The 56721-nt window shown below is 74.3% G+C and carries 48 protein-coding genes and 2 pseudogenes (2 of these 50 running past the window's edge); 15 read left to right on the top strand and 35 right to left on the bottom strand.

Translation table 11 applies throughout. The features are described 5' to 3' along the window. Both sucB and AYX06_RS00475 read left to right on the top strand, forming a co-directional pair. Window positions 1-205, top strand: the 3' end of a protein-coding gene (gene sucB / locus AYX06_RS00480; protein WP_062733351.1) for a 2-oxoglutarate dehydrogenase, E2 component, dihydrolipoamide succinyltransferase. 1652 nt of this gene lie to the left of the window's left edge; the window shows 205 of its 1857 coding nt (coding positions 1653-1857); the start codon falls outside the window, past its left edge; its stop codon occupies window positions 203-205. Window positions 206-338: 133 nt separating this feature from the next. Next, the gene (locus tag AYX06_RS00475; protein WP_062733349.1) at window positions 339-686 is read left to right on the top strand and encodes a hypothetical protein; all 348 of its coding nucleotides are present in this window, start codon (window positions 339-341) and stop codon (window positions 684-686) included. 37 nt (window positions 687-723) lie between these two features. Here the strand turns inward: AYX06_RS00475 and AYX06_RS00470 are convergent, their stop codons facing one another. Both AYX06_RS00470 and AYX06_RS20900 read right to left on the bottom strand, forming a co-directional pair. Next, entirely contained in the window at window positions 724-1389 is a 666-nt protein-coding gene (locus AYX06_RS00470; RefSeq protein WP_062733347.1) for a hypothetical protein, read from the bottom strand. Between the two features lie 614 nt (window positions 1390-2003). After that, a pseudogene (locus AYX06_RS20900) lies at window positions 2004-2549 on the bottom strand (protein kinase); the annotation flags it as partial. 95 nt (window positions 2550-2644) lie between these two features. Here AYX06_RS20900 and lipB point away from each other — a divergent pair. The 3 genes from lipB (at window position 2645) to AYX06_RS00455 (ending at window position 5340) form a co-directional block, all read left to right on the top strand. Then, window positions 2645-3346, top strand: coding sequence for a lipoyl(octanoyl) transferase LipB (gene lipB, locus AYX06_RS00465; RefSeq protein ID WP_062733345.1), 702 nt, complete (start codon window positions 2645-2647; stop codon window positions 3344-3346). 69 nt (window positions 3347-3415) lie between these two features. Further along, window positions 3416-4423, top strand: a complete 1008-nt coding sequence (gene lipA / locus AYX06_RS00460) for a lipoyl synthase (protein WP_062733342.1) — start codon at window positions 3416-3418, stop codon at window positions 4421-4423. Between the two features lie 119 nt (window positions 4424-4542). Then, on the top strand, window positions 4543-5340 hold the full coding sequence (locus tag AYX06_RS00455; RefSeq protein WP_062733339.1) for a DUF4191 domain-containing protein: 798 nt from the start codon (window positions 4543-4545) through the stop codon (window positions 5338-5340). 65 nt (window positions 5341-5405) lie between these two features. Here the strand turns inward: AYX06_RS00455 and AYX06_RS00450 are convergent, their stop codons facing one another. Continuing rightward, window positions 5406-5852: an RDD family protein gene (locus tag AYX06_RS00450; protein ID WP_062733336.1), complete on the bottom strand. Its 447-nt coding sequence runs from the start codon at window positions 5850-5852 to the stop codon at window positions 5406-5408. A gap of 194 nt (window positions 5853-6046) precedes the next feature. On the opposite strand from AYX06_RS00450, the pseudogene glnA (AYX06_RS19050) reads away from it, so the two are divergent. Further along, window positions 6047-7450, top strand: a pseudogene (gene glnA / locus AYX06_RS19050) (type I glutamate--ammonia ligase); the annotation flags it as partial. Between the two features lie 93 nt (window positions 7451-7543). Here glnA (AYX06_RS19050) and AYX06_RS00435 read toward each other — a convergent pair. Together AYX06_RS00435 and glnA (AYX06_RS00430) are read right to left on the bottom strand one after the other, a co-directional pair. Further along, window positions 7544-10609 (bottom strand): bifunctional [glutamine synthetase] adenylyltransferase/[glutamine synthetase]-adenylyl-L-tyrosine phosphorylase, encoded by a 3066-nt coding sequence (locus AYX06_RS00435; protein ID WP_062733326.1) that lies wholly within the window; start codon window positions 10607-10609, stop codon window positions 7544-7546. Between the two features lie 19 nt (window positions 10610-10628). Continuing rightward, a complete protein-coding gene (glnA, locus tag AYX06_RS00430; protein ID WP_047801484.1) occupies window positions 10629-11969 on the bottom strand; it encodes a type I glutamate--ammonia ligase in 1341 nt (446 codons plus the stop codon). A gap of 145 nt (window positions 11970-12114) precedes the next feature. Here glnA (AYX06_RS00430) and panB point away from each other — a divergent pair, with 145 nt between their 5' ends. Next, the gene (gene panB, locus AYX06_RS00425; RefSeq protein WP_062733324.1) at window positions 12115-12951 is read left to right on the top strand and encodes a 3-methyl-2-oxobutanoate hydroxymethyltransferase; all 837 of its coding nucleotides are present in this window, start codon (window positions 12115-12117) and stop codon (window positions 12949-12951) included. Between the two features lie 10 nt (window positions 12952-12961). Here the strand turns inward: panB and AYX06_RS19595 are convergent, their stop codons facing one another. Then, the gene (locus AYX06_RS19595) at window positions 12962-13138 is read right to left on the bottom strand and encodes an SPOR domain-containing protein (protein WP_139318569.1); all 177 of its coding nucleotides are present in this window, start codon (window positions 13136-13138) and stop codon (window positions 12962-12964) included. A 125-nt stretch (window positions 13139-13263) separates the two neighbouring features. On the opposite strand from AYX06_RS19595, the gene map reads away from it, so the two are divergent. Together map and ppgK are read left to right on the top strand one after the other, a co-directional pair. Beyond that, window positions 13264-14157, top strand: a complete 894-nt coding sequence (map, locus tag AYX06_RS00420; RefSeq protein WP_062733321.1) for a type I methionyl aminopeptidase — start codon at window positions 13264-13266, stop codon at window positions 14155-14157. A 46-nt stretch (window positions 14158-14203) separates the two neighbouring features. Continuing rightward, window positions 14204-15016, top strand: coding sequence for a polyphosphate--glucose phosphotransferase (gene ppgK / locus AYX06_RS00415; protein WP_062733318.1), 813 nt, complete (start codon window positions 14204-14206; stop codon window positions 15014-15016). A gap of 210 nt (window positions 15017-15226) precedes the next feature. Here ppgK and nrdR read toward each other — a convergent pair whose 3' ends face one another. From nrdR to dinB, 25 genes are all read right to left on the bottom strand, one after another. Then, window positions 15227-15799 carry a transcriptional regulator NrdR gene (gene nrdR / locus AYX06_RS00410; RefSeq protein ID WP_062733315.1) on the bottom strand — a complete coding sequence of 191 codons (573 nt, stop codon included), beginning with the start codon at window positions 15797-15799 and terminating at the stop codon, window positions 15227-15229. A 7-nt stretch (window positions 15800-15806) separates the two neighbouring features. Continuing rightward, window positions 15807-17153, bottom strand: coding sequence for a histidinol dehydrogenase (gene hisD / locus AYX06_RS00405; protein ID WP_062733312.1), 1347 nt, complete (start codon window positions 17151-17153; stop codon window positions 15807-15809). A gap of 67 nt (window positions 17154-17220) precedes the next feature. Beyond that, window positions 17221-20769, bottom strand: coding sequence for a DNA polymerase III subunit alpha (gene dnaE, locus AYX06_RS00400; RefSeq protein WP_062736792.1), 3549 nt, complete (start codon window positions 20767-20769; stop codon window positions 17221-17223). 55 nt (window positions 20770-20824) lie between these two features. After that, window positions 20825-21772 (bottom strand): RluA family pseudouridine synthase, encoded by a 948-nt coding sequence (locus tag AYX06_RS00395; protein ID WP_062733310.1) that lies wholly within the window; start codon window positions 21770-21772, stop codon window positions 20825-20827. Continuing rightward, entirely contained in the window at window positions 21765-22331 is a 567-nt protein-coding gene (gene lspA, locus AYX06_RS00390) for a signal peptidase II (RefSeq protein ID WP_062733302.1), read from the bottom strand. Before lspA ends, AYX06_RS00395 begins: the two co-directional genes overlap by 8 nt. A 151-nt stretch (window positions 22332-22482) precedes the next feature. After that, on the bottom strand, window positions 22483-23169 hold the full coding sequence (locus AYX06_RS00385) for a DivIVA domain-containing protein (protein ID WP_062733300.1): 687 nt from the start codon (window positions 23167-23169) through the stop codon (window positions 22483-22485). A gap of 139 nt (window positions 23170-23308) precedes the next feature. Then, complete coding sequence (locus AYX06_RS00380; RefSeq protein ID WP_062733297.1) at window positions 23309-23599, bottom strand: YggT family protein; 291 nt, start codon at window positions 23597-23599, stop codon at window positions 23309-23311. A 9-nt stretch (window positions 23600-23608) separates the two neighbouring features. Further along, window positions 23609-24139, bottom strand: coding sequence for a cell division protein SepF (locus tag AYX06_RS00375; RefSeq protein WP_047802085.1), 531 nt, complete (start codon window positions 24137-24139; stop codon window positions 23609-23611). A gap of 128 nt (window positions 24140-24267) precedes the next feature. Further along, the gene (locus AYX06_RS00370; RefSeq protein ID WP_062733295.1) at window positions 24268-25026 is read right to left on the bottom strand and encodes a YggS family pyridoxal phosphate-dependent enzyme; all 759 of its coding nucleotides are present in this window, start codon (window positions 25024-25026) and stop codon (window positions 24268-24270) included. Next, window positions 25023-25763: a polyphenol oxidase family protein gene (locus AYX06_RS00365; RefSeq protein ID WP_062733293.1), complete on the bottom strand. Its 741-nt coding sequence runs from the start codon at window positions 25761-25763 to the stop codon at window positions 25023-25025. Before AYX06_RS00365 ends, AYX06_RS00370 begins: the two co-directional genes overlap by 4 nt. Before the next feature lie 104 nt (window positions 25764-25867). Continuing rightward, window positions 25868-27115: a cell division protein FtsZ gene (gene ftsZ / locus AYX06_RS00360; RefSeq protein ID WP_062733291.1), complete on the bottom strand. Its 1248-nt coding sequence runs from the start codon at window positions 27113-27115 to the stop codon at window positions 25868-25870. Window positions 27116-27364: 249 nt separating this feature from the next. Next, entirely contained in the window at window positions 27365-29089 is a 1725-nt protein-coding gene (locus AYX06_RS00355) for a cell division protein FtsQ/DivIB (protein ID WP_062733290.1), read from the bottom strand. Next, entirely contained in the window at window positions 29089-30492 is a 1404-nt protein-coding gene (gene murC / locus AYX06_RS00350) for a UDP-N-acetylmuramate--L-alanine ligase (protein ID WP_062733287.1), read from the bottom strand. The genes AYX06_RS00355 and murC overlap by 1 nt, the downstream gene beginning before the upstream one ends. Beyond that, window positions 30482-31609 carry an undecaprenyldiphospho-muramoylpentapeptide beta-N-acetylglucosaminyltransferase gene (murG, locus tag AYX06_RS00345; protein WP_062733284.1) on the bottom strand — a complete coding sequence of 376 codons (1128 nt, stop codon included), beginning with the start codon at window positions 31607-31609 and terminating at the stop codon, window positions 30482-30484. The genes murC and murG overlap by 11 nt, the downstream gene beginning before the upstream one ends. After that, on the bottom strand, window positions 31606-32841 hold the full coding sequence (gene ftsW / locus AYX06_RS00340; RefSeq protein ID WP_062733282.1) for a putative lipid II flippase FtsW: 1236 nt from the start codon (window positions 32839-32841) through the stop codon (window positions 31606-31608). Before ftsW ends, murG begins: the two co-directional genes overlap by 4 nt. Then, window positions 32838-34361, bottom strand: a complete 1524-nt coding sequence (gene murD / locus AYX06_RS00335; protein ID WP_062733279.1) for a UDP-N-acetylmuramoyl-L-alanine--D-glutamate ligase — start codon at window positions 34359-34361, stop codon at window positions 32838-32840. Before murD ends, ftsW begins: the two co-directional genes overlap by 4 nt. After that, entirely contained in the window at window positions 34358-35473 is a 1116-nt protein-coding gene (gene mraY / locus AYX06_RS00330; RefSeq protein ID WP_062733276.1) for a phospho-N-acetylmuramoyl-pentapeptide-transferase, read from the bottom strand. The genes murD and mraY overlap by 4 nt, the downstream gene beginning before the upstream one ends. Then, entirely contained in the window at window positions 35470-37074 is a 1605-nt protein-coding gene (locus AYX06_RS00325; RefSeq protein WP_062733273.1) for a UDP-N-acetylmuramoyl-tripeptide--D-alanyl-D-alanine ligase, read from the bottom strand. Before AYX06_RS00325 ends, mraY begins: the two co-directional genes overlap by 4 nt. Then, the gene (locus AYX06_RS00320; RefSeq protein ID WP_062733270.1) at window positions 37071-38714 is read right to left on the bottom strand and encodes a UDP-N-acetylmuramoyl-L-alanyl-D-glutamate--2,6-diaminopimelate ligase; all 1644 of its coding nucleotides are present in this window, start codon (window positions 38712-38714) and stop codon (window positions 37071-37073) included. Before AYX06_RS00320 ends, AYX06_RS00325 begins: the two co-directional genes overlap by 4 nt. Window positions 38715-38808: 94 nt before the next feature. After that, window positions 38809-40818: a peptidoglycan D,D-transpeptidase FtsI family protein gene (locus AYX06_RS00315; RefSeq protein ID WP_062733268.1), complete on the bottom strand. Its 2010-nt coding sequence runs from the start codon at window positions 40816-40818 to the stop codon at window positions 38809-38811. A 76-nt stretch (window positions 40819-40894) separates the two neighbouring features. Then, window positions 40895-41605, bottom strand: a complete 711-nt coding sequence (locus AYX06_RS00310; protein WP_232319350.1) for a hypothetical protein — start codon at window positions 41603-41605, stop codon at window positions 40895-40897. Beyond that, entirely contained in the window at window positions 41602-42603 is a 1002-nt protein-coding gene (gene rsmH, locus AYX06_RS00305; protein ID WP_062733266.1) for a 16S rRNA (cytosine(1402)-N(4))-methyltransferase RsmH, read from the bottom strand. The genes AYX06_RS00310 and rsmH overlap by 4 nt, the downstream gene beginning before the upstream one ends. Window positions 42604-42825: 222 nt before the next feature. After that, window positions 42826-43257, bottom strand: coding sequence for a division/cell wall cluster transcriptional repressor MraZ (mraZ, locus tag AYX06_RS00300; RefSeq protein ID WP_062736790.1), 432 nt, complete (start codon window positions 43255-43257; stop codon window positions 42826-42828). Window positions 43258-43609: 352 nt separating this feature from the next. Beyond that, window positions 43610-43984, bottom strand: coding sequence for a DUF3040 domain-containing protein (locus AYX06_RS00295; RefSeq protein WP_062733264.1), 375 nt, complete (start codon window positions 43982-43984; stop codon window positions 43610-43612). An 11-nt stretch (window positions 43985-43995) separates the two neighbouring features. After that, complete coding sequence (gene dinB, locus AYX06_RS00290; RefSeq protein WP_062733262.1) at window positions 43996-45321, bottom strand: DNA polymerase IV; 1326 nt, start codon at window positions 45319-45321, stop codon at window positions 43996-43998. 133 nt (window positions 45322-45454) lie between these two features. On the opposite strand from dinB, the gene AYX06_RS00285 reads away from it, so the two are divergent. Continuing rightward, a complete protein-coding gene (locus AYX06_RS00285) occupies window positions 45455-46600 on the top strand; it encodes a polyprenyl synthetase family protein (protein ID WP_084271369.1) in 1146 nt (381 codons plus the stop codon). A gap of 47 nt (window positions 46601-46647) precedes the next feature. Here the strand turns inward: AYX06_RS00285 and AYX06_RS00280 are convergent, their stop codons facing one another. Continuing rightward, window positions 46648-47034 carry an Rv2175c family DNA-binding protein gene (locus tag AYX06_RS00280; protein WP_082157200.1) on the bottom strand — a complete coding sequence of 129 codons (387 nt, stop codon included), beginning with the start codon at window positions 47032-47034 and terminating at the stop codon, window positions 46648-46650. Window positions 47035-47154: 120 nt separating this feature from the next. On the opposite strand from AYX06_RS00280, the gene AYX06_RS00275 reads away from it, so the two are divergent. Further along, entirely contained in the window at window positions 47155-48357 is a 1203-nt protein-coding gene (locus tag AYX06_RS00275; RefSeq protein WP_084271368.1) for a LysM peptidoglycan-binding domain-containing protein, read from the top strand. 45 nt (window positions 48358-48402) lie between these two features. Then, window positions 48403-50247, top strand: coding sequence for a Stk1 family PASTA domain-containing Ser/Thr kinase (gene pknB / locus AYX06_RS00270; RefSeq protein WP_062733259.1), 1845 nt, complete (start codon window positions 48403-48405; stop codon window positions 50245-50247). Window positions 50248-50290: 43 nt separating this feature from the next. Here the strand turns inward: pknB and AYX06_RS00265 are convergent, their stop codons facing one another. Both AYX06_RS00265 and AYX06_RS00260 read right to left on the bottom strand, forming a co-directional pair. Further along, window positions 50291-51685 carry a class II 3-deoxy-7-phosphoheptulonate synthase gene (locus AYX06_RS00265; protein ID WP_371860069.1) on the bottom strand — a complete coding sequence of 465 codons (1395 nt, stop codon included), beginning with the start codon at window positions 51683-51685 and terminating at the stop codon, window positions 50291-50293. Between the two features lie 42 nt (window positions 51686-51727). After that, entirely contained in the window at window positions 51728-52579 is an 852-nt protein-coding gene (locus AYX06_RS00260; protein WP_062733257.1) for a lysophospholipid acyltransferase family protein, read from the bottom strand. Window positions 52580-52725: 146 nt separating this feature from the next. Between AYX06_RS00260 and AYX06_RS00255 the strand changes: the two genes are divergently transcribed. The 3 genes from AYX06_RS00255 (at window position 52726) to AYX06_RS00245 (ending at window position 55968) form a co-directional block, all read left to right on the top strand. After that, the gene (locus AYX06_RS00255) at window positions 52726-53571 is read left to right on the top strand and encodes an alpha/beta hydrolase (RefSeq protein WP_062733254.1); all 846 of its coding nucleotides are present in this window, start codon (window positions 52726-52728) and stop codon (window positions 53569-53571) included. Continuing rightward, window positions 53568-53993, top strand: coding sequence for a hypothetical protein (locus AYX06_RS00250; RefSeq protein ID WP_062733251.1), 426 nt, complete (start codon window positions 53568-53570; stop codon window positions 53991-53993). Before AYX06_RS00255 ends, AYX06_RS00250 begins: the two co-directional genes overlap by 4 nt. Window positions 53994-54063: 70 nt before the next feature. After that, window positions 54064-55968 (top strand): AMP-dependent synthetase/ligase, encoded by a 1905-nt coding sequence (locus AYX06_RS00245; protein ID WP_062733249.1) that lies wholly within the window; start codon window positions 54064-54066, stop codon window positions 55966-55968. A gap of 21 nt (window positions 55969-55989) precedes the next feature. Here AYX06_RS00245 and AYX06_RS00240 read toward each other — a convergent pair whose 3' ends face one another. After that, window positions 55990-56721, bottom strand: the 3' portion of a protein-coding gene (locus tag AYX06_RS00240; protein ID WP_062733247.1) for a mycothione reductase. It continues 726 nt past the right edge of the window; only the last 732 of its 1458 coding nucleotides appear in the window; its start codon lies beyond the right edge, outside the window; its stop codon occupies window positions 55990-55992.

The raw sequence follows: 56721 nt of genomic DNA, 5'->3' as shown, positions 1-56721 counted from the left end.
CATCCTCGGCACGGGGTCGATCGTGAAGCGCCCGATGGTCGTCGCCGACGCCGACGGCAACGACACCATCGCGATCCGGCAGATGTGCTACCTGTCGCTGACCTACGACCACCGTCTGGTCGACGGCGCGGACGCGGGCCGGTTCCTGCAGGCGCTGAAGGCACGCCTGGAGGAGGGCCGCTTCGAGTCCGAGGTCGGTCTCTGACCGGTCCCCCGGCCCGGCCCGGCGCGGTCTGAGCGCCCGCCGGCGACGTCCCGGCATCGAGGGGGCGTGTTCCCGATCACAGGGAGCACGCCCCCTCGCCGTGCCCCGGGGACGCTCGATTAGGCTCGGATCCATGACCTTCCTGACCGGACTCCTCGTCTTCCTGCACCTCGTCGGCGCCGCGATCATCGTGGGCACCTGGATCTACACCATGAAGCGCCCCACGGTCTCCCCGGGTCAGTTCCACGCCTCGCTGCTGAGCCTGCTCACCGGGCTGCTGCTCGTGGCGATCCACGAGATGGGCGACGGCGACGTCAACCACGTCAAGATCGCGGTCAAGCTGCTCGTGGCCCTGGCCGTGGCGGTGGCCGCGTTCGTGGGACAGCGGCGCACCAGGCGTGGCGAGCCGGTCTCGACCGGCCTGGCCCACGCGGTGGGCGGCCTGGCCCTGATCAACATGGCGGTCGCGACCCTCTGGTGAGAGCCGCCCCGCACGACCCCGCCCCCGGTGCCGCCGTTCAGCGCCGGGGGCTCTGCGTTGCCGCTCCCGTCCCCGCCGGGCGCTCCCGATGGGGCTCCACGGAGGCCAGCCGCCATCCCTCCTCGCCGCGGACCAGGACCACGACGACGGTCTGCACCCATCCCTCGACCGCCGGCAGCACCGACGGGTCCCGCCCGGGATCGCCCCGGTAGCCCTCGACCAGCACCTCGGCCTCGAGCGCGACGCTCCCCGGCGCCGAAGCTCCCGGGCCCGGGGCGGCGCCCCGGATCCGCACGGCCTCCAGCACGAGGTCGGCGAACACCCGGTCCCCGGCCGCAGCGGCCCGCGCGATGCTGGCCCGGTCGTCCGCCGCGGCGTCCGCCCCGGGGACGTAGACCCGGTCGAGCAGCCGGGCGTCCCCGCTCCGCAGGGCCTCGCCGCGCCGGGCGACGAGCCGGCGCAGGGCCTCCTGCGGCTCCCCCGGCTCGATCCGGTCCCCCACGGTCGGGTCGGCCGCGGACGGGACGGCCGGGTCCGGGACGTGCGCGCCCGAGCCGGCCGGCTCCGGGAGGCGCGGGTCCTGCAGGGCTGCCTCGGGAACTCCTGCCGACCCGGTCGGGGCGAGGGGCGGGTGCGACGCCCCCGGGTCCGGGCCGGGCCGCAGCAGCCCTGTGCCGGCGCCCAGCACGAGCGCGGCAGCCACGGCGAGGAGCGCCGTGCGCCGGCGGGACGACGGGGCGGCCGCGGCGCCGCGCGCCGTCCGGCGGGACGACCGGGCGGCCGCGGGGCCGCGGGGCGCCCAGCGGGTGCGCGGACCCGCCGAAGGCCCGCGGCTGCCGGAGCCGCGGCCGTCGGGACCGGAGTCGGCAGGAGCCCGAGCCCGGCGGCCATCTCCGCGGCGGTGGGACGGTCGGACGGGTTCTCCGCGAGCGCCGCCTCCACCGCCCGGCGGAGCGGGTCCGGGACGTCCGGGCGCAGCCGTGCCAGCGGGGCCCGGTGCCGGGCGGCGGCCGGGGCCCGGCCCGTGAGCACCGTCCAGCCGACGACCCCGAGCGCCCGCACGTCCCCCGGCGGGCTCCCCTCCCCGGTGCCCGGCCGTACCGCCGCCACGGCCGGAGGGCCGCCGCCGGTGCCGCCCTCCGGCCGGGTCCCGGCACCGTCCTCCGGCCCACCGCTGGTTCCCCCTCCCGCCCCGGCCTCCGGCCCACCGCCGGTTCCCCTCCCCGCCCCGGTCCTGGCACCGTCCTCCGGCCCGCCGCCGGGACCGCTCTCCGGACCGGGCCGGTTGCAGGTCCCGGTTCCGGCGGTGCGGAAGAGGATCTGCCGGGCGGTGAGCTCCCCGTGGCACCGGCCCAGGCCGTGCAGCACGGCCAGCCCCGCCGCGGCGTCGCGGAGCACCGCGGCCGCCTCGTCCGGGGCCAGCGGCCCGCGCTCGGCAAGGCGCTCCGCCAGGGACCCGCCCGGCAGGAACTCCTCGACGAGGCCCACGGGCTCCGCGGCGGGTCCGAGCAGCCCGCGCACGGCCACCACGTGGGGTTCCTCCCGGCCGGCCAGGTCGACGGCGAGCGCCAGCAGGGCGCGGCGGGAGGCGGCACGCTCCGCGCCGTCCGCCCCCGTGCAGAGCCGCAGGACGAAGACCTCCCGGGAGCGGGTCTCGCGCACGAGCCACGAGCCGTCGCCGAGCCGCCGGACCGGCTCGAGCCCCTCCTCCGGCGGCAGCCGCGGGAGCGGTTCCTCCGTCCCGTGCGGCCAGGGACCGCGGGCGTCGCCGCGCACGGCCGCCGCGAGCCGGTCCCGCGCGGAGGCGGGTGCCGGCCGGGACCCGGGGTGCCGGCCGCCCGGTGCGGGGCTGCCTTGGTGCATGTGCCCAGCATGCCCGGTCGGGGGCCGGTGCCGTCGGGGCCGTCCACAGCCCGGGCCCGGCGCGCGTGTCACCGCCGCGCGATAGGCTGGGGGCCATGTCCCTCTCCTTCGAACGGCTCGGCTTCGCCCCCCACCTCGTGGACTACCGCGCGGCGCTGGAGCTGCAGAAGAACGTGCACCGGGAGGTCGTCGCCGGTGAGCGCGCCAACACCGTGCTGCTGCTGGAGCACCCGCCCGTCTACACGGCGGGCCGGCGCACCGAGGCGCACGAGTACCCCGACGACGGGACTGAGGTGGTGGAGATCGGGCGCGGGGGCAAGCTCACCTACCACGGGCCCGGGATGCTCGTGGGCTACCCCATCGTGCGCCTGACCACGCCCATCGACGTCGTGCGCTTCGTGCGCCTGCTGGAGGAGATCATCCTGGCGGTGGTCGCGGACTTCGGGGTGCCGGCGACCACCGTGGCCGGCCGCTCGGGCGCGTGGGTGCTCGCGGACGAGCACGGCCCCGACCGCAAGATCGCGGCGATCGGCGTGCAGGTGTCCAAGCGGGCGACCATGCACGGCTTCGCCCTGAACTGCTCCAACGACCTGCGGCCGTTCGGCAGGATCATCCCCTGCGGCATCACCGACGCCTCCGTCACGAGCCTGTCCCAGGAGACCGGGCGGCTCGTGACCCCGGAGGCGGTGGTGGCGCGCATGGAGCAGGAAATATCCGCCCGCCAGGACGAGTTGTGCGAACAGTTCGACCCGTCCGGGCTCCCGGGGCCGCTGCCCTGGCCGACCGCCGTCAGCTGATCCGCGCCGCCCCGGAACCACCGGGACCGTGAGCGCACCACCGTCGACATCTCGACAAGGAGACCGACCATGACCGTTGCCCCCGAGGGCCGCCGCCTGCTGCGCGTCGAGGCGCGCAACGCCGAGACACCCATCGAGAAGAAGCCGTCCTGGCTGAAGAACACCGCCCGCATGGGCCCGGAGTTCCAGGAGCTGAAGTCGCTGGCGCGCGGCAAGGGCCTGCACACGGTGTGCGAGGAGGCCGGCTGTCCCAACATCTACGAGTGCTGGGAGGACCGGGAGGCGACGTTCCTGATCGGCGGGTCCACGTGCACCCGGCGCTGCGACTTCTGCGACATCGCCACCGGCAAGCCGGAGCTGCTGGACGTCACCGAGCCGCGCAAGGTCGCCGAGTCCGTCCAGGAGCTGGGCCTGCGCTACGCCACCGTGACGGGCGTGGCCCGCGACGACCTCGACGACGGCGGGGCGTGGCTCTACGCCGAGACCATCCGGGCGATCCACACGCTCAACCCGAACACCGGGGTGGAGATCCTGATCCCCGACTTCCAGGGCAAGCCGGACCGGCTGCAGCAGGTCATCGACGCCGAGCCGGAGGTCTTCGCGCACAACGTGGAGACGGTGCCGCGCATCTTCCGCCAGATCCGCCCGGCGTTCACCTACGAGCGCTCCCTCGACGTGATCACCCAGGGCAAGGAGGCCGGGATGATCACGAAGTCGAACCTGATCCTCGGTATGGGCGAGACCAACGAGGAGATCCACGAGGCCCTGTGCGACCTCCACGACGCCGGGTGCGACATCATCACGCTCACCCAGTACCTGCGCCCCTCCCCCCTCTTCCACCCCATCGAGCGGTGGGTCAAGCCCGAGGAGTTCGTGGAGCTCTCCCGGGCGGCCGAGGAGATCGGCTTCCTGGGCGTCATGGCGGGGCCGATGGTCCGCTCCTCGTACCGGGCGGGCCGCCTGTGGGCCCGGGCCATGGAGAAGTCCGGCCGCGAGATCCCCGCCCACCTGGCGCACATCGAGGACGAGGGCTCCGCCTCCCAGGAGGCGTCCTCCCTGGTGCAGCGCCTGGGCTGAGCCGGAGCGGGTCACGGCACCTGCCACCCGCTAAACTGGAGGACGGACCACGGCGGGCGCCCCGGCGCGCGCCGTGGTCCCCGAACCACTGCCACCGCACCACAGGACGAGGTCTCACCGTGTCACCTTCCCACGCCAAGTCGCGCCCCGCGTCGCGATCCACCTCCTCCGGGAAGCCCACGGGGAAGCCGAGCGGGAAGCCAACCCGGGCGCAGAAGCGCGAGGCGAGAAAGCAGCGGAAGGCCACGAAGGGCCCCGGCTTCCTCGGGCAGATCAAGCAGGTCTTCAAGATGACCCGCGAGGTCGAGCCGAACGTGGGCTGGTGGATGCTGCTGATCGGCCTCGGCGTGCTCCTGGTGTTCCTGCTCGTCGGCGCCCTGCTCGGCAACTGGATCACCGGGCTGCTCATCGGCCTGCCGTTCGCCCTGCTCTCGGCCTCCTTCTACCTGTCCCGGCGGGCCGAGCGCGCCGCGTTCGCCCGGATCGAGGACCAGCCCGGGGCCGCCGGGGCGGCCCTGTCCGCCCTGCGCCGCGGCTGGATCGTGGAGGAGCAGCCGGCCGCGATGGACCCGCGCACCCGCGACCTCGTCTTCCGCGCCATCGGCCGCCCCGGCGTGGTCCTGGTGACCGAGGGCCCCGCCGGCCGGGTGGACAAGATCGTCTCGAAGGAGCGGCGCCGGATCGGTCCCGTGATCCAGAACGTGCCGATCCACGTCATCAAGACCGGCAAGGGCGAGGGCCAGGTGCCCCTGCGCGAGCTGTCCAAGCAGATGAAGAAGCTCGACAAGAAGCTCACCCAGCAGGAGGTGCAGACCGTGCACAAGCGGATCAGCACGCTCGGCAACCGCCTGCCGGTGCCCAAGGGCGTCGACCCGATGCGCGCCCGCCCGGACCGCAAGGCCATGCGCGGCCGCTGAGCCGCCCGACGACGGAGCCCCCGCCTTCCCACGGAAGGCGGGGGCTCCGTCGTCGGGGGCGACGTTCAGCGGGTGCGCACGAGGATCGTGTCCGCGGCCCGGTCGTGCAGGCCGCGCTGGTCCGGGTCGAAGACCACGGGCGGGATCAGCAGGCACAGCAGCAGCGAGCGCACCACGGCCCGGGCGAACCCGGCCGGCCGCCCGTCCAGCGTCTGCACCTGCAGGCCCGTCACCCAGTGCCCCGGGGTGTGCCCGGCGGCCCCCACCAGCAGCACGTTGAGCAGGAGCAGCAGGGCGAGGGTCACGAGCCCGTGCTGGTTCCACTGCGGGGCGAGCCACGCGGCGAGCGCCCAGCACAGGTACCAGTCCAGGGCCAGGGCCACGAGCCGCCGCCCGGGGCGGCCCACCGAGCCCGGCCCGGCCGCCGGGCGCCCCAGGCGCTGCCCCGGGTACTGCCGGGGGCCGGCCCCCGAGCCCTCGAGCCAGGACCCGACGTCACGTCTGTCGATCATCCCCCCAGGGTATCGGGGCGATCTCGCCTAGACTGACGCCAGACCGTGGCTCCCCCGGGCCGTGCCGTGTAACACCGAGGAAACACCCGGGACACGGAGCCTTAATGCCGGGTCCGTAGCGTTGACCCCGGAAAAGGACGCCGCACGAACGTCTCGGCACGGCGGTCCAGCCCATCTGAGAAGGGAAACAGCACATGTTCCAGACACCCGAGGAAGTCCTCGCGTTCATCAAGGACGAGGAGATCGTCTTCGTCGACGTCCGGTTCACGGACATGCCCGGCGTGCAGCAGCACTTCAACCTCCCGGCCAAGTCGGTGGACGACGACTTCTTCGTGCACGGACAGCTGTTCGACGGCTCGTCCATCCGCGGCTTCCAGGGCATCGCCGAGTCGGACATGCAGCTGATCCCGGACCCGACCTCCGCGTTCGTGGACCCCTTCCGCGTCGAGAAGACCCTCGTGGTCACCTGCTCGATCGTGAACCCGCGCACCGGCGAGCCCTACCACCGCGACCCCCGCGGCGTCGCCGAGCGGGCCGAGGCCTACATGGCGTCGACCGGCATCGCCGACGTCGCCAACTTCGCCTCCGAGGCCGAGTTCTTCATCTTCGAGGACGTCCGCTACGACGTCCAGCCGCAGGGCTCCTTCTACGCCATCGACTCCGACGAGGCCGCGTGGAACACCGGCCGCAAGGAGGAGGGCGGGAACCTGGGCAACAAGACCGCCACCAAGGGCGGCTACTTCCCGGTCTCCCCCGTGGACAAGCAGGCCGACCTGCGCGACGCGATGTGCGTGGCCCTGGACGAGGTGGGCCTCGAGGTCGAGCGCTCCCACCACGAGGTGGGCGGTCCCGGCCAGGCCGAGATCAACTACCGGTTCAACACCCTCACCAAGGCCGCCGACGACCTGCAGAAGTTCAAGTACGTCATCAAGAACACCGCGGACGCCTTCGGCAAGTCGGCCACGTTCATGCCCAAGCCGGTCTTCAACGACAACGGCTCCGGCATGCACTGCCACCAGTCGCTGTGGAAGGGCGGCGAGCCCCTCTTCTACGACGAGAAGGGCTACGCGGGCCTGTCCGACCTGGCCCGCTGGTACATCGGCGGTCTGCTCGAGCACTCCTCGGCCGTGCTCGCGTTCACCAACCCGACCGTGAACTCCTACCGGCGCCTGGTCAAGGGCTTCGAGGCCCCGGTCAACATGGTGTACTCGCAGGGCAACCGCTCCGCCGGCATCCGCATCCCGATCACGGGCACCAACCCGAAGGCCAAGCGCCTCGAGTTCCGCGCCCCGGACCCCTCGTGCAACCCGTACCTGGCGTTCGCCGCCCAGCTGATGGCGGGCCTGGACGGGATCCGCAACCGCATCGAGCCGGCCGACCCGATCGACAAGGACCTCTACGAGCTGCCCGCCGAGGAGGCCAAGGACATCAAGAAGGCCCCGGCCTCGCTGGAGGAGGCGCTGCTGGCCCTGGAGGAGGACCACGAGTTCCTGCTCGCCGGGGACGTCTTCACCGAGGACACCGTCCGGTCCTGGATCGAGTACAAGCGCGAGTTCGAGCTCAAGCCGCTCTCCGTGGTCCCGCACCCGCTGGAGTTCTCCCCGCCGGCGGCGGACCCACGGCAACGGCCCCGGACCCCTGCGCAGGGGTCCGGGGCCGTTGCCGTGCGCGGGCGCCCGCGCACGCGGCGGTCAGTGCCCGTAGAAGATCCGCTCGAACACGGCGCGGGCCTTGCGGGTGGTCCGCAGGTAGTCCTCCTCGAGGAGGCGGGCGCCGCCGTGGCCGTACCCGCACCAGCGGGCCACCGCCTCGAGGTCCGCGCGCTTCGAGGGCAGGGCGTCGGAGCGGCGGCCCGTGCGCAGCACGTTGCCGTTGCGCACGGCGGTGGCCAGGCGCCAGGCGGCGGCCAGGGCGGCGGCGTCCTCGGCGAGGACCAGCCCGGCCTCCTCGGCGGCGCGCAGGGCGCGCAGCGTGCTGGTGGTCCGCAGCCCCGGGAGCCGGTGCGCGTGCTGCAGCTGCAGGGTCTGCACGAGCCACTCCACGTCCGAGAGCCCGCCCCGGCCCAGCTTCACGTGCCGGGACGGGTCCGCCCCGCGCGGCAGGCGCTCGTTCTCGACCCGCGCCTTCATCCGGCGGACCTCCAGCAGCTGCGCCTCGGTGAACTCGGCCGGATAGCGGCGGGGGTCGATCACGCGGCGGAACGCCTCGGCCAGGTCGTCGCTGCCGGCCACGGGCAGCGCCCGGGTGAGGGCCTGGAACTCCCAGGTCTGGGCCCACCGGGCGTAGTACTCCGCGTAGGAGTCCACGGAGCGCACCATGGGGCCCTGCTTGCCCTCGGGGCGCAGGTCGTTGTCGATCTCCAGCACCCGCTCCGCCACGATGGGCGGGCTGCACGGCGCCTTGAGCAGCTGCACCATCCGCTGCAGCAGGGTCTCGGCCTGCTCCCGGGCGGCGGCCGGGTCCGCGTCCCCCACGGGGCCGTAGACGTACATGACGTCGGCGTCGGAGCCGTAGCCGATCTCCCGCCCGCCCTGCCGCCCCATCGCGACCACCAGCACCTCGGCGACGCGGCCGGAGCGGCCGTAGACCTCGCGCTCGGCGGCGTGCAGGGCGCCCAGGATGCAGGCGCGGTCGATGTCGGACAGCGCCTCGGCGACCCGCTCGACGTCGAGCAGCCCGGAGGTGTCCGCGAGCGCCACGCGCAGCTCCTCGCGGCGGCGGATCAGCCGGATCATCCGCATCGCCTCCCCCGAGTCGGGGTGCCGGGCCATCTGCGAGCGGATCTCGGTCCACAGGGTCTCGAAGGGGACGGGGCAGAGGTCGTCGTCCTGGCCGAGCCAGGCGGTCGCCTCCGGGGAGTTCTCCAGCAGGTCGGCGACGTAGCGGGAGCTGGAGAGGATCTGGCACAGCCGCTCGGCGGCCGCGTTGGAGTCGCGCAGCAGCCGCAGGAACCAGGGGGTGGTGCCCAGGGACTCCGAGAGCCGCCGGAAGCCCAGCAGCCCGGCGTCGGCGTCCACCCCGTCGGCGAGCCAGGACAGGAGCACGGGCAGCAGGGTCCGCAGGATCTCGGCCCGCCGGCTCACCCCGCGGGTGAGCGCCTCGATGTGCCGCACGGCCGCCTTCGGGTCCCGGTAGCCCAGGGCGGCCAGCCGGTCCCGCACCGACTCCGGGGAGAGGCTGGTGTCGCTCTCGGGCAGGTGCGCCAGCGCGGCCAGCAGCGGCCGGTAGAAGATCCGCTCGTGCATCCCGCGCACGTTGCGCTTGACCTTGCGCCACTCCTCGAGCAGCGACTCCGCCGAGGGGCGGGCGGTGTCCGCGGCGCCCCGCAGGGACCGGGCCACGGTGACCAGCTCCCGCTCGGCGCGCGGCATGAGGTGGGTGCGGCGCATGCGGAAGAGCTGGATCCGGTGCTCCAGCAGGCGCAGCCAGCGGTAGTGCGCGGCGAACTGCTCGCTGTCGCGGCGGCCGATGTAGCCGCCCTCGGAGAGCGCGCTCAGCGAGTCGGTGGTGGCCCGGGTGCGGACCCGCTCGTCCGTGCGCCCGTGCACGAGCTGGAGCAGCTGGACGGTGAACTCGACGTCGCGCAGGCCGCCGGGGCCCAGCTTGATCTGCCGCTCGGCCTCGGCGTCGGGGATGTTGTCGGTGACCCGGCGGCGCATGGCCTGCACGGACTCCACGAAGCCCTCGCGCGCGGCGCTGCGCCACACGTACGGCTCGATCGCCTCCCGGTAGGCCTGCCCCAGCTGCGGGTCCCCCGCGATGGGGCGGGCCTTGAGCAGGGCCTGGAACTCCCAGGACTCCGCCCAGCGCTCGTAGTAGCGCACGTGGGACTCCAGGGTGCGCACCAGCGGCCCGTCCTTGCCCTCGGGGCGCAGGTTGGCGTCCACCTCCCACAGCGGCGGCTCTCCCGCGCGCGCCATGATCGCCCGGGCGGTGCCCGTGGCCAGGGCGGTGGCGATGGTCGTCGCCTCCGCGCCGTCGGGCCCGTCCTCCTCGGGCCCGTCGTCCACGGCCATGACGTGGACCACGTCGACGTCGGAGATGTAGTTGAGCTCCCGGGCCCCGCACTTGCCCATCCCGATCACGGCCAGCCGCACCCGGTCCACGAGCTCGGGGGCCCAGGTCCGTGCCGCCTCGGCCCGGGAGACGGCCAGCGCCGCCTCGAGCGCGGCGGCGGCGAGGTCGGCCAGCTGCCGGCCCACCGCCGGCATGTGGTCGGCGGGATAGAGGGCGCCGACGTCGCGGATCGCGATGCGGGTCAGCTCCCTGCGGTAGGCGACGCGCAGGGCGGTGTAGGCGTCGTCGCCGGTGTCCCCGGCCACCGGGGTCCGGGCCCCCGGATCGGCGCCCACCGCGCGCAGCAGCGCGGTGCGGAACTGCTCCGCGGGGATCTCCTCGGGCTCGGCGGCGGCCGGCTCCGCGAGCAGGTCGAGGTGCTCGGGCCGGCGCAGCAGGAACTCCCCCAGCGCCTCGGAGGCCCCCAGCAGCCGGAACAGGGTCTCGGAGGCCTCCGGGCCGGCGTTGATCCGCTCGGCCAGCTGGGGGGAGCCCTCCAGCAGGCGCACCGTCAGCTGCAGGGCGACGTCCGGCGAGGCGGCCAGCGCCAGGCCCTCCAGCAGCCGGTCCTGGTCCACCGGGGCGAGCTCGGGGAACCCGAGCCAGCGCTGGGCGTTGGCCGTGTCCGCGAAGCCGAGCTTGATGAGCCGCCCGGAGGCCACGGGGTCCGTGGCGGACGCGGACTGGGGAGGGTGGGTCATGGCGGGCTCCGTCCCGGGCTCAGAGGATGCCGAGGTTGTTCTTCAGCTCGAAGGGGGTGACCACCCGGCGGTAGTCGTTCCAGTCCCGGCGCTTGTTGCGCAGGAAGTAGTCGTAGACCTGCTCCCCGAGCAGCTCGGCCATGAACTCCGACTCCTCCGTCTCCCGGATGGCGTCGTAGAGGCTCGAGGGCAGCGGGTTGTGCCCCAGGGCGCGGCGCTCGGCGGAGCTCATCGCGGCGACGTCGTCCAGCTCCACGGGCGGGAGGTCGTACTCGTTCTCGATGCCCTGCAGGCCCGCCGCGAGCAGCGCCGCGTAGGACAGGTACGGGTTCGTCGCGGAGTCGATGCCGCGGTACTCGATCCGCGCGGCCTGCACCTTGTCCGGCTTGGACAGCGGCACCCGCACGAGGGCGGAGCGGTTGTTGTGCCCCCAGGAGAGGTAGGAGGGTGCCTCTCCCCCGCCCCAGAGCCGCTTGTAGGAGTTCACGAACTGGTTGGTCACCGAGGTGAACTCCGGGGCGTGCCGGAGGATGCCGGCGATGAAGTGGCGGGCCGTGCGCGAGAGCCGGAACTCGGAGCCGCCGTCGAAGAAGGCGTTGGTGTCCCCCTCGAAGAGGGAGAAGTGGGTGTGCATGCCCGAGCCGGGGTGCTCCGTGAAGGGCTTCGGCATGAAGGTGGCGTACAGCCCCTGGGCGAGCGCGACCTCCTTGATCACGGTGCGGAACGTCATGATGTTGTCCGCCGTCTGCAGGGCGTCGGCGTAGCGCAGGTCGATCTCGTTCTGCCCGGGACCGGCCTCGTGGTGGGAGAACTCCACGGAGATCCCGACGGCCTCGAGCATGTTGACGGCCTTGCGCCGGAAGTCCTGCACGACGCCGCCGGGCACGTGGTCGAAGTAGCCCTCGTGGTCGACCGGCACCGGCTGGCCCTCGGCGTCGAGGTCGGCGGACTTCAGCAGGTAGAACTCGATCTCCGGGGCGGTGTAGCAGGTGAAGCCCATGTCGGAGGCCTTCTCCAGGACCCGCTTGAGCACGCCGCGCGGGTCCGAGGAGGCGGGTTCCCCGTCCGGGGTGAGGATGTTGCAGAACATCCGCGCGGTGGGCTCGGTCTCCCCCCGCCAGGGCAGGATCTGGAACGTGGAGGGGTCGGGCTGCAGGAGCATGTCCGCCTCGGAGACGCGGGAGAGGCCCTCGATCGAGGACCCGTCGAAGCCGAGCCCCTCCTCGAAGGCGGCCTCCACCTCGGCCGGGGCCAGCGCCACCGACTTGAGGCTGCCCACGACGTCCGTGAACCACATCCGCACGAAGCGCACGTCCCGCTCCTCGATGGTCCTGAGGACGAACTCCTGCTGACGGTCCATGGCTGTGTTCCTCGTCTTCCTGCCCGCGGCCGGCGCCGGGGGCGTGTGCCGTGCCGACACGGGCACGCCTGCTGTCCAGGCCACTCTAACGCGCCGGCCCGGGCCCTCCGCCGGGGGCGCGGAGCCCGCCGGTTAGGCTGGGGCCATGACCCAGGAGACCACCCGCCCGGAGCCGGGCGCGCTCGACGTGCGCCGGGTGCGCACCCACCACCTGCGCGAGGCGAAGCGCCGCGGCGAGAAGTTCACCATGCTCACGAGCTACGACGCCCTCACGGCGGCGATCTTCGACGCCGCGGGCGTCGACACGCTGCTCGTCGGGGACTCCGCGGGCAACAACGTCCTGGGCTACGCCACCACGCTGCCGGTGACCGTGGACGAGCTGCTGCCGCTGTGCCGGGCCGTGTCCGGGGCCGCCGAGCGCGCGTTCGTCGTCGTCGACCTGCCCTTCGGCTCCTACGAGGCCTCCCCGGAGCAGGCGGTGGCCACCGCGGTGCGCTTCCTCAAGGAGGGCGGGGCGCACGCGGTGAAGCTGGAGGGCGGGGCGTGGTTCGCCCCGCACGTGCGGGCCATGGTCCAGGCCGGGGTGCCGGTCGTGGCGCACCTGGGCTTCACGCCGCAGAGCGAGCACGCCCTGGGCGGCTACCGGGTGCAGGGCCGCGGCGACGCCGCGCAGGCCCTGGTCGAGGACGCCCGCGCCCTCGAGGCGGCCGGGGCGTTCTGCCTGGTCCTGGAGATGGTCCCGGCCGAGACCGCCCGGGCCGTGGACGCCGCCGTGGACGTCCCCACCGTGGGGATCGGCGCCGGGCCCGGGACCACCGGCCAGGTGCTCGTGTGGCAGGACATGCTCGGGCTGCGCCGCGGGCGGATGCCCCGCTTCGTGCAGCAGTACGCGGACCTCCACGGGGTGGTCGCCGACGCCGTGGGCCGCTACGTCCAGGACGTGCGCACCGGGACCTTCCCGGGTCCCGAGCACAGCTTCTGAGCCGCGGCGCTCAGCCCTCGTCGAAGGCGCGGTCCTCCTCGTCCCACTTCCGGGTGCGCTCCGCCGCGAGCTTCAGGGCGTTCTGCGCCTCCTGGCGGGTGGCGTAGGGACCGAGCAGCTTGCGGTAGTCCGACTGCGGGCCCTCCTCGACCTCGTGGGTGTAGACGTTGAACCAGAACTCGCTCATGACCTCTCCTTCCCCGGGCCGCCGGGGCCACCTCGACCGGACCGGCCGGGCACCCGGCGCGTTAGGGTAGATCCTAGGCCCCGACGGGGCCGGCAGACCCGAAAAACCAGGAGGACCAGACCCCCGTGCTCTCGCACAACGTCACCGCTCCCGGCGGCACCGCCCCCGTCGGCGCCCTCGCTCCCGGGTCCCTGAGCCCGCAGCGTCCCGTCCCGGCGTCCATCCCGCGGCCCGAGTACGTCGGCCGGACCGAGCCCGACGAGGGCCGGGGCGGGAACGTCTACCCGCCCGAGGAGGTCGAGCTGATCCGGGAGGCGGGCCGGATCGCGGCCCGCGCCCTGCAGGAGGCCGGCCGGGCCGCCGTGCCCGGCGCCACCACCGACGACCTGGACCGGATCGCCCACGAGTACCTGTGCGACCACGGCGCCTATCCGTCCTGCCTGGGCTACCGGGGCTTCCCGAAGTCCATCTGCACGTCCCTCAACGAGGTGATCTGCCACGGCATCCCCGACTCCACCGTGCTGGAGGAGGGCGACATCATCAATCTCGACGTCACGGCCTACAAGGACGGCTTCCACGGCGACACGAACCGGATGTTCCTGGTGGGCGAGGTCGACGAGCAGTCCCGCCTGCTCGTGGAGCGCACCGAGGAGGCGCTGAACCGGGCCGTCAACGCGGTCCGGCCCGGCCGTGAGATCAACGTCATCGGCCGGGTGATCGAGAAGTACGCCCGGCGCTTCGGCTACGGCGTGGTCCGCGACTTCACCGGCCACGGCGTGGGCCGGGAGTTCCACTCCGGGCTCATCGTCCCGCACTACGACGCCGCCCCGTCCTACGCCACGCCCATGGTGCCCGGCATGGTCTTCACGATCGAGCCCATGCTGACCCTCGGCACGATCCAGTGGGAGCAGTGGGACGACGACTGGACGGTGACCACCAGGGACCGGATGCGCACCGCGCAGTTCGAGCACACGCTGGCCGTGACGGAGGACGGCGTGGACGTGCTGACCCTGCCGTAGACTGCGCACTGATCATCCGACCACGGCCCCCCGAGAGGACCGCCCCATGACCACACCAGATCGCTCCGTCGCGGACGTCCCGAGCCGGCGAGTCATCGGCATCGACTTCGGCGGCACCGGGACCAAGGGCGGCATCGTCGACCTGGACACCGGTGAGCTCGTCGGTGAGCGCTTCCGCATCGCCACCCCGCGCCCGGCCACGCCGGAGAAGGTGGCGGAGGTCGTGGAGCAGATCGTGGCGGAGCTGCAGTCCCGCCCCGAGGCCCCGGCGCCGGACTCGCCGGTGGGCATCGTCTTCCCGGCGATCATCAAGGACGGGGTGGCCCTGTCCGCGGCGAACATCGACAAGTCCTGGATCGGCACGGACGTGGACGCGCTGATGACGGAGCGGCTGGGCCGGCCGGTCGAGGCGCTCAACGACGCCGACGCCGCGGGCCTGGCCGAGGCGGTCTACGGGGCTGGTCGCGGGGTGAAGGGCCTGGTCATCGTGATCACCCTGGGCACCGGCATCGGCTCGGCCCTGATCCTCAACGGCAAGCTCGTGCCCAACGCCGAGCTCGGTCACCTGGAGATCGACGGCCACGACGCCGAGACGAAGGCCTCCGCGGCGGCGCGCGAGCGCGAGGACATGCCCTGGAAGAAGTGGGCGACCACGCGGCTGCAGCGCTACTTCAGCCACGTCGAGTTCCTGTTCACCCCGAGCCTGTTCGTGGTGGGCGGCGGGGTGTCGAAGAAGGCGGACAAGTTCCTGCCCTTCCTGGAGCTGCGCACGCCGGTGAAGGTCGCCGAGCTGCGCAACAACGCGGGCATCGTGGGGGCGGGCCTGTGGGCGGGCATCCCGCACGGGACCGAGGACTGAGCCAGGCGCCTGCGCCGGACGACGACGCCCGGACACCTCCTCGCGGAGGGGTCCGGGCGTCGTCGTGTGCCCTGGGCCCGAAAAAACCCGCCGGGGGCCGCGGCTTCCCCTCCGCAGCCCCCGGCGGGAGCTTGTTACGTGCCTTACTCTACGACCCTCCTCCGGCCTGCGGCAAGAGACACGCCGGGACGTGTCGCCGCGGTGCGACGCTCAGAGCAGCCGGGGCTGGGACACGCCGTCGAGGCTCCGGGGCCGGGTCCGGCGGCCGGAGCGCTTCTTTGCCCCGGCACCGGCGGGTTCCACCGCGGCGGGGATGGTCTGCTGTCCGGACTGCTCGGCCTGCTGCTGCCGCAGCACGTCGATGGCCTCCTCGAAGTCCCCGAGGCCGTCGAAGGCCTGGTAGACGCTCGCGAAGCGGAGGTAGGCCACCACGTCCAGGCGGCGCAGCGGGGCCAGGATCGCCAGCCCCACCTCGTGGGCCTCGATCTCCGCGGCGCCCAGCGCGCGGATCGTCTCCTCGACCTCCTGGGCGAGCATCGCGAGGTCGTCCTCGCTCACCGGCCGCCCCTGGCAGGCCTTGCGCACCCCGTTGACGATCTTCTGCCGGTCGAAGGGCTCGGTGACGCCCGAGCGCTTGATCACGGAGATCGTGGTCGTCTCGAGCGTGGTGAACCGGCGGCCGCACTCGGAGCACTGGCGGCGGCGGCGGATCGCCGTCCCGTCGTCCGTGGTGCGGCTGTCCACGACGCGGGAGTCGGTGTGGCGGCAGAACGGGCAGTGCACGGTCGGATCAGCCCCCGGTGCGGATCGTGATGGCCGTGCCGTGCGCGGGCAGGTCCTCGGAGTCGGCCAGGGCCACGATGTCCGGGCCGATCTCGGCGAGGGCCTCCCGGGAGTACTCCACGACCTGCACGGCCTTCAGGAAGGAGGTGGTGGACAGTCCCTGCGTGTGCACGGCCGTGCCCCCGGTGGGGAGCACGTGGTTGGACCCGGCGGCGTAGTCGCCCAGCGGGACGGGACTGTACGGGCCCACGAAGATCGCCCCGGCGTTGCGCACCCGGGCGGCGACGTCCTGCGGGGCGGCGGTGTGGATCTCGAGGTGCTCGGCCGCGTAGGCGTCGGCCACCGCGATCGAGGCGTCGAGGTCGTCGGTGAGCACCGCCCCGGACTGCGGCCCGGACAGCGCGGTGGCGACCCGCTCCCGGTGCCGGGTGCGGGGCACCTGCACGGCGAGCTCCGCCGCGACGCGCTCGGCCAGGGCCGGCGAGTGGGTGATGAGCACGGACCCGGCGGCGGGGTCGTGCTCGGCCTGGGAGATGAGGTCGGCGGCGACGTAGGAGGGGTCGGCGGTGTCGTCGGCCAGCACGGCGATCTCGGTGGTGCCGGCCTCCGCGTCGACGCCCACCACGGAGCGCAGCAGCCGCTTGGCCGTGGCCACGTAGACGTTGCCGGGGCCGGTGACGGTGTCCACCGGCTCGAGCACGTCCTCGCCGTCGACCACGCCGTGGGCCATGGCCGCGAGGGACTGGGCCCCGCCGATGGCCCAGACCTCGTCCACCCCGAGCAGACCGGCCGCGGCGAGGATCGTCGGGTGCGGCAGGCCGCCGAACTCCCGCTGCGGCGGGCTGCACAGGGCGATCGAGCCGACCCCGGCCGCCTGGGCCGGGACGACGTTCATGACCACCGACGAGGGGTAGACGGCCAGCCCGCCCGGGACGTAGAGACCGGCCCGGCGGATGGGGGTCCAGCGCTGGACCAGGACGGCGCCGGGAGCCACCTCGAGGCGGGCGTCGGCCGGGCGCTGGGCCGCCGCGAAGGCCCGGGTGCGCTCGATGGCCGTCTGCAGGCCGCGGCGCACCGCGGGGTCCAGCGCGTCGACCGCCCGCCGGATCTCGGCGGGGTCCACGCGCAGCCGCTGCTGCTCCACACCGTCGAAGCGCCGGGCGTAGCGGCGCAGGGCGGCGGCGCCCTCCGCGCGGACGGCGGCGATGATCTCCTCCACGGCCTGCTCGGCGGACGCCAGGGACGAGGTGCTCTGCCGGGGCACGGCCGCGCGCAGCTCGGCCCAGGACAGCTGCCGGCCGCGGAGGTCGATCGTGCGCAGGGCGGGAGTCGTGGTCGTCTCAGCAGTAGTCACGTGTCCATGGTATTCCACCGCACCACCCCTGTCGGGGCCCGGGTCTTGCGCTCCGCGGACCGGTCGGCTAGACCTCCAGGCAGGTGGGCCCGAGCAGCACCTTCAGGTCCCCGAACAGGGCCGGCGAGGGGTTCACCCGCAGGTCCGGGCCCAGCCGCAGGACCTGCACCTTCTGCCGGGTCTCGAGGTGGATGCGCACCTCGGAGTCCCCGCGGTGGTTGCGCAGCACCGCCCCGATCTCCTGCACGGTGGTCTCGGTGGCCCGGAACTCGGGCAGCGCGATGAGCACCGGCCCGTTGTGCCCGTCCGCGGAGAGCTCCGGCACGGTCAGCTCCTGGGCGGAGATCGTCACCGACCCGTCGTCCCGGCGCTGCAGCCGGCCCTTGATCACGCAGATCAGGTCCTCGGCCAGCACCCCGGCGATGGGGGCGTAGGCCTTGCCGAAGAACATGATCTCGATCGAGCCGGTCCGGTCCTCGAGCTCCACCCGGGCGTAGGCGTTGCCGGAGGTCTTGGCGATCCGCCGGGACAGGGAGGTGATCATGCCCGCGACCGTGACGACCGCGCCGTCGGGCCGGCCGTCCTCCCCCAGCAGCGGCTGGATCGAGGTGTCGGCGTACTGGCCCAGGGCCTCGTCCAGCCCGCGCAGCGGGTGGTCGGACACGTACAGGCCCAGCATCTCGCGCTCGAAGGCCAGCAGGTCCTTGCGCTCCCACTCGGGGACGTCGGGCACCGCCACGGTCAGCGAGGTGGTGGGGTCCTCCTCGTCCAGGCCCATCCCGCCGAAGAGGTCGAACTGCCCGGCCGCCTCCTGGCGCTTGACGGCCACCGTGGCGTCCACGGCCTCCTCGTGGCACATCACCAGGCCCCGCCGGGTGTGGCCCAGCCGGTCGAACGCGCCGGCCTTCACGAGGGACTCGATGGTGCGCTTGTTGCACACCACCGCCGGCACCTTGGCGAGGAAGTCGTTGAAGGAGGTGAAGGCCCCGTGCTCCTCCCGGGCCTCGACCATGGCGCCGACCACGTTGGCGCCCACGTTGCGCACCGCGCCCATGCCGAAGCGGATGTCGGTGCCCACCGGGGTGAAGTTCAGCGCGGACTCGTTGACGTCCGGGGGCAGCACGGTGATGCCCATCCGGCGGCACTCGGTGAGGTAGAGGGCCAGCTTGTCCTTGTCGTCGCCCACCGAGGTGAGCAGCGCGGCCATGTACTCGGCCGGGTAGTGCGCCTTGAGGTAGGCCGTCCAGTAGGAGACGAGGCCGTAGGCCGCGGAGTGGGCCTTGTTGAAGGCGTAGTCGGAGAACGGCAGCAGGATGTCCCACAGGGCCTTGATCGCGGCCTCCGAGTAGCCGCGCTCCGCCATGCCCCCGTGGAAGCCCTCGTACTGCTTGTCCAGCTCGGACTTCTTCTTCTTGCCCATGGCGCGGCGCAGGATGTCCGCCTGGCCCAGCGAGAAGCCGGCCACCTTCTGGGCGATCGCCATGACCTGCTCCTGGTAGACGATCAGCCCGTAGGTCGTGTTGAGGATCTCCGCGAGCGGCTCCTCGAGCTCGGGGTGGATCGGGGTGATCTCCTGCTGGCCGGTCTTGCGCAGCGCGTAGTTGGTGTGCGAGTTCGCGCCCATCGGACCGGGCCGGTAGAGGGCGATCACGGCGGAGATGTCCTCGAAGTTGTCCGGGCGCATGAGCTTGAGCAGCTGGCGCATGGGCCCGCCGTCGAGCTGGAACACCCCGAGGGTGTCGCCGCGGGCCAGCAGCTCGTAGGACTCGGCGTCCTCGAGGCCGAGGTGCTCGAGGTCCAGGACGAAGCCGTCCTGGTTGAGCGTGATGTTCTCCAGGGCGTCGGAGATGATCGTGAGGTTGCGCAGGCCCAGGAAGTCCATCTTGATCAGCCCCAGCCCCTCGCACGTGGGGTAGTCGAACTGGGTGATCACCTGGCCGTCCTGCTCGCGGCGCATGATCGGGATGATGTCGATCAGCGGGTGCGAGGACATGATCACGCCCGCCGCGTGCACCCCCCACTGCCGCTTGAGGCCCTCGAGCCCCTCGGCGGTCTCGAAGATCTTCTTCGCCTCGGGGTCCTGGGCGAGCACCTCGCGCAGCTCGTCCGCCTCGCCGTGGCGCTTGGCGGACTCGTCGTAGACGTCCTTGAGGGAGATGCCCTTGCCCATCACGTCCGGCGGCATGGCCTTGGTCAGCTTCTCCCCCATGGAGAACGGGTAGCCGAGCACGCGGGAGGAGTCCTTCAGGGCCTGCTTGGCCTTGATGGTGCCGTAGGTGACGATCATGGCCACGCGCTCGTCGCCGTACTTCTCGGTGACGTAGTGGATGACCTCCGAGCGGCGGCGGTCGTCGAAGTCGACGTCGAAGTCGGGCATGGACACGCGGTCCGGGTTGAGGAAGCGCTCGAAGATCAGCCCGTGCTGGAGCGGGTTGAGCTCGGTGATGCGCATGGCGTAGGCGACCATGGACCCGGCCCCGGAGCCGCGGCCCGGGCCCACCCGGATCCCGTTGTTCTTCGCCCAGTTGATGAAGTCGGCGACCACCAGGAAGTACCCGGGGAAGCCCATCTGCAGGATGATGCCCTTCTCGTAGTCCGCCTGGCGCTGGACGTCCTCGGGGATCCCGCCGGGGAAGCGGTGGTGCAGGCCCTTCTGGACCTCCTCCACGAACCAGGACTCCTCGTCGTGGCCCTCCGGGGTCGGGAAGCGGGGCATGTAGTTGGCGGAGGTGTCGAACTCCACGTGGCACCGCTCGGCGATCTCGAGGGTGTTGTCGCAGGCCTCCGGGAAGTCGCGGAAGAGCTCGCGCATCTCGGCCGGGGACTTCAGGTAGAACTCGTCCGCGTCGAACTTGAACCGCTTGGGGTCGGCCAGGGTCGAGCCCGACTGCACGCACAGCAGCGCCGCGTGGGACTTCGCGTCCTCGGCGTGGGTGTAGTGCAGGTCGTTGGTGGCCACCAGCGGCAGCTGCAGGTCCTTGGCCAGCTTGAGCAGGTCGCTCGTGACGTTCTTCTCGATCGCGAGGCCGTGGTCCATGAGCTCGCAGTAGAAGTTCTCGGCCCCGAAGATGTCGCGGAACTCCGCGGCGGCCTGGCGGGCCTCCTGGTACTGGCCCAGGCGGAGCCGGGTCTGGATCTCCCCGGAGGGGCAGCCCGTGGTGGCGATCAGGCCCTTGCCGTAGGTGCTCAGCAGCTCCCGGTCCATGCGCGGCTTGTACAGCTGGCCCTCGAGGGAGGCCAGGGAGGAGGCCCGGAACAGGTTCTGCATGCCCTGCGTCGTCTCGGCCAGCAGGGTCATGTGCGTGTAGGCGCCGCCGCCGGAGACGTCGTCGCGGCCGCCGTCGGCGAACTTCACCCGGGTGCGGTCCGAGCGGGCGGTGCCCGGGGTGAGGTAGGCCTCCACCCCGATGATCGGCTTGATCCCCGCGTTGCGGGCCTTGTTCCAGAAGTCGAAGGCGCCGAAGACGAAGCCGTGGTCGGTGGTCGCGAGGGAGGACATCCCCATCTGGTGACAGGCCTCGAAGAGGTCGTCGAGACGCGCCGCACCGTCGAGCATGGAGTACTCGGTGTGCACGTGCAGGTGGGTGAAGCTGTTCTTGCCGGATGCCGTCGTCACCCGACCAGTGTAGTCGTCCCCGCCGACCCCGCCGCCGCGCCGGCGGCCCGCCGGGTCAGGCCGGCCCACCGTCCCGGAGGGTCTCCAGGGCGAAGGCGAGGTCCGGCGGATAGGGGCTGTCGAACTCCACCGGCTCCCCCGTGCCGGGGTGCTCGAAGCCCAGCCGCTGGGCGTGCAGCCACTGCCGGGTCAGCCCCAGCCCGGCCGACAGCGCCGGGTCCGCCCCGTAGGTCAGGTCCCCGCAGCAGGGGTGGCGCAGCGCGGAGAAGTGCACGCGGATCTGGTGGGTGCGCCCGGTCTCCAGGTGGACCTCCACCAGGGCCGCGCGCCCGAAGGCCTCCAGCACCTCGTAGTGGGTGACCGAGTCGCGACCGCCCTCGACCACGGCGAAGCGCCAGTCGTAGCCGGGGTGGCGCCCGATCGGGGCGTCGACGGTCCCGCGCAGCGGGTCCGGCAGACCCTGGACCACGGTGTGGTAGACCTTCGTGACCGTCCGCTCCTTGAACGCCCGCTTCAGCGCGGTGTACGCCCGCTCGGTGCGGGCCACGACCATCAGCCCGGACGTGCCGACGTCGAGCCGGTGCACCACGCCCTGCCGCTCCGGCGCCCCGGAGGTGCTGACGGTCACGCCCGCCCCGGCCAGGGCGCCCACCACGGTGGGCCCCTTCCAGCCCGGCGACGGGTGGGCGGCCACCCCCGGCGGCTTGTCGATCACCACGATGTCGTCGTCCAGGTGGACCACCCGGAAGTCCTCGACCAGCTGCGGGACGATCCGGGAGGGGTCCTCCGGGACGGGCACCTGCACGGTGAGCGTCTGGGCGGCCTCCACCCGGAAGGACTTGGTGACCGGGCGGTCGCGGTGCAGCACCCGCCCCTCCGTGCACAGGGCCGCGGACGCGGAGCGGGAGAGGCCCGTGAGGGCGGCGACCGCCGCGTCGGCGCGCTGGCCCTCCAGCTCGGGCGGCACGGTGAAGCGCTCGGTGGTGTGCTCCGGCTCAGCCACGGGAACCCTCCTCCTCCGGTGCGGTGCGGTCCGCGGCGCGGGTGCCGTCGAGCTCCCGGCCGAGCAGGGTCAGGAGCACCACCAGGCCCACGCCCACCACCACCCCGCAGTCGGCGATGTTGAAGATCGCGAAGCGCGGCACGGCGATGAAGTCCACCACGTGGCCCACCGCGAAGCCCGGCTCCCGCAGGAGCCGGTCGGTGAGGTTGCCGAGGGCCCCGCCGAGGACCAGCCCCAGGGCCAGGGCCCACCCGGCCGAGCGCACCCGGCGCAGGGTCAGCACGATCACCACGGAGACGACCGCCATCACCAGGGTGAACAGCCAGGTCACGTTCTCGCCCAGGGAGAACGCCGCCCCCGGGTTGCGGATGAACTGCCACCACAGCAGGCCCTCGACCACCGGGGTCCGCTGGCCGAGCGCCATGGTGCTCACCACCCACCACTTGGTGAGCTGGTCCAGGACGTAGACCAGCAGCGCGGCGGAGGCGGCGAGGAGCAGCACGCGGCGGCGTCCCGTCCCGCCGGTGGTGCCCGCGGGGGCTTCGGGGTGCTCGCTCATGCTCTCCTCGGGAGGGGTCGGGGTGCGGGCCCGGACGGCCGGGCCCGGGTCCATGGTGTCACGCCGGCCGGGGCCGGCGCGGGGCCGGGACCACGACGGAGGGACCGGCCGCGCGGCCGGTCCCTCCGTCGGGATCCCCGTGCGCGGGGGCTCAGGCCCGGGCGGCCGGGGCCGCGGCGGACGCCTCGTCGCCGTCGGCGGGAGGCGCGGGCTCGAGGGCCGGGGTGGTCTCCAGGTCGTGCAGCTGCTCCTGGATGAAGCCCCGGAGCTTCTCCCGGTAGTCCTGCTCGAACCCGCGCAGGCCCGCGACCCGGGTCTGCAGCGCGGCCTCCTCGTCCCGCAGGGCGGTCAGGGTCTGCTCGCGGGTGCGCCGTGCGTCCTCGACGAGCTCCTCGGCCTGCGCCTGGGCCTCGGCCACGAGCCGGTCGCGCTCGGCGGCGCCCTCGGCGACGTACTCGTCGTGCAGCTTCTGCGCCATCGCCAGCACACCGGCCGCGGACTGCGCGGCGCCGGCCGGGCTCTCCTCGGCGGACGGCTCGGCGAGGACCGGCTGCGCGACGGCGGGCTCGGTCACCGCGGTCCCGGCGGCGGCCGGTCCGGCGGCGGGCTCCTCGGCCGCGGCCGGGCCCGGCTCGGAGACCGGCGCGGGCTCCCGGGGGGCGACCGGCTGGCCGGCCGTCTCGAGCTGCTGCTTGAGGTCCGTGTTCTCCTGGTTCAGGCGCCGAAGCTCCACGACGATCTCGTCGAGGAAGTCGTCGACCTCGTCCTGGTCGTAGCCCTCCCGGAACTTGGTGGGCTGGAACCGCTTGTTGATGACGTCTTCGGGCGTCAGGGCCATGAGTGCATTCCTCCTAGGGCGGGGCGCGGGCGCGGCCCGCGGCGGGGGCTCCGTGCGACCGGCGCCGGGGGCGGACCGGCGGCCGGCACCCGGTGGGTCGTGCGGTTCCAGAGTACAGGCAGGTCGGAGCGGGACCGGTTCAGACCAGCAGCGAGCCGACGATGCCCTGGACGATGCTGACGGCGAAGATGAGGATCAGGAAGCCGAGGTCCAGGGCCACCCCGCCGAAGCGCAGCGGCGGCACGATCCGGCGCAGCCAGCGCATGGGCGGGTCGGTGACGGTGTACACGGCCGAGGCCCCCACGAGGGCGACGCCGCGGGGCCGCCAGTTGCGGGCGAACATCTGCACCCAGTCCAGGACGAGCCGGGCCAGCAGCGCCACGTACACGAGGTGCAGGGCCAGGTACAGCAGCGAGAGCAACAGGTCCATCGGTCCGCCTCAGTCCTCCGGGTGGTCGTCGGTGCCGTCCTCGGCCTCGCCGCCGGCCGGGTGGCCGACGACCTCGACGTAGGACGGGGTGAGCAGGAAGACCTTGCCGGTCACCCGCTCGATGGAGCCGTGGAGGGCGAAGACCAGCCCGGCGGAGAAGTCCACCAGCCGCTTGGCCTCGGCGTCGCCCATGTCGCTGACGTTCATGATGACGGGGGTGCCCTCGCGGAAGGCCTCGCCGATGGACTTCGCGTCGTTGTAGGAGCGGGGGTGGACCGTGGTGATCGTGCGCAAGGTCGAGCTGTCCTCTCGAGAGCTGGAGGGGGCGCGTTTGATGGGGGTGACCGGCGCCCGGTACTCGGCCGACCGGCGCGGCACGGCCACGGCCGTGGACTCGTGGGCGCGGGCCTCGCGCGGCTCCTCGCGGACCGCGACGGCGGACTGGTGCTCCTGGCGGGCAGGCGTCGGGTCGTCGTCGTAGTCCTCGTCCGTCTCGGCGAGGCCGAGATAGATCATGGTGCGGCGCAACGCTCCGGCCATGGTGCTCTCCTTGACTGTCTGTGCGGATATCGGCGGTGGGGGGAGTTCCGGGATCCTCGGACCGCCCGGCGCCCGTCGTGCTGCACGGATCGCGGTACGGCCCTGGCCCCGCAGGGCCGTCCTCCAAGCTATCCTACGGGCGGTCGGGGGCCGAGGATATCGGAGCCGACGCGCACGTGCGTGGCTCCCCGGGCGACCGCCTCCTCGAGGTCCTGGCTCATGCCGGCGGAGACGGCGGCGGCCTCCGGCAGGATCTCCCGCACCCGGTGCGACAGGTCCTGCAGGCGGTCGAAGGCGGGGCCCGCGGCCGCGCCCAGCGGGGCGACGGCCATGACCCCGCCGGCGCGCAGCCCCTCCGTGGCGGCGATCTGCTCCGCGAGCCTCACGACGTCCTCGGGGCGGGCGCCGCCCCGGTGCTCCTCGGCGTCCAGGGACACCTGCACCAGGCAGGTGAGGTCCTGCTGGACGCACGGACCGGCGGGGACCTGCCCGGCCGCGGCCTCCTCCCGGTGCCGCCGCACCGCCTTGCCCAGCGCGGTGACGAGGGAGCCGCGGTCCACCGAGTGCACCCACGAGGCGTAGCGGACCACGGACTTCGCCTTGTTCGACTGGAGCTGGCCGACGAAGTGCCAGGCGAGCGGGCCGTCGAGGAGCTCCGCGACCTCCCGGGCCTTGGCGGCGGCCTCCTGGTCCCGGTTCTCCCCCACGTCGCGCACGCCGAGCCGGTGCAGCCGGAGGACGTCCGCGGCGGGGAAGAACTTGGTCACGGCGATCAGCGTGGGCTCCGCGGCGCCGGCGCCCCGGGCCGCGGCGCCGATCCGGGCCCGGACGCGCCCCAGGGCCTCGGCGAGCTCGCGGCTGCGCGCGTCGTCCGCCCCGGCGCTCATGCCGTGCGCTCCGCCCGGCCACCGGGACGGCTCCGCCAGACGAGGCCGACGATCCGGCCCGAGCCGGGGTCCCGCCGGTGCGAGGAGAGCCGCTCGTCCTCCAGGGTGCAGGCCGGCCCGTCGTCGGCCGCGGGCTCGGTGACGGCCACGCCGAGGCCGGCGAGCCGGTCCCGGGCGCCGGCGCGCAGGTCCAGGGCCGGGGTGCCCCAGGACGTGGTGGCGGCCACCGCGGGGATCCGCCGCAGCGACTCCTCCCGCATCGCGGCCGGCACCTCGTAGCACCTGCCGCAGATCGAGGGCCCCACCCAGGCCGCGAGCCCGTCCGCGCCGCGTCCCCGCAGCCGCTCCACGGTGCGCTCCAGCACGCCGTCGAGCAGCCCCCGCCGGCCGGCATGCGCCACGGCCGTGATCGGACCCGCAGGGCCCGCGCCCAGGAAGAGCACGGGCACGCAGTCGGCCACCATCACGGCCAGCGGCACGCCGGTGGCCGAGACCGCGGCGTCGGCCACGGGCACCGCCGCGCGGTCGGTGCGGTCGGCGTCGACGACGTCGGTGCCGTGCACCTGCTCCAGGAACAGCAGCGAGCCGGAGGACACCCCCATCGACCGCTCGAGGGCGGCCCGGCGACGGCGCACCGCGGCCGGGTCGTCGCCCGTGTGCAGCGCGAGGTTGCCCGCGCCGCGGTCCGTGAAGGCCATCCGGACGCCCGGCCCGACCTCATCCTGCCACCAGAACACCCTGGTCCTCCTCTGTCGTGCCGCACCGGCCGCCGGACGGACGGAGCGGGGTTAAAACGCCCGGGGGCGGACGCGGTGCACCGCGTCCGCCCCCGGGCCCGGACTCACTTCAGGAAGTCGGGGAAGTCCAGGGAGTCCTTGCGGGCGGAGCCGGCGGGCGAGCCGGCCTCGGCCTCGGCGGGCAGGTCGACGTCGAAGCCGGCGTCGTCGGGCACGTCGTCGTTGGCCACCGGCTGGGCCCACCGCTGCGCGGTGGCGGGCTGGCCGAAGGAGGCGGTGCCGCCGCGCTGCGGGGAGCGGCCCAGGCCGGCGGGCTGGCCGGCGCCGGAGCCGAAGGCGGCGCGGGTGCTCGCGGCCTGCTGGGCGGCGGCGTTGGTGTTGTTCGCGTTGGTCTCCGGGCTCACGGAGTCGAAGCCGGCGGCGATGACGGTGACCCGGGCCTGGTCGCCGAGGGCGTCGTCGATGACGGCGCCGAAGATGATGTTCGCCTCCGGGTGGGCCACCTCCTGGACCAGGCGGGCCGCCTCGTTGATCTCGAACAGGCCGAGGTCGGAGCCGCCCTGGATGGACAGCAGCACGCCGTGGGCGCCGTCGATGGAGGCCTCCAGCAGCGGGGAGGCGATCGCGAGCTCCGCGGCCTTCACCGCGCGGTCCTCGCCCTGGGCCGCGCCGATGCCCATGAGCGCCGAGCCGGCGCCCTGCATCACGGACTTCACGTCGGCGAAGTCGAGGTTGATCAGGCCCGGGGTGGTGATGAGGTCGGTGATCCCCTGCACGCCGGAGAGCAGCACCTGGTCCGCGGACTTGAAGGCGTCGAGCATGGACACGTTGCGGTCGGAGATCGACAGCAGCCGGTCGTTGGGGATCACGATGAGGGTGTCGACCTCGTCGCGCAGGGTCTCGATGCCGTTCTCCGCCTGGTTGGAGCGGCGGCGGCCCTCGAAGGTGAACGGGCGGGTGACCACGCCGATGGTCAGGGCCCCCAGGGAGCGGGCGATCCGGGCGACCACGGGGGCGCCGCCGGTGCCGGTGCCGCCGCCCTCGCCGGCGGTCACGAACACCATGTCGGCCCCCTTGAGGACCTCCTCGATCTCCTCGTGGTGGTCCTCCGCCGCCTGGCGCCCGACATCGGGGTTGGCGCCGGCGCCCAGGCCGCGGGTCAGCTCGCGCCCGACGTCCAGCTTGACGTCGGCGTCGCTCATCAGCAGGGCCTGGGCGTCCGTGTTGATCGCGATGAACTCGACGCCGCGCAGCCCCTCCTCGATCATCCGGTTGACGGCGTTGACACCGCCGCCGCCGATTCCGACGACCTTGATGACGGCCAAGTAGTTCTGGGGGGTGGAGGAGTCCATGGGTACCTAACTCGAGATGGTTCGGGGCCGGGGTCGCGAGCCGTTGCTCAACCTTCGATCGAAGGTGGAACGTCAGGCCGTCAGCTGCTTCTCCTGGCGGTTGGATGTCGGGTCAAGACTAACAACCGAGGGGACCACCTGCACGACAAGCCATACCGCTTTCGACACTTTTCGCCAAAACCGCAGGCCATGCCGGTGTGCGGCCCAGGTCTCAAGCTCTGGTGGAAGATGAGCCGCGGCGCGCGGTGCTCAGCGCACCACGGGGCGCGTGGGGCTGGACACGTCGTAGATCTCCACGCCGCTGCCGGCCCCGCGCGCCTCGACGAGCTCCCGGAGCACCTGCGCCTTCAGCTCGCTGTCCTCGGCGGTGCCCCACACGACGGTGCGGCCGTCGGTGAACGTCAGCTCCACAGAGGACAGGGACTCGGCCGAGGCCGTGCGCAGCTGGGCGAGGACGGACTCGGGCAGGGCGGCCAGCACGTCGGTGATGGCGTCGAACCGTTCGCCCTCCAGCACGTCGGGGCCGCCCGTGACCACCGGCACGGCGGCCTCCTCGGCGGTGGCCGCGGTGGCCAGCCGCACGCCCTCGGAGTCCACGACCGCGAACTCGTCGCCGTCCTGGACCGCGGCCACCGGCACCCGCTCGTGCAGCTCCACGATCAGGTGGTGCGGGGGCTCGAGCACGACCTCGATCGAGCGGACCTGCGGGATCGCGCCGACCCGCTCACGGACATCCTGCTTCGAGATCCGGGTCAGCGGGGTCCCGCGGTAGCCCTCCAGGGTCTCCTCGACGCCGGCGGGGTCGGTCAGCTGGGCGCCGCGCACGGTGATGTCCCGCACGGCGAGGGCCGGGGAGAGGAACAGCACGCCGGCGAGCACGGCGAGGGCTACGAGCGCCCCCAGGGCGGCGCCGAGCCGGCGGCGCCGGCGCCGGACGCCGGCCGAGGCGGGGAACGCGACGACGGTGGCCCCGGCCGCAGACGAACCGGCCGCAGTGGCACCGGCCGCGGTGGAACCGGCCCCGGTGGGACCGGCCGCGGTGGAACCGGCCCCGGTGGGACCGGCCGCGGTGGAACCGGCCCCGGTGGGACCGGCCGCGGTGGAACCGGCCCCGGTGGGACCGGCCGCGGTGGAACCGGCCCCGGTGGGACCGGCCGCGGTGGAACCGGCCCCGGTGGGACCGGCCGCGGTGGAACCGGCCCCGGTGGGACCGGCCGCGGTGGAACCGGCCCCGGTGGGACCGGCCGCGGTGGAACCGGCCCCGGTGGGACCGGCCGCGGTGGAACCGGCCCCGGTGGGACCGGCCGCGGTGGAACCGGCCCCGGTGGGACCGGCCGCGGTGGAACCGGCCCCGGTGGGACCGGCCGCGGTGGAACCGGCCCCGGTGGGACCGGCCGCGGTGGAACCGGCCCCGGTGGGACCGGCCGCGGTGGAACCGGCCCCGGTGGGACCGGCCGCGGTGGAACCGGCCCCGGTGGGACCGGCCGCGGTGGAACCGGCCCCGGTGGGACCGGCCGCGGTGGAACCGGCCCCGGTGGGACCGGCCGCGGTGGAACCGTGGTGGCCGGGCTCCGCCGGCACCCGGGAGGCGGTGAGCGTGCGGGACGGGGCGCGCTCCTGCCGGTGCCGGCGCCAGGCGCTGAACCGGCCGCCCGCCGCGGGGACCTCCACGAGCTCGTCCTCGTCGGAGACGGGCGAGACCTTGGTCCCGTCGTTCACGCGCACCCGTCCGCTCCGCCCCGCCCCTTCGGCGGGGAGGGCGGACCAGGGCCCGGCGGCGGACCGGTCCCCGGCGGTGTCCCCGGGAGCCCCGTCCCGGCCGTCTCCGGCGGGGGCGCCGGGGTCGAGGGGGCCCGGGGTGGGCGTTGCCGCGGCCGGGACCCCAGGGGCCTCCGGAGCCTCCGGGGCGGGGGTGCCGGCGTCCCGGGGGTCCTCCCCGAACCGGGGCTGGTGCGGTCGGCCGTGCCGGCTCATCAGCTCTCCCCGAGCCGGTCCACGAGCAGGGGGCCGAGCCGGGTGACGTCACCGGCCCCGACCGTGAGCACCAGGTCGCCGGGGCGGGCGGCACGGGCGGCCTCGGCGACCGCCTGCGCGCCGTCGGGGACGTAGCGGACGTGGGCGGGGGCGCGCTCGGTGATGACCTCGCTGGTCAGCCCCGCGACCGGCTGCTCGCGCGCGGCGAAGACGTCGATGACCAGGCTCTCGTCCGCGAGGGCGAGGGCGTCGGCGAACTCCGCGGCGAACTGCCGGGTCCGGGAGAACAGGTGGGGCTGGAAGATGGCGATCACCCGGTGCCCGCCGGCGACCTCCCGGGCCGCGGTGAGGGCCGCGACGACCTCGGTGGGGTGGTGGGCGTAGTCGTCGAAGACCCGCACGCCGCGGCCCTCGCCCCGCAGGTCGAAGCGCCGGGCCGAGCCGTGGAAACCGGCCAGCCCGCGTACGGCGTCCGCGGGCGGGACGCCGGCCTCGACGGCCACGCAGAAGGCGGCGGTGGCGTTGAGCACGTTGTGCCGCCCGGGCACCGCGAGCTCGAGCTGCTCCTCGCGGCGGTCGGCGCCCTCCCCCAGCACCAGGGTGCTGTGGGTGCGCAGCCCGTCGGTCCCGTGCGGGAGCACCCGCACGTCCGCGGTCGCGTCGGTGCCGTAGCTGACCACCCGTCCGCCCGCGGCCCGGTGCCGCTCGGCCAGGGCCCGCGAGCCGGGGTCGTCCTGGCAGGCCACGAGCAGCCCGTCCCCGGTCAGGGTCGCGGCGAAGTCGTCGAAGGCCTGGTAGAAGGCCTCGCGGGACGGGTAGAAGTCGAGGTGGTCCGGCTCGATGTTGGTGACCACCGCGACCCGGGGACCGTACTTCAGGAAGGAGCCGTCGGACTCGTCGGCCTCCGCCACGAACCACCGGCCGTCCCCGAGGGCGGCGTTGGCCCCGAGGTCGGCCACGTGCGCGCCGATCGCCCAGGAGGGGTGCCGGCCCGCGGCGTGCAGGGCCAGGGCGGCCATCGCGCTCGTGGTGGTCTTGCCGTGGGTGCCGGCCACCGCCACGACGTCGCGGCCGTGCATCGTGGCGGCCAGGGCGTCGGAGCGGTGCAGCACGCGCAGCCCGGCGGCCCGCGCCGCGGCGTACTCGGGGTCCTCCGGCGGGATGGCGGTGGAGACCACCACGGTCCGGGCCCCGGTGACGTGCTCGGCCCGCTGGCCCACGAACACCGTGGCGCCCAGGTCCTCGAGCTGGCGCAGCGCCGGGGAGTCCTGCCGGTCGGAGCCGCTGACCGGGACGCCGTGGGCGAGCATGAGCTTGGCGACGGCGGACATCCCGGCCCCGCCCATGCCGATGAAGTGCACCCGGCCCAGCCGGCCGGGGTCGAGCTGGTGCTCAGCGACCACGGGGGACCTCCTCGAGGATCAGCCGCGCCAGGACGGCGTCGGCGTCGCGCACGCCGTGCTCCCGGCTGGCGGCGGCCATGGCGGCGAGCCCGTCGGGCGCGGCCAGCAGCGGGTGGACGTGCTCGCGGTACCAGTCGGGGGTGAAGGCGTCGTCGGACACCAGCCGCGCCGCACCCGCGGCCACGAGGGAGGCGGCGTTGAGCGCCTGCTCGCCGTTGCCCACGGGCAGCGGCACGAACACGGCCGGGAGCCCGACGGCCGCGACCTCGGAGACGGTCGCCGCCCCGGCGCGGGCCACGAGCAGGTCCGCGGCGGCGTAGACCCGTTCCATGCCGTCGACGTACTCGACCTGCACGTAGCCGGGGGCCTCCAGCAGGGTGCCGTCGTCGCGGGTGACCTGCTTGCCGCGACCGGTGACGTGCAGCAGCTGGTGGCCGTGGGCGGCGACCTCCCCGGCCACCGCGGCCACGGTCCGGTTCATGTTCAGGGCCCCGGAGGAGCCGCCGGTGACCACGACGGTGGGCACGTCGGGGTCGAGCCCGAAGGACCGGCGGGCCTCGGCGCGCCGGCCCGCCCGGTCCAGGCCGGCGATCTCCCGGCGCATGGGCATGCCCACGGTGACGGCCCCGCGCAGGGGCGTGCCGGGGAACGCGGTGGCCACGGTCCGGGCCCAGCGCGCGCCCACCCGGTTGGCGAGGCCGGGGCGGGCGTTGGCCTCGTGCACCACGACGGGCAGCCCGCGCCGGGCGGCGGCGAGGTAGACGGGGGTGCAGACGTACCCGCCGACGCCGACCACCACGTCCGGGCGCACCCGGTCCAGGATCTCCCCCGCCTGCCGCACGGCGGCGAGCAGCCGCCCGGGCAGCCGGGCGAGGTCCACGGAGATCCGCCGGGGCAGCGGCACCCGGTCGACGAGCTCGAGCGCGAGCCCGGCCTGCGGCACGAGCCGGGTCTCCATCCCGGAGGCGGTGCCCACCGCCGTGAGCCGGGCTCCCGGGGCCTGCTCGCGCAGGGCGGCGGCCACGGCCAGCAGGGGGCTCACGTGCCCGGCGGTGCCGCCGCCGGCGAGCAGGACCGACGGGGCGGCGCCCTCGGTGGTCGGTTCGGACGGTGTCATGCGCGATCCTCGTTCGGGGTGCGGGGGCGGGGGGTGCGGGTGGGGACCGGGATCCGGCGCGGCAGGCGGGTGAAGGACATCACCACGCCGACGGCGGCCAGGCTCATCAACAACGAGGACCCACCGTAGCTGATGAACGGCAGGGGGACGCCGATCACCGGGAGCACCCCGGTGACCATGCCGATGTTGATGAAGGCCTGGCCCACCAGCCACGTCACCACGCACGCGGTGGCGATCCGCACGAACCGGCTGCGCGCGCGCAGGATGATCCGGGCCATCGCCAGGGTCATGACTGCGAACAGGGCGAGGATCAGCACCGTGCCCAGCAGCCCCAGCTCCTCGCCGATGATGGAGAAGATGTAGTCGTTGTGCGCCTCGGGCACGTAGTTGTACTTGAGCCGCGACTGGCCCAGGCCCACGCCCCACCAGCCGCCCGAGGCCAGGGCGTTGAGCCCCTGGTCGGCCTGGTAGCAGGCGTCGGTGGCGCCGCACTCGCCGAACAGCCAGCCGGTGATGCGGTCCACCCGGTGGGGCGCCGCGGCGATCGCGACCGCCCCCAGCGCGACCGCCCCGGCGGCGGCGACGGCGAACAGCCGCAGCGGCGCCCCGGCGAAGAACAGCGCGGCGGCGTAGATGAGCGCGAAGACCAGCGCGGTGCCGACGTCGTCGCCGAGCACGACCATCAGGGCGGGGAGCCCGATGCCCAGCGCCGAGGGCCACAGGGCCTGGCGCCAGTCGCGCACCGCGTCGCCCTGCCGGGCCAGGACCATCGCCAGCCACACGGACACGGCGAGCTTCGCGGCCTCGGAGGGCTGGAAGGACTGTCCGCCGACCACGATCCAGTTCCGGTTGCCGTTGATCTCCTGCCCCAGCGGGGTGAACACGAGCAGCAGGAGCAGCACGGCCAGGACCAGCAGCCCGGTGGCGCCGCGCCGGTACCAGGACGTGGGCACGAAGGAGAGCCCGAACATCAGCACGATGCCCAGGCCCGCGTACGTGGCCTGCTTCATGAAGTAGGAGTAGGCGGACTCCTGGGCGGAGATGGACTCCACCGCGGATGCGGAGAGGACCATCATGATGCCGATCCCGGTGAGCAGCAGCACGGACCCGGCCAGCGCGTAGTAGGAGTGGACGAGCGGGCCGTCCACGAGCGCGCGCCAGAAGCGCCGCAGCCCGCCCCGGGGCCCGGGCGCGCTCACCGCGGCACCGGGGCGGTCCTGGAGCTGCGTCACGACAGCCGCTCCACGAGCTCGGCGACCTCGCGGATGAACGCGTCGCCCCGGTGGGCGTAGGAGGTGAACTGGTCCATCGACGCGGAGGCCGGGGCCATCAGCACGGTGTCCCCCCGCTGCGCCGCCCCGTGGGCCAGGCGCACCGCCGCGGCCATCACGGCGTCCCCGTCCGCGGCGCCGTCCGCCCCGGCCGGCAGGACGGGCACGGCGGGGGCGTGCTCGGCGAGGGCCGCGAGCAGCCCGTCGTTGTCCGTGCCGATGAGCACCACCGTGCGCAGCCGGTCCGCGTGCCGGGCCACGAGCCGGTCGTAGGACACCCCCTTGGAGAGCCCGCCGGCGATCCACACCACCGAGCCGAAGGCCGACAGGGCGGCGTCCGCGGCGTGCGGGTTGGTGGCCTTGGAGTCGTTGACCCACACGACCCCGTGCGTGGTGGCCACGGCCTGGATCCGGTGGTCGCCGGGCTCCCAGGCGCGCAGCCCGTCCCGCACGGCCTCCGGGGGCGCGCCGGCGGCGCGGGCCAGCGCCGCGGCGGCCAGGGCGTTGGCGACCCCGTGCGGGGTCGGGATCGGCCCGGTGTCCGCCACGGAGGCGAGCTCGAGGGCGGAGCCGCGCCGGTCCTCGAGGAACGCCCGGTCCACGAGCAGGTCCTCGACCAGGCCGAGCATGCTCACGTCGGGGGTCTCCAGGGTGAAGCCCACGGCGCGGCAGCCCTCCACGACGTCGGCCTCCTCGACCATCCGCACGGTCTCGGGCTGCTGGGCGTTGTAGACGCACGCCACCCGGGTGTGCTCGAAGATCCGCGACTTGTCCGCGACGTAGTTCGCGTAGCCGCCGTGCCAGTCCACGTGGTCCTCGGCGACGTTGAGCACCACCGAGGCCAGCGGGGACACCGAGTGCGCCCAGTGCAGCTGGAAGCTGGAGAGCTCCACCACGAGTACGTCGTGCTCCACCGGCTCGCGCAGCGCGTCGAGGACCGGGGTGCCCACGTTGCCCACCGCCGCCACGGTGAACCCGGCGGCCCGCAGCATCGCCTCCGTCATCCCCACCGTGGTGGTCTTGCCGTTGGTGCCGGTGACGCACACCCACTCGGCGGTCCTGCGCCCGGCGCGCTCCCGGACCCGCCAGGCGAGCTCGACGTCGCCCCAGATCTGGATCCGCTCGGCGGCCGCGGCGGCCAGCAGCGGGGAGTCGGGCCGCAGCCCGGGAGAGGTGACCACCAGCTCGGGCCGCTCGCCGTCGACGTCGGGCACGGAGGACTGGTGCTGCTCCCCCAGCAGGACGTCGGCGGCGCCCACGATCCGCAGGGTGTCGGCCTTGCCGCGGGTCGCGGGGGTGTCCGCCCCGTCGACCACCACGACGCGGGCGCCCAGCTCGATCAGGGTGTCGGCGGCGGCGAAGCCGGACACGCCGATCCCGGCCACGACCACGCGCAGCCCGGACCAGTCCGCGTCCCAGCCGGTGAGCCCGGCCAGCCGCGGCCGGTTCAGGACGGGGTTGTCGTTGCTCGCGTGGATCATTGGATCATTCCTCCGTGGGAGAGCAGCCAGTCGCCGTAGAAGACGCCGAGCGCGGCCGCGACGAACAGCCCGGCGATGATCCAGAAGCGGACCACGATGGTCACCTCGTTCCAGCCCTTGAGCTCGAAGTGGTGCTGCAGGGGCGCCATCTTGAAGATGCGCTTGCCGCCGGAGAGCTTGAAGTAGCCGACCTGCAGGATCACGGAGACCGTGATCACCACGAACAGCCCGGCGATCAGCACGAGCAGCAGCTCGGTGCGGGTCAGCACGGCGAAGGCGGCCAGCGCCCCGCCGAGGCCGAGGGAGCCGGTGTCGCCCATGAAGATCTTCGCCGGGGAGGTGTTCCACCACAGGAAGCCCACCAGGGCGCCCACCAGGGCGGACGCGGTCAGGGCGAGGTCGGCGGCGTCGCGCACCTCGTAGCACACGCCCTCGGCCACCGTCCCGCACAGGTGGGTGTTCTGCCACATGGCGATCAGCATGTAGCCGCTGAACACCAGGATGGACGCCCCGGTGGCGAGCCCGTCCAGGCCGTCGGTGAGGTTCACGGCGTTGGTGGTGGCCGTGGCGATGAGGTTGACCCAGACCACGAAGAGCAGCGCCCCGAGCACGGAGCCGGCGAAGGCGAGGTCCAGGGCGGTGTCCCGGGTGAAGGAGATCGCCGAGGACGCGGCGGTCGAGCCCTCCGGGTCAGGCACGAGCAGCACGAGCAGGGCGAACGCCGTGCCGATCAGCCCCTGGAGCACGATCTTGCCCAGGGGGCTCAGGCCCAGGTTCTGCTTCTTGGCGATCTTCTTGTAGTCGTCGATGAACCCGACCAGGCCCATGCCGAGCATGAGCAGCAGCGCGGAGAGCCCGGAGAGGGTCATCCCGCCGTAGGAGGGCCACAGCAGCCCGGAGGCCAGGTGGGTGAGGCCGTAGGCGAGCACCACGGAGCCGAGGATCGCGACGCCGCCCATCGTGGGCGTGCCGCGCTTGGTGTGGTGGCTGGTCGGCCCGTCGTCGCGGATGAACTGGCCGTAGCCGCGGCGGGCGAGGAACTTGATGAAGGCCGGGGTCCCGAACAGGGACAGTACGAGGGCGAGCCCGGCGGCCATGAGGATCTGGATCATGCCCGCTCGTCCCCCTCGGCGGCGGCGCCCGGGGTGACCGGGCGTCCGCTCGCGTCGAGGGAGGCGTTGACGAAGGGCCCCGCCGAGCGCCAGTGGTCGCCGCGTGCGGGGGCGTCGTTGCCGGGCGCGGGCCCGTCGGCGCCGGCGGCGGCGGTGGCCGCGACCCGCTCGCCCAGCACCCCGAGGCCGGAGGCGTTGGAGGCCTTGAACAGGACGATGTCGCCCGGGGCCAGTTCCCGGCGCAGGATCTCCTCGGCCTCCTCGGCCGTGGCCACCCAGGTGGCCTCGTTGCCCCAGGAGCCCTCCAGCTGGGCGGCGTCGTAGACGGGGCGGGCGAGCTCGCCCACCGCGACCAGCTTGGAGATGTTGAGCCGCACGACCATGCGGCCCAGGGCGTCGTGCTCCTCCACGGTGCTGTCCCCGAGCTCGAGCATGCCGCCCAGCACCGCCCACGTGCGGCGGGGGGCGGTGCCGTCGGCCCCGCGGCCCAGCTGGGCGAGGGTCTGCAGCGCCGCGCGCATCGACTGCGGGTTGGCGTTGTAGGCGTCGTTGACCACGCTGACCCCGTCGGCCCGCTCGGTGCGCTCCATCCGCCACCGGCTCGCGGGGCCCTGGGCGTTGAGCGAGGCGGCGATCCGCTCCGGGGCCACCCCGGCCACGAAGGCCGCGGAGGCGGCCGCGAGGAGGTTGCTCACGTGGTGCTCCCCGATGAGCCGGGAGACGATCCGGTGCGCGGAGCCGTCGGGGAAGTGCAGCAGGAACTCGGGGCTGCCGCCGGGCCCGAGGCGCACCTCGGTGGCGTGGACCCGGGCGGCCGGGACGTCCGGCAGGGCGTTGGCCGGGGACTCCCCGAAGAACAGCACGGGGGCGGCGGTGCGCCGGTGCATCTGCCGCACCAGGGCGTCGTCGTCGTTGAGGACGGCCACCCCGTCGGCGCGCAGGGACTCCACCATCTCGCCCTTGGCCCGGGCGATGTTGGCGACGCCGCCGAACTCCCCGGCGTGGGCGGAGCCCACGCACAGCACCACCCCGACGTCGGGGCGGACCATCCGGCACAGGTAGTCGATGTTGCCGATCCGGGTGGCGCCCATCTCGACCACGAGGTAGCGCGTCTCGGCGGTGCACTCGAAGACCGTCAGCGGCACCCCGACCTCACCGTTGTACGAGCCGCGGGGGGCGACCGTGGGGCCCTCGGCGGAGAAGATGCCGCGGAGCAGGTCCTTGGTGGTCGTCTTGCCCACGGATCCGGTCACCGCGACGACCGTGACCTCGTGGTCGGCGCGCAGCTGGGCCACGACCCACGCGGCCAGCCGGCCCATCGCCTCGACCACGTCGGGCACGAGGACGCCCGGGTAGGTCGCGCCGGCGGCGTCGGTCACCTCCCGCTCCACCAGGGCCAGCACCGCCCCGGCGGCGAAGGCCGCGCCCACGTACTCGTGGCCGTCGGTGACCTCGCCCGGCTTCGCCACGAACAGCGTCCCGGGGCGCGCCTCGCGGGAGTCGGTCGTGACGTGCCCGACGACGACCTCCCGCGCGGCGGCGTCGCCGACGGCGCGCCCGCCGGTGATCTGCGCGATCTGTGCTGCGGTCAGTTCGATCATCGGTCCTCCCTACGGCCCTGCTGCGCGTCGGCCAGTGCGGCCCGCAGCTCTTCCCTGTCGTCCAGCGGGTGGTCCACGCCCCGGATCTCCTGGACCGTCTCGTGCCCGCGGCCGGCCACGAGCACGGAGTCGCCCGGTCCCGCCATGGCCACCGCGGCCCGGATGGCCACGGCCCGCGGTGCGAGCACGAGCACCTCCTGGGCGCGGGCGCCGGCGGCCGCCCGCGCTCCGGCGGCGACCTCCTCGCGGATCCCGGCCGGCTCCTCGTCGTGGGGGTCGTCGTCGGTGACGATCACCACGTCGGCGTGCCGGGCGGCGATCGCGCCCATGACGGGGCGCTTGGTCCGGTCCCGCTCCCCGGTGGCGCCGAAGACCACGATCACCCGGCCCTGCCCGTCGGGCGGCTCCACGGCGGCGAGCGCCCGGCGGAGGGCGTCGGGATTGTGCGCGAAGTCGACGACGGCGGTCGGCTCGGTGCCGATCAGCTGCATCCGCCCGGGCACGTCCGTGGTGAGCGGGTCCTCCTCGTCGAGCGCGCGCTGCAGCTGCCCGACGTCGACCCCGGAGGCCAGCACCATCACCACGGCGAGCGCGGCGTTGGCGACGTTGAAGTCCCCCGGCAGACCGGTGGACACGCGCAGCGAGCGGCCGTCCCGGTGCACCAGGGTGAAGGAGTGGCCGATGCCGCGGCGGGTCAGGGCGGTCAGGGTCCAGTCGGCGCCGTGCCGGTCCGGCCCGGTGTCCCGGTCCTCGGCCACGTCGCCGCGCAGGGCGATCGTGTCCACCCGGTCCGCGCCGAGCTGCGCCCGGGCGTGGGCGGCCATGCGGGCGCCCCAGACGTCGTCCTCGTCCTGGAGCACCACCACGGCGCGGCCGGTCCGCCCGGGCGTGAACAGGCGGGCCTTCACGGAGAAGTACTCCTCCATGGACCCGTGGAGGTCCAGGTGGTCCTGGGTGAGGTTGGTGAACCCGGCGACGTCGAAGCGGACCCCGTCGACCCGGTGGAACTCCAGGGCGTGGGAGGAGACCTCCATGGACGCCGCGGTGATGCCGCGCTCGCGCATGAGGGCGAGCAGGGCGTGCACGTGCGGGGCCTCGGGGGTGGTCAGCCGGGAGGGGATGGCCTGCTCCCCGGCGAGGATCTCGATGGTGCCGATCAGCCCGGTCGTGCGGCCGAGCGCGCGCAGCAGCGAGTTGGTGAAGTAGGTCGTGGTGGTCTTGCCGTTCGTCCCGGTCACCGCCAGGAGCACCGGGGCGGTGCCGTCCTCGGGCCGGGAGCCGTAGACGCGGGCCGCGATCGTCCCGACCGACCGGCGGGGGTCCGGGGCCACGACGACGGGCAGGTCCACGCGGGCGCGCTCGAGCAGGCCGGCGCCCTCCGCGTCGGTGAGCACCGCGGCCGCTCCCGCCCGCTCGGCCTGTTCCGCGAACTGCGCCCCGTGCGCCCGGGCCCCGGGCAGCGCCGCGTAGAGGTCCCCCGGGCGCAGCTGCCGGGAGTCCAGGGAGATGCCGGTGACGTCCACGGTGCGGGCCGGGGCCGCCGCCCCGGTCAGCCGCGCCGCCTCCGTGAGGCTCAGCGGGCGGGGCCTGGCGGGGCGCATCGTCTGCGCGTCGTGTCCCTGCTGGGCTGTCGCGTCCATCAACGTCCTTCGGGGTCTGGGGGGCGGGTGGGTGGTCCGCCGGGTGCTGGGGGGAAGGTGCCCGGGGGGTCTCCGGGCACAGCGATACGGAAGTCTAGTCGCCCTCGTCGGCCCGCCGGGACGGGCCCGTCCCGGCGGCACCCGGATCCACGGTGGCCCCGGCCGCGCCCGACTCCTGCTCCGCGGGGTCCTGCGCGGCGCTGTCCGCGGAGTCGGTGGTGCCCTCCCCGGTGCCCTCCCCCGTGTCCTCCGCGGTGTCCTCCGCGGTGTCCTCCGTCCCGACGACGTCCGGGGCGGCGTCCTCCGGGGCGGTCTTCTCCGGCTCGTCCGTGCGCAGGGGGATCTCCACGGGCTCGTCGGTCGAGGGCGGGACGTCGTAGTGGCGCAGCACCTGCCCCATGATCTTGCTGAACGTGCCGGTCGTGCCGATGCTGCGGACGTCGCCCTGGGGGCGCTGGAGGGTCACGGCCACGAGGTACTGGGGGTCCTCGATGGGCGCCACGCCGACGAAGGAGGTGGTGTAGCCGTCGTAGCCGCCCTGCGCGCCGGGGGCCTCGGCGGTGCCGGTCTTCCCGCCCACGCGGTAGCCCTCCACGGCGGCCTCCTTGGCGCCGCCCTCGGTGACGGTGACCTCCATCATGTCCAGGACCTGCTCCGACGTCGCCTCGGAGATGATCCGCTCGCCCTCGGGGCGCTCGACCGGGGTGCGGGTGCCGTCGGGGTCGATGACGGCCTCGACGACGCGCGGCTCCACCTGGACGCCGCCGTTGGCGATGGCCTGGAAGACGGTGGCGGTGCGCAGGGGCGTCTGGGACACGCCCTGGCCGAAGAGCACGGTGTACTGCTGGCGCTTGTCCCACTGGTCGGCCGCGGCCAGGATGCCCGGCGACTCCCCCGGCAGCTCGATCCCCGTGGTCTCGCCCACCCCGAAGCGCTGCATCCAGTCGTGGCGCTGCTCGCGGGAGAGCTGGCTGCCGACCATCACGGTGCCCGTGTTCATCGAGTCGGCGATGATCCCGGCGAACGTGCGGTCCTGCTCGCCGTGGTCGAAGGAGTCGGTGATCTTCTCCCCGTCGATCTCCAGGAACGGCGGCACCGTGATCTCCGTCCAGGGGGTGGCCAGGCCCTCCTCCACGGCGGCCGCGGCGGTGAGGATCTTCTGGGTGGAGCCCGGTTCCACGGCCTGGGTCACGGCCCGTGCCCCGAGGTCCTCGGCGTCCGCCGAGCCGATGTCGTTGGGGTCCACGGTCGAGGAGTCCGCCAGCGCCAGCACCGCGCCGTCCTCGATGCGCATCACCACCGCGGTGCCCCAGTCGGCGTCGAGCTCCTGGGCGCGCTCGGTGACCGCCTGCTGGGCGATGAACTGGACGTCGCTGTCGATGGACAGCTGCACCGAGGACCCGTCCACCACGGGGCTCTCCTCGGTGGGGGCCACCGGGATGCGCACCCCGTCGGCGCTGATCTCGAAGGTGCGGCTGCCGTCCGTGCCGCGCAGCAGCTCGTCCTGGGTCTGCTCGATCCCGCCGAGGGCCTCGTCGTCGCCGCCCATGAAGCCGACCACGCTGCCGGCCACGGGCCCGTTGGGGTAGATCCGGTCCGAGGACGGCTGCCCGTAGACGTAGGGCAGGTCGAGCTCGCGCACGGTGTTCCACTGCTCGGGGGTGACCCCGCGGGCCACGTACTCGAACGGCTTGTCCCCGTCGAGGGAGTCCTTGACCTCCGCGTCCTCGAGCTCGAGGGCGTCGGCGAGCTGGTACACCGCCTGCGTGGGCGTGACGGTCTCGGTGGTGCCGTCGGCCTTCAGCCGCTCGAACTCCCGGACCTTGCTCTGGTCCACCGTGACGTCGTAGCGCTGCAGCGTCCGCGCGAGCACGTTGCCCTCGGTGTCGCGGATCTCCCCGCGCTGGGCCGGGACCACCTCGGTGCGGGAGCGGTCCGTGGCGGCGGCCTCGGCCCGGCCGGAGACGTCGAAGCCCTGGACCCACACGAGGCGCAGTCCCAGCACCACCAGCAGGGCCAGCACGAGGAGCACGCCCACGTGGCTGCGGCCGAGGCCGGGTGCGCCGGGGCTGCCGTCGGTGGGCGTCGAGCGTGCGCGTGCCACGTGAATGCCTCGTTCCTGGTCTCGGCTGGGGGTCTCCGGTGAGCTGCTGGGTGCGGGGGCGGTGTCGGCGCCCCGGTCACTCCCCGGGCGCGCGCTGCTGCGGGGCCGGCAGGGTCCCGCCGCCGAGCCCGGCGTCCGGTGCCGCGTCCTCGCGGGCCCGCCGTTCGGCGTCCTCCCGCTGCTGCTCCGCCTTCTCCCGCTCGCGGTCCTCCGCGCGCTGGGCGGCGCGGTCCGCCGCCTCCGAGCCGGTCTGCTGCGCGTGGTCGACGAGGATCTCGTGGTTCTCCTGCGGCTGCGCCGGCAGGGGGTCGCCCTCGACGGACCCGGTCGTGAGGTCCACCGTGCCCGAGCCCTGCGCCGGGACCATGCCGAGGTCCGAGGCCATCACCGCGAGGTTCTGCGGGGCGTCGTAGAACTCGAGGTCCTGGGTGAGGGCCTCGTTCTGCTGGCTGAGCGCCTGCTCCTGGGCGCGCAGCTCCACCAGCCGGTACTGGCCCCCGGAGATCTGGATGTTCAGGACGAGGATGGAGGCCAGCGCGACGACGAGCGCGAGCAGGCTCAGCGCCACCGTGGAGACCCGCCCCCGCCGGGCGCGGCCGGGCACCACGGACAGGGGTGCGCGGGTGGACCCGCCGGTCTCCGGCGCGGGCGGGGCCGGGGTCTCGAGCTGACGGGCGGAGCTGCCGTCCACCGGCGGGCGCTGGCCGCGCCGGGCGGCCCACGCCCCGATGCCGGTGCGCGGAGGAGCCGGGCGGGCCGGTCGTCGCTGGAGTCCGGTGCCGCTCATGCGTTGTACCTCTGCGCGTTCTGTGGGGAGTGCGGTGGGTTCTGCCGGATCCGCTCGGCCGCCCGCAGGCGCGCCGAGGCGGCCCGGGGGTTCTCCTCGACCTCCCGGGGGGTGGGGGTCTCGGTGCCCCGGGTGAGGATCCGCAGCGTGGGCTTGTGCTCGTCGAGCTCCACGGGGAAGCCCTTGGGCGCGGTGGAGGTGGCGCCGGCGGCGAAGGCCTGCTTGACGATCCGGTCCTCCAGGGAGTGGTAGCTCATCGCCACGACCCGCCCGCCCACGGGCACGGCGTCCAGCGCGGCGGGCACGGCCCGGCGCAGGACGTCGAGCTCCTCGTTGACCTCGATCCGCAGCGCCTGGAAGGTCTGCTTGGCCGGGTGGCCCTTGCGGTGCTGGGCGCCCTGGGGCACCGCCGCGCGGACGACCTCGACGAGCTCGCCCGTGGTGCGGAGCGGGGCCTGCGCCCGGCGCTGCACCACGGCCCGGGCGATCCGGGACGCGAAGCGCTCCTCGCCCCAGTCGCGCAGGATCCGGCGCAGGTCGGCCTCGCTGTAGTCGTTGAGCACGTCCTGGGCCGTCACGGGCGCGGTGGAGTCCATCCGCATGTCCAGCGGGGCGTCGTAGGAGTAGGCGAAGCCGCGCTCCCGCTCGTCGAGCTGGAGCGACGAGACCCCGAGGTCGAACAGGACCGCGTCCGCGGCGGCGAAGCCGTGCTGGGCGAGGGCCTCGGGGATCCGGTCGTAGGTGGTGTGCACCGGGTGGAACCGGTCCCCGAACGGGGCCAGCCGCGCCCCGGCCAGGGCGTGCGCCTGCGGGTCCCGGTCGATGGCCACGAGCTGCAGCCGGGGGAAGCGCCGCAGCAGCGCCTCGGAGTGACCGCCCATGCCCATCGTCGCGTCCACCGCCACGGCACCGTCCTCGGCGAGCGCGGGGGCCATCAGGTCCAGGCAGCGCTCGAGCAGCACGGGGACGTGGAGCTGCTCGGCTGGGCGTTGCGCCATGGGCCCTCTCTTCGGCGGTCGGTCGGTCTGGGGTGGCCGGCGCCGGGTCGACGCCGTGGTGGGGCCGCGGGCGTTCCAGGATCAGAACCCCATCCGCTGGCCGTCCCTCGAATCCGGCCTGGCTCAGGGGAAGGTGAGCCAGGACGGTGACGGCTGTGCGGCTGGAGATCTCATCCGGGAGGCGGTGCCGCGCCCCGCGGGTGATGGTCGGCGACCCTGTGCTCAGAAGAGCCCGGGTACCACTTCCTCCTCGGTCTCGGAGAAGACGGCCTCCTTCTCGTTCAGGTACTCGTTCCACGCCTGGGCGTCCCAGATCTCCGCCCGGGTGCCCGCGCCGATCACTGCGAGCTCCCGGTCCAGGCCGGCGTACTCCCGCAGCGGCGGCGGAATGGTGACGCGGCCCTGCTTGTCCGGGACCTCGTCCGAGGCGCCCGAGAGAAAGACCCTGATGTAGTCCCGGGCCTGCTTCGAGGACAGCGGCGCCGCCCTCAGCTGCTCGTGGACCCGCTCGAACTCGCGGACGCTGAAGACGTACAGGCACCGCTCCTGACCTCGCGTCAGGACCAGTCCCTCAGCCAGCTCCTCCCGGTATTTCGCCGGCAGGATCAGGCGGCCCTTCTCGTCGAGACGGGGTGAGTACGTTCCGAGAAACATGCTCACCGCCTCTCCAGCCCGAGAGTTCTCCCAGATCCATCTCTTCGCCCCACTTTACTCCACTTCACTCCCCGGTCAACGAAACCGGGGCCCGCCCGGCCCGGCGTGGCGCGGCGGTCGGCGCGTGCGCCCGGCATCGCCCCAGGTGGGGTGGGCGGTGCCGGGGTGGGGGCCCGGAGAGGCCGGCGGGGAGGAGAGTGGAGGGGCCGGCGGCGGCAGCGGCCCCCGGCACGAAGAAGCTCCCCGGCGGGACGCCGGGGAGCTGTTCGGAGACGGTGCGGGCGCCCTGCGGGGCGCCGGGGTGGAGGGTGGTGGAGGGGCCGGCCGCGCAGCGCTGCGCTGTGGCCCCGGGCTAGGGCTGGCCCCCGGAGTTGCGCTGGTCCCAGCGCTGCTCGAGGTTCTGCAGGAAGGGCGAGGACCGGCGCGGCGAACCGCCCTTGCCGCTGGCCCCCTCGGCGCGGGGCTTGCCGGAGCGCAACGTGGCGACATAGACGCCGGCGCCCATGACGACGAAGCCCAGCACCCCCAGCAGGACGGACTTGAGGACGACCCCACCGAGCAGGACGAGCAGGCCGACGACGGCGATGACGATCCCGAGGACGATGTTGCGGGTGGACGCGCCCCGGACGGCACGGGACCCCATGCTCGTCACGAACCGCGGGTCGTCCGCGTGGAGCTGCTTCTCGAGCTGGGCCAGGAGCTGTTGCTCGTGCTCGGACAGTGGCACGGTATGCCTCCTCATCCTTCGGGTGCGGAAATCCCCGGCTGTTCCGGCGCCGCCTGGTACCAGGATAGACCGTCGGCTGTGGATTGTGCACCGCGCGCGCGGCTGTCAACAGCCTTGGAATTGCCTTGCCGCTCGCGCGGTGCGGCGGGCAGCAGGCGGGCCGGACCGAGCCGGTCCGCCCCGAACCGGGCGTGCACCCGGTCCATGGCCTCCTCGGCGGCTCCCCACTCCTCCTCGCGGCCGTCGAGGCTCAGCTGCAGGGCGTCCGTGGACTGCTCCAGGGCCTCGGCGCGGATGCCGAGGAGGCGCACCGCCTGCGGGCGGTGCCCCAGCTCCTCGAGCAGGCCGGCACCGTGCTGGAGGAGGTCGTGGGCGGAGGTGAACGGCTGGGACAGGGTCCGCGAACGGGTGAGGGTGGTGAAGTCGGCGTAGCGCAGCTTGAGCCCCACCCGGCGGGCCCGCAGCCCCTGGCGCCGCAGCCGCGAGGCGGTCCGGTGGCTGAGCCGGAGCAGGACCTCGTGCAGCACCCGGTCGTCGGAGACGTCCTGCGGGAAGGTCTCCTCCGCGCCCACGCTCTTCTCCTCCCGCACCGGCACCACCGGGCGCGGGTCCCGGCCGTTGGCCAGTTCGTGCAGGTGGTGCCCCGCGGCCCGGCCGACCACCCGGGTGAGCTGGGGCAGCGGCGCGGCCGCGAGGTCGCCGACCTGCCGCAGGCCCGCACCGATCAGGGCCTCCGCCGTGCGGCCGCCGACCCCCCACAGGGCCGTGACCGGCAGCTCCGCGAGGAACGCGACCGTGTCCTCCGGCTGCACCAGCAGCAGCCCGTCGGGCTTGGAGCGGGTGGAGGCGATCTTGGCGACGGTCTTGTTCACCCCGATGCCCACGGAGGCCGTGAGCCCCAGCTCCTCCTGCACCCGCGCGCGCAGCGTCCGGGCGATGCCCACCGGCGGGCCGAGACGCCGGACGGCGCCGGCGACGTCCAGGAAGGCCTCGTCCACGCTGATCTGCTCCACCCGGTCGGTGATCTCCCAGAACATGGCCATGACCCGCCGCGAGTAGGCCTCGTAGGCGCTGCGGTGCGGCTCGAGGAGCACGGCGCCCGGGCACATGGCGCGGGCGCGGGCCAGCGGCATGCCCGAGCGCACGCCGAAGGCCCGTGCCTCGTAGGAGGCGGAGAGGACGACGGAGCGGTGCCCCGAGCCGGCGACGATGACGGGCCGGCCGCGCAGCCCGGGGGCGGCGAGGAGCTCCACGCCGACGTAGAACATGTCCATGTCGACGTGCATGACGGCACACGCCCGCCAGCGGTCCAGCCGGTCCTTCGGCGTCTCGGTCACCGCGCCCTCCTCCTGCGTCCGGCACAGCATAGTTCCCGGCCCGGACATCCGGGCCCCTTCGCTAGGCTGGGCGCAGTCCGCGGACGGCCGCCCGGCCCGTCCTCCGCCGCCCGAGATCGAGGTCGTTCCGCCCATGACGTCACCGTCCCTGCCGCACTCCTCCCCCGCGCGTGCCGACACCGTGCCGCGCGAGGCGCCCGAGGACGCCTTCCGGGCCGAGGACGGTCGTTTCGTCGACCGGCTGCACGCCGAGCTGGAGCGCTTCTTCGAGGGCCAGCGCGACGTCCTCGGGGCCATCTCGGCGGACACCCTGCCGCTGCTGGAGGCCGTCGCCGGGCTCTCCTCCGGGGGCAAGCGGCTGCGCGCGCGGCTGTGCTACTGGGGCTGGCGGGCGGCGGGCGGCGACCCGGAGGACCCCGCGGTGGTCCGGGCAGGGGCGGCCCTGGAGCTCTTCCAGTCCGCCGCGCTGATCCACGACGACGTCATCGACCGCTCCGACACCCGCCGCGGCGCGCCCAGCGTCCACCGCCGCTTCGAGGCCCTGCACGCCGAGCACGGCTGGACCCTGGACGGGCCCGCGTTCGGGGTCGCGGCCGCGATCCTCTCCGGGGACCTGTGCCTGTCCTGGAGCGAGCAGCTGTTCGCCGGCGCGGCCGCGCCGGGGGCGGCGCGGGCCCGGGCCGTGTTCGACCTCATGCGCTCGGAGGTGATGGTCGGCCAGTACCTGGACGTGCAGGGGGAGGTCGCCGGTGCAGGGCAGGACCGTGCCGGCGCGGTGCAGCGGGCGCTGGACGTGATCCGCTACAAGTCGGCGAAGTACTCGGTGGAGCACCCCGTGGTCCTGGGGGCCGCCCTCGCGGGCGCGCCGGAGGCGGTGCTCGAGCGCTGCTCGGCGTTCGCGCTGCCCCTGGGCGAGGCGTTCCAGCTGCGCGACGACGTCCTGGGCGTGTTCGGCGACCCGGCCACCACGGGCAAGCCCGCCGGGGACGACCTGCGCGAGGGCAAGCGCACGGTGCTGGTGGGCTACGTGCGCCGGCTCGGCGACGAGGAGCAGATCGCCCGGCTCGAGGCCGCCCTGGGCCGGGCCGACCTGGGCGAGAGCGACGTGGCGGAGCTCCGCGCGGTCATCACCGGCTGCGGCGCCCTGGGCGCCACGGAGGAGCTCATCGACGCGCTCAGCGCCGAGGCCTTCGCGGCGCTGGACCGGCTCGGCGCCGGCCCGGTGCCCCTGGCCGCGCTGCGCGGGCTCGCCGCGGCGGCGGTGCGCCGCTCGTCCTGACGCGCCCGGGCGCCGGGCGCGCACGCCCGCCGGGGCTCAGGACCGGGTCACCAGGCCAGGGCCTGGGCGCGGCGGCGGATCTCCGTCTTGCGGCCGTCGCGCAGGGCGTCCACGGGCCGGCCCGGCAGGGACTCGTCCTCGGTGAACAGCCAGGCGATCGCCTCCGCGTCGGTGAACCCGGAGTCCCGGAGGACCGCCACGGTGCCCTTGAGGGAGTCGAGCACGGCGCCGTCCAGGAGGAAGGCCGCCGGGATCCGTCGGATGTTGTCGTGCGGGTTGCGCACCGCGAGCAGCGTCCCGTCGTCGACGAGACCGTGGACGCGGGTGACCACGAGACCGAGCTGTTCGGCGACGTCGGGCAGGGGCAGCCAGTCCTGGACGAGGCCGTCCAGACGGTCGAACTCCTCGGTGCTGTTTCCGGATGTCTTCTTCACGCCCCCAGAGTGCCACGTCCGCCGGTGCCCGTGCCACGCGGGACCCGCACGGTATGCTCGGACCCGCGGAGACCGCTGAGACCTCCGCCTCTTCCCCGATCAGCGTCAGAGAGCCACTTCATGCCGTTTCCCCCCGAGCGCGACACGACCGACCCGAACGACGCACCGCACCGCACCACCGCCCGCACCGGCGACCCCGACGGGAGCTGCGGGGCCCGGGAGGACCGCTCCCCCCGCTGGGCCCGCCGCGCGAGGACCGGCTCCGCGGTGACCGCCGTGGCCGCCATGGCCGCCCTCGGCGGGGGCACCGTGGCCCACGCCGCCCCGGCCCAGACCTCCCAGGTGGCCCCGGCGCCCCTGGTGCTGGGAAAGAAGGCGCCCACGGCCCCTGAGCACACCGTCGCCCCCGGGGACTCCCTGTGGGCGGTCGCCCAGCGCCACGGCGTGGCCGTCGACGAGCTGATGCGCTGGAACGACCTCTCCGGCGCCGCCCTGCTCCTGCCCGGACAGACCCTCCGCCTGGCCGCCCCGGAGTCCGCCGCCCCGGGGTCCGGGGCGTCCCGGGCCGCCGAGGACCCGGCCCCCGCGGCACCGCAGCCGCGCACCGCGCCGGCGGCCACCGAGCACGTCGTGCGCTCCGGGGACACGCTGTGGAGCATCGCCCAGGCCCACGACGTGTCGGTCCAGCAGCTGCTGGACGACAACGACCTCACCGTCGGCTCGCTGCTGCGCCCCGGCCAGAAGCTGTCGGTCGCCGGCGCCGTCCGGCCCGCGGCCGCCCCGGAGCCCGCCGGGACGGAGCCCGCGCGGAAGGCCGCGCCGGAGCCCGAGCGCGCCGTCGGGGACACGTTCCTCGGCCGGACCTACGAGCGGGACGTGGTGGAGTCCGCGAACCGCCACCACGAGCAGCTGGCCTCCCGGCCGGCACCGTCCCGGGAGGAGATGCGGCGGATCGTCCACGACACCGCCGTGCAGATGGGCGTGGACCCCGCCCTCGCGCTCGCCCACGCCTACCAGGAGTCCGGGTTCGACCACCAGGCGGTCTCCCCCGCCGACGCCGTGGGCACCATGCAGGTCATCCCGGACGCCGGGGAGTGGGCGTCGGGACTCGTCGGCCGCGAGCTCGACCTGCTCGACCCGCAGGACAACGTCACCGCCGGGGTCGCGATCATCCGCCAGCTCGGCCGCAGCGCGCCCAGCACCGACGTGGCCATCGCCGCCTACTACCAGGGCCTGCACGGGGTGAAGAAGTACGGGATGTACGACGACACGAAGAAGTACGTCAAGAGCGTCAAGGCCCACCGCCGGTCGTTCGGCGCGTGAGCCGCGGCCCAGCCGCCGCACAGCGCCGCGCTCTAGACTGATCCCGTGCAGCACGCGCACCCCGACCACCTGACCGGGTCCCTCCTGGAGGACCGGTACGAGCTCGGACCCCGGATCGCCCGCGGGGGCACGGCCACCGTGTACCGCGCGGTGGACACGCGCCTCGAGCGCACCGTGGCCGTCAAGCTCATGCACCCGCACCTGGCCGAGGACCCGGCGGCGGCGGACCGGTTCGTGCGCGAGGCCCGGGCGGCCGCGCGGCTGTCCCATCCGCACGTCGTGTCCGTGCTCGACCAGGGCCACGCCGCGGACGGGGTGCCCTACCTCGTCATGGAGCACGTGGAGGGCTCCACGCTGCGGGACCTGCTGCGCCGGCGCGGCGCCCTGACCGCGCGCGAGGCGCTGGAGGTGATGGAGGCCGCCCTGGACGGGCTGGCCGCCGCCCACCGCGCCGGCCTGGTGCACCGCGACGTCAAGCCGGAGAACGTGCTGATCGCGGCCGGCGGCCGGGTCACCGTGGCGGACTTCGGGCTCACCCGGGCGGTCGACCAGCACACCGTCAGCGGCACCGTGCTGGGCACCGTCGGCTACGCCTCCCCCGAGCTGGTGACCGGGCAGCGGGTGGACACCCGCGCGGACGTCTACTCGGCCGGCATCGTGCTCTTCGAGCTGCTCTGCGGGCGCCGCCCGTTCGAGGGCGCCCCCCTCGCCGTGGCCCGCGCCCACGCGGAGGGGAGGGTGCCGGACCTGCGGTCCGTCGACCCCGGTGTCCCGGGGGCGCTGGCGCGGCTGGTGGCCCGGGCCACCGCCCGGGACCCGGAGGACCGACCCGCGGACGCCCGGGAGATGCTCGAGCAGCTGCGCGCGGTCCGAGCGGTCCTGCGCCCCGACGAGCTCGACCGCGCTCCCGCACCGCGGCCGCGGACCGGCGGCCCGGCCCCGCAGGCCGAGGGCGCGGACAGCGCCCGGACCGGGACGCTCACCCTCGGCAACGCCCGGACCGAGGCGCTCGGCCGGCACCGGGACGCCCGCGGGTCGCCCGCCCCCGGCGGCACCCGGACCGAGACCCTCAGCCGGCAGCAGGCCCCGACGGAGACCCTGCGCCGGCACCAGGACCCGACCGAGGCCCTCCGCCCGGCCGTCGCGGCGACGGAGGCGCTGCCGGCCCCGCGCCGGGCCGGCTCTTCCGACCCGTGGCGGCCCGCGATCGAGCTGCGCCCGCGGCGCCCCCTGCGCGCGGCGGCGCACCTGGCGCTGGCCGCGCTCGCGGTGGCCGCGGCCGCCTTCCTGGGCTGGTTGATCGGCACCGGGCCGGGCGGGACGGTGAGCGTGCCGGAGGTGCGCGGCACCGGACCGGAGCTCGCCCAGCAGTACCTCGCCGGGGCCGGGCTCCGCAACGTGGCCGTGCACGAGACCCCCGATCCGGCGGCGCCCGCCGGGACGGTGATCGGCACCGACCCGGCCGCCTCCGCGACCGTGCGCCCCGCGGAGCAGGTCGTCCTGCTCGTCTCGACCGGCCCGCAGCAGGTCACCGCCCCGGACGTCGTGGGGATGAGCGAGGAGGACGCCGCCGCCCGCCTGGCCGACGCCGACCTGGCCGCCGGGGAGCGGACGGCGGTGGCCGACGACGCCGCCGCGGGCACGGTGGTGGGCCAGCACCCGGAGGCGGGCACGGACGTGGCCGCCGGCTCGGCGGTGGACCTGGCGGTCTCCCGCGGCCCGCGGGCCGAGAGCGCCCCCGACGTCGTGGGCCGGTCGGTGGAGGAGGCGGTGCGGGTGCTCCGGGAGGCGGGCTTCGCCGCCCGGGTCGAGGAGAGCTTCGGCGCGCCCTTCGGCTACGTGCTGTCCCAGACGACGGACGGGGCCGAGGTCGTCCTGACCGTCCTGTAGCGGACGGCCCGTCCGGCCCCGGCCCCGTCGGCCCGGTCCCCGCTCAGCGGCGGGAGAGGTAGCCCGCCACGAGGAAGGCGATCTCCAGGGACTGCATGTGGTTCAGCCGCGGGTCGCACAGCGACTCGTAGCGGTCCTCGAAGGAGGACTCGTCCACGGGATCGGCGCCGCCGAGGCACTCCGCGACGTCGTCACCGGTCATCTCCACGTGGATGCCGCCCGGGAAGGAGCCGATCGCCTCGTGCACCTCGAAGAAGCCGCGCACCTCGTCCACGACGTCGTCGAAGTTGCGGGTCTTGTACCCGGACGGCAGCGACACCGTGTTGCCGTGCATGGGGTCGGTGACCCACACGACCTTCGCGCCGGAGCGCTCGACGGCCTCGACCAGCGGCGGCAGCTTCTCCCGGATGTTCTTCGCCCCCATGCGGGTGATGAAGGTCAGCCGGCCGGGCTCGCGCTGCGGGTCGAGCTTGTCGATGAGCGCCAGCGCGTCGTCGCCGGTGGTCTTCGGGCCGAGCTTCACGCCGATCGGGTTGCGCAGCTTGGAGAGCAGGTCCACGTGGGCGCCGTCGAGCTCCCGGGTGCGCTCCCCGATCCACAGGAAGTGACCGGACGTGCCGTACGGCAGGTGGGTGCGGGAGTCGATCCGGCTCAGCGCGCGCTCGTAGTCCAGCAGCAGCGCCTCGTGCCCGGCGTAGAACTCCGTGGTGCGCAGCGCGTCGAAGTCCGCTCCGCAGGCGTCCATGAACTTCACGGCCCGGTCGATCTCGCGGGCCAGGGACTCGTAGCGGGCGTGGGCGGGGTTCGTGGTGAAGCCCATGTTCCAGGCGTGCACCAGGCGCAGGTCGGCGAAGCCGCCGGTGGTGAAGGCCCGGATGAGGTTCAGGGTGGAGGCGGAGGTGTGGTAGCCGCGCACCATGCGCCGGGGGTCGTGGACCCGGGACTCCTCGGTGAAGTCGAAGCCGTTGACCATCTCCCCGCGGAAGGTCGGCAGGGTGACGCCGTCCCGGGTCTCGTCGTTGGACGAGCGCGGCTTCGAGAACTGGCCGGCCATGCGGCCCATCTTCACGACCGGCATGGACGCGCCGTAGGTGAGCACCACGGCCATCTGCAGCAGCGTCTTGACCCGGGCGCTGATCCGGTCGGCCGTGGCCCCCTCGAAGGTCTCGGCGCAGTCGCCGCCCTGCAGGAAGAAGGCCCTGCCGTGGGCGACCTCGGCCAGGCGCTCGCGCAGCTGGTCCACCTCCCCGGCGAACACGAGCGGCGGGACCGCGCTGAGCTCGCCGATGGCGGCGGCGAAGTCCGGGTGGTCGCGCCACGTCGGCTGCTGGTCGGCGGGCAGCTCGCGCCAGTCGTCCAGCCCGGGGTAGTCGGCCGCCGAGGGCACGGGCGAGGCCAGGTTGCGGAGGCTGTCGGGAACGGTGAAGTCGAGCATCATGTCTTCCTATGGTCTCGTCCGGGGCGGGCCCGGACGGGGGGTTCAGGGTGCGGTGGTCCCGGACGCGTCGTCGTCCGTGGCCGCGGGACGGTCGCGGTGGGTGAGGGAGTCGGCGGCGTGCCGGGCGGTCTGGGCGGCGGTGCGCGCCCGGTCCTTGGCGCTGCCCACGAGCTCCGCGGCGGCCTGCTTGGTCTCCTGGCGCTTCTGCTCCGCGAGGCGCTTCTTGTGCTCGGCCGCGTAGACGTCCACGTAGACCTGGCCCGAGAGCGCCTGGATGGCGTGCATGATCTCGTCGGTGACCTCGCGCAGCAGGGCGTGCTCGCTCTGCCGGCCCTGGTAGCGGGAGAAGTCGAGCGGCTCCCCGAAGATCGTGGTCACCCGTGCCCTGCCGCGGGGCAGCGGGATCCGCGCGCCGATCGGCTGCACCTTGTCGGTGCCGACCATGGCGATGGGCACGACCGGGGCGCCGGTCTCGAGCGCGAGCCGGGCCACGCCGATCTTCCCCTTGTACATCCGCCCGTCCGGGGAGCGGGTGCCCTCCGGATAGATGCCGAGCAGCTGGCCCTCCTGCAGCTTGCGCCCCCCGTTGCTCAGGGACGTGGCGCTGGCGCGGCCGCCGGAGCGGTCCATGGGGATCTGGTTGATGGCCCGGAAGAAGGCGGACATCACCCGCCCCTTGAGTCCGGGGCTGTTGAAGTAGTCCGACTTGGCGAGGAAGAACACCTGGCGCGGCACGGCCACGGGCATGAACACCGAGTCGGAGACGGAGAGGTGGTTGCTGGCCAGGATAGCCGGACCCTCGCTCGGCACGTGCTCGAGGCCGCGGACCTCGGGGCGGAAGGCGACGTTGACCAGGGGTCCGACGACGTAGCGCTTCAAGAACATGTAGACCATGTGGGAGAGGACTCCTTCGTGCTGATCGGGATGTCGCGAGGGTCCGTGCCGCTCGGACCGGGTCCGGCCTCCGGTATTCTCTCACGTCCGCGCGCCCGCGAGCGCCAGAGCGCCCGGTCCGGGCCCCGTCCTGCCATCATGGACCCATGACGCATCCCGTCGAGGACCACCGCCCGCCCGCCCCGGCCGCGCCCGCGGCCGCCGACTCCCCCGCGGCGCCCTTCCGCTACCGGGCCGAGGGCCCGGCGGGCGTCCTCGTCCTGCACGGCTTCACCGGCGTCCCGTTCAGCGTCCGCCCGTGGGGCCGGGCCCTGCACGAGGCCGGCGCCGAGGTCCTCGGCCCCGTCCTGCCCGGCCACGGCACCCGCTGGGAGGACCTGGCCGCCGTGCGGTGGGAGCAGTGGCGCGACCACGCGGCCCGGCACGTGCGGGAGCTGCGCGCCCGGCACGACGTCGTGGTGGTCTGCGGGCTGTCCATGGGCGGGGCGCTGGCCCTGCACCTCGCCGCGCTGCTGCCCGTGGACGGGGTCGTGGCCCTCAACCCGGCGCTGTCCCTGGTGAGCCGCACGGCGCGCTTCGCCCCGGCCCTGCACCGCGCGGTGCCCTCCGTGGCGTCCGTGGGGGACGACATCAGCCTCCCGGGCGTCACCGAGCACGCCTATCCGCGCACCCCCGTGGCGGGGGTCGCGGAGCTGGGCCGGTTCATGGCCAGGACCCGCAGGCTCCTGCCCGCGGTGACCGCCCCGGTGCTGCTGCTGCGCTCGCAGCACGACCACGTGGTCTCCGACGCCTCCCACGCCCACGTGCTCCGGCGCGCGGGCGGGGACGTGGAGATCGTGCGCCTGACCGAGAGCTTCCACGTGGCCACCCTGGACCGGGAGGCGGACGTCCTGCACGCCCGGTCGGTGCGCTTCGTGGGCGACCTCGTGGCCGGGCGCAACCCGGTCACCGGCGTGCCCCGGCGACCCGCCGCCCCGGGAGCCGGACGATGAGCGCCCGGCCCGGCGGGACCGGGCCCGAGGACGAGTGGGCGGAGATCGTCTCGGGGCTGGAGGACGTGCGCCGGGCCGGGGACCGGCACCTCGCCGGACCCCGGGACTGGTCCCCCGAGGAGGCCGTCTTCGGCGGGGCCCCCGCAGGGGCGGACGACGCCCGGGAGGACGTGGAGGACGACGACGCGCCCTACTCCCCCGATCCCGGCCCGGTCACGCAGGGGCTCAGCCGCGGGGCGCTGCTGTCCTGGACCGTGCTGATCGGCGTGCCGGTGCTCCTGCTGGTGCTGGGCCTGATGCCCGGGTCACTGCCGTGGTGGGCGATCGTGGCGGGGCTGGTGGCCGTGGTCGGGGCGATCGCCCACCTGCTGACGTCCCTGCCGGAGGACCGCGACGACCTGGACGACGGCGCCCGCGTCTGAGCGGATTTGCGTGAGCCAACTCACTAGACTGGGGAGGAACGCCCCAGCCATCCGATCCGAGGAGAAACCCATGCGCCACGTCGCCACCGACGCCCTCGTGGACCCGCCCGCCCACCGCAGCATCACGGACTTCCTGCTGATGCAGGCCGACCGGGACGGGGACCCGCACCTGTACACGGTCCTGGTCCCGGGCGGGGCCGCCCGCGAGGTCCGGGCCCGGGAGTTCCGCACGGCGGTGCAGGGGGTGGCCAAGGGTCTCGTGGCGGCGGGCATCGAGCCCGGGGACCGCGTGGGCATCCTCAGCCGGACCCGGTACGAGTGGACCCTGGTGGACTTCGCGATCTGGTACGCCGGTGCGGTCCCCGTCCCGGTCTACGACTCCTCCTCGGCCCAGCAGATCCGCTGGATCATGGCCGACTCCGACGCCAAGGCCATCTTCGTCGAGACGGAGGCCCTGGAGCGCGCCGTCGGCGAGGCCGCCCGGGAGGAGCCGTTCGCGGCCGCGGAGCGGATCTGGCGCCTGGACGGCACCGGCGCCGGTCTGGACGGGCTCATCGCCTCCGGGGCGGGCGTCCCGGACGAGGAGCTCGAGGCGCGGCGCTCGTCCCGGGGGCTCGAGGACGTCGCCACGATCATCTACACCTCCGGCACCACCGGCCCGCCCAAGGGCTGCGAGCTCACGCACGGCAACTTCGTGCGGCTGTGCGAGAACACCACCCTCGTGGTGGCGGACATCATCCACCCCGGCGCCCGCACCCTGCTCTTCCTGCCGCTGGCCCACGTGTTCGCGCGCTTCGTGGAGGTCATCGCCCTCTACTCGGGCACCGTCCTGGCCCACACCCCGGACGTGAAGAACCTCATGGGGGACCTCGAGTCCTTCCGGCCCACGTTCATCCTCGCCGTGCCGCGGGTGTTCGAGAAGATCTACCAGAGCGCCCGGCTCAAGGCCGAGAAGGGCGGGAAGGCCAAGGCCCTGATCTTCGAGCGGGCCGTGCGCACGGCCGTGGCGTACTCCCGGGCCCAGCAGTCCGGGCGGGTGCTGCCGCTGCTGCGCGCCCGGCACGCCCTCTACGACCGGCTCGTCTACGCCAAGCTGCGCGAGGCGATGGGCGGGGAGGTCACGCACGCCGTCTCGGGCGGGGCCGCCCTCGGGACCCGCCTGGGCCACTTCTTCAACGGGATCGGCGTCTACGTGGTCGAGGGCTACGGGCTGACCGAGACCACCGCCCCGATCGCCGTGAACACCCCGGAGGTCGGCAAGATCGGCACCGTGGGGCTGCCGCTGCCCGGCAACGAGGTCCGGATCGCCGAGGACGGGGAGGTCCTGGTCCGCGGCACCCACGTGATGCGCGGCTACCACGGGCGCGAGGACCTCACCGCGGCCGCGTTCGAGGACGGGTGGTTCCGCACCGGCGACCTGGGCTCCCTGGACGAGGACGGCGCGCTGACGATCACCGGGCGGAAGAAGGAGATCATCGTCACCGCCGGCGGCAAGAACGTGGTGCCCAACGTGCTGGAGGACCCCATCCGCGCGTCGGCCGTGGTCTCCCAGGTGATGGTCGTCGGCGACGACCGCCCGTTCGTCGCGGCCCTCGTGACCCTGGACCAGGACGTGCTGCCCGCGCGCCTGGAGCTGATGGGCCTGGACCCGGCGATGCCGCTGGCCGAGGCCGCCCGGCACCCGAGGATCGTGGAGCACGTGCAGGAGATCGTCGACCACGCCAACAAGGCGGTCTCCCGGGCGGAGAGCATCCGCTCGTTCGAGATCCTCGACGTCGACTGGACGGAGGCCTCCGGGCACCTGACCCCGTCCATGAAGATCAAGCGGGCGAGGATCGCCCAGGACTTCGCGGACCGGATCGAGGAGATCTACTCGCGGCCGGCGCCGGAGCCGGCCCCCGCGCCGGCCACCCCGGCGGAGCGGATCAAGGAGAAGCTCTCCCACGCCCACCTGCCGGGCCGCGGCGAGGGCTGAGCCGCGCGGCGGCCGGTGGGCTCACCGGCCGCCGACCAGCTCCTGCCGGGCCAGCGGCGAGTGCTCCGGGACCTCCAGGCCCAGCAGCGCGTTCTCCACGACCTCGGTCAGGGCCGGGTGGATCCAGTACTGGCCCCGGGCCATCGTGTGGGCGTCCAGCCCGAAGGACATGGCCTGCACCAGCGGCTGGATCAGCAGGGAGGCCTCCTCCCCGACGAGGTGGGCGCCCAGCAGCCGGCCCGTGCCCTTCTCCGCGATGAGTTTGCACAGGCCCGTGTGGTCCTCCATGGCCCAGCCGTAGGCCGTGGCGCCGTAGTCCTGCACCTTCACCGTGATCTCGGTGCCGTGCTCGACCGCCCACTGCTCGGCCTCGTCCTGGGTCATGCCCACGGAGGCGATCTGCGGGCTGCTGAACACCGCCGAGGGGACGAACCGGTGATCGGTGGCCCGGAGGTCGCCGGGGTTCAGCAGGTTGTGCTGGACCGTGCGCGCCTCCGCGTTGGCCACGTGCTTGAGCTGGTACGGGGAGCTGATGTCGCCCAGCGCCCACACGCCCTCCGCCGGCGCCCCGTCCGAGAGGGCCCGCTGGTACTCGTCGACGGCGAGCAGGCCGTCCTCGCGCACGTCGAGCCCGCCCGCCCGGGCGTCGAGCACGTCGGTGTTCGGCTGCCGGCCCGTGGCCACGAGCACGATGTCGGCGGGCAGGCGCAGGGTGAGCTCCGGGTCCTCGGGGTCGCGGAAGGTGACCATCGC

Origin of the sequence: Kocuria turfanensis (assembly GCF_001580365.1) — a bacterium.
Taxonomy (GTDB): domain Bacteria; phylum Actinomycetota; class Actinomycetes; order Actinomycetales; family Micrococcaceae; genus Kocuria; species Kocuria turfanensis.
The sequence above is the reverse complement of the archived record's forward strand: the minus strand, read 5'-3'. Positions and strand labels throughout refer to the sequence as shown.

Bases quoted from the DNA above. Each gene is read 5' to 3' on its own strand.
- AYX06_RS00475 (WP_062733349.1), top strand. From the start codon at position 339: ATGACCTTCCTGACCGGACTCCTCGTCTTCCTGCACCTCGTCGGCGCC.
- lipB (WP_062733345.1), top strand. From the start codon at position 2,645: ATGTCCCTCTCCTTCGAACGGCTCGGCTTCGCCCCCCACCTCGTGGAC.
- lipA (WP_062733342.1), top strand. From the start codon at position 3,416: ATGACCGTTGCCCCCGAGGGCCGCCGCCTGCTGCGCGTCGAGGCGCGC.
- AYX06_RS00450 (WP_062733336.1), bottom strand. From the start codon at position 5,852: ATGATCGACAGACGTGACGTCGGGTCCTGGCTCGAGGGCTCGGGGGCC.
- AYX06_RS00435 (WP_062733326.1), bottom strand. From the start codon at position 10,609: ATGACCCACCCTCCCCAGTCCGCGTCCGCCACGGACCCCGTGGCCTCC.
- glnA (WP_047801484.1), bottom strand. From the start codon at position 11,969: ATGGACCGTCAGCAGGAGTTCGTCCTCAGGACCATCGAGGAGCGGGAC.
- panB (WP_062733324.1), top strand. From the start codon at position 12,115: ATGACCCAGGAGACCACCCGCCCGGAGCCGGGCGCGCTCGACGTGCGC.
- AYX06_RS19595 (WP_139318569.1), bottom strand. From the start codon at position 13,138: ATGAGCGAGTTCTGGTTCAACGTCTACACCCACGAGGTCGAGGAGGGC.
- ppgK (WP_062733318.1), top strand. From the start codon at position 14,204: ATGACCACACCAGATCGCTCCGTCGCGGACGTCCCGAGCCGGCGAGTC.
- lspA (WP_062733302.1), bottom strand. From the start codon at position 22,331: ATGAGCGAGCACCCCGAAGCCCCCGCGGGCACCACCGGCGGGACGGGA.
- AYX06_RS00385 (WP_062733300.1), bottom strand. From the start codon at position 23,169: ATGGCCCTGACGCCCGAAGACGTCATCAACAAGCGGTTCCAGCCCACC.
- AYX06_RS00380 (WP_062733297.1), bottom strand. From the start codon at position 23,599: ATGGACCTGTTGCTCTCGCTGCTGTACCTGGCCCTGCACCTCGTGTAC.
- AYX06_RS00375 (WP_047802085.1), bottom strand. From the start codon at position 24,139: ATGGCCGGAGCGTTGCGCCGCACCATGATCTATCTCGGCCTCGCCGAG.
- AYX06_RS00370 (WP_062733295.1), bottom strand. From the start codon at position 25,026: ATGAGCGCCGGGGCGGACGACGCGCGCAGCCGCGAGCTCGCCGAGGCC.
- ftsZ (WP_062733291.1), bottom strand. From the start codon at position 27,115: ATGGACTCCTCCACCCCCCAGAACTACTTGGCCGTCATCAAGGTCGTC.
- AYX06_RS00355 (WP_062733290.1), bottom strand. From the start codon at position 29,089: ATGAGCCGGCACGGCCGACCGCACCAGCCCCGGTTCGGGGAGGACCCC.
- murG (WP_062733284.1), bottom strand. From the start codon at position 31,609: ATGACACCGTCCGAACCGACCACCGAGGGCGCCGCCCCGTCGGTCCTG.
- murD (WP_062733279.1), bottom strand. From the start codon at position 34,361: ATGATCCACGCGAGCAACGACAACCCCGTCCTGAACCGGCCGCGGCTG.
- mraY (WP_062733276.1), bottom strand. From the start codon at position 35,473: ATGATCCAGATCCTCATGGCCGCCGGGCTCGCCCTCGTACTGTCCCTG.
- AYX06_RS00325 (WP_062733273.1), bottom strand. From the start codon at position 37,074: ATGATCGAACTGACCGCAGCACAGATCGCGCAGATCACCGGCGGGCGC.
- AYX06_RS00320 (WP_062733270.1), bottom strand. From the start codon at position 38,714: ATGGACGCGACAGCCCAGCAGGGACACGACGCGCAGACGATGCGCCCC.
- AYX06_RS00310 (WP_232319350.1), bottom strand. From the start codon at position 41,605: ATGAGCGGCACCGGACTCCAGCGACGACCGGCCCGCCCGGCTCCTCCG.
- rsmH (WP_062733266.1), bottom strand. From the start codon at position 42,603: ATGGCGCAACGCCCAGCCGAGCAGCTCCACGTCCCCGTGCTGCTCGAG.
- mraZ (WP_062736790.1), bottom strand. From the start codon at position 43,257: ATGTTTCTCGGAACGTACTCACCCCGTCTCGACGAGAAGGGCCGCCTG.
- AYX06_RS00285 (WP_084271369.1), top strand. From the start codon at position 45,455: ATGACGTCACCGTCCCTGCCGCACTCCTCCCCCGCGCGTGCCGACACC.
- AYX06_RS00275 (WP_084271368.1), top strand. From the start codon at position 47,155: ATGCCGTTTCCCCCCGAGCGCGACACGACCGACCCGAACGACGCACCG.
- AYX06_RS00265 (WP_371860069.1), bottom strand. From the start codon at position 51,685: ATGATGCTCGACTTCACCGTTCCCGACAGCCTCCGCAACCTGGCCTCG.
- AYX06_RS00260 (WP_062733257.1), bottom strand. From the start codon at position 52,579: ATGGTCTACATGTTCTTGAAGCGCTACGTCGTCGGACCCCTGGTCAAC.
- AYX06_RS00255 (WP_062733254.1), top strand. From the start codon at position 52,726: ATGACGCATCCCGTCGAGGACCACCGCCCGCCCGCCCCGGCCGCGCCC.
- AYX06_RS00250 (WP_062733251.1), top strand. From the start codon at position 53,568: ATGAGCGCCCGGCCCGGCGGGACCGGGCCCGAGGACGAGTGGGCGGAG.
- AYX06_RS00245 (WP_062733249.1), top strand. From the start codon at position 54,064: ATGCGCCACGTCGCCACCGACGCCCTCGTGGACCCGCCCGCCCACCGC.